Source organism: Comamonas sp. FG99 (assembly GCF_057808605.1).
Genome location: NZ_JBMDII010000010.1, coordinates 1 through 57100, shown reverse-complemented (window position 1 = coordinate 57100; position 57100 = coordinate 1). Strand labels below are relative to the sequence as shown.

The following is a 57100-nucleotide window of genomic DNA, read 5'->3' as shown; positions in this document are numbered from 1 at the left end:
CCGGATCGGGTGCTGGGCGATCTGCGGGCGCAGTACGCGGCCAGCCAGGTGGGTGTGCGCGAGCTCACCAAGCTGATGGACCGCTATGGACGAGAGGAGTCCCGCCTCTATTTCGCGGAGCTGCTGGACTATGCAGAGCGCCTCACGCGCGAGGAGATCCGCCGCTGGCCCAAGGGCACCTTCACCTTCGAGGACTACATCGACGACGATGGCCTGTCCGACGACCCGATCCTGGTGCGCGTGGCGGTCACGGTGCACGAGGACCGCCTGAGCGTCGACTACACCGGCTCTGCCCCGCAGGTAGGCGCGGCCATCAACTCGACCCTGTCGTACACCAAGTCGTGCACCTATCTGAGCGTGCGCTGCGCCTTGAAGGGCGATGTGCCCAACAATGCCGGAGTGTTCCGCTGCGTCGAAGTGCATGTGCCCGAGGGCACGGTGCTCAATCCGGTGGAGCCGGCGGCCGTGGCGGCGCGCGCCCTGACGGGCTATCGCGTCTTCGATGCCATGCTGGGCGCGCTGGCCCAGGTGGTTCCCGACCGCATCCCCGCGGCCGGCGAGGGCGGCAACACCGTGGTGTGCCTGTCGGGCAAGCGCGATGACGGCAAGGGCTACATCATCGTCGACATGATCTGCGGCGCCTGGGGCGGGCGGCCCGGTGCCGATGGCATCGAGGCCATCACCAACGCATCGCAGAACCTCTCGAATACACCGGTGGAAACGCTGGAGGCGCAGCATCCCGTGCGCGTCGAGGCCTACGAGCTCGCCGAGGACAGCTGTGGCGCCGGGCGCTACCGCGGCGGCCTGGGCGTGCGCCGCAGCTACCGCGCCCTGGGCGACGACGTGCTGCTGCAGTTGCGCGCCGACCGGATGAAGTTCCAGCCCTATGGCCTGCAAGGCGGCCTGCCTGCCAGCCCCGCATCGAACCGGCTGCAGCGCGGCGACCGGGTCGAGTCATTGCGCAGCAAGGTGGGCATGCGCATCTGCCGCAATGACGTGGTGACCCATACCCAGCCGGGAGGCGGAGGCTTCGGCAATCCGCTGGATCGGCCGCTCGAAGATATTGCACATGACGTCTGGGACCACAAGCTCAGCGCGGCCTTCGTGCGGGAGCACTATCGCGCCGTGGTCGATCCCGCCACCGGCAAGCTCGATGCCGAGGCGACCCAGGCGCTACGGGCCCAGGCCGAGGCCTGAGCGGTAGATTCCCCTCTGCTGCAAACCCTATTCCAACAGGAGCCATCGATGAAACGACGTGTATTCACGAGCACGCTTGCCGCGGCCACCGCATTGCCGCTCTTAGCATTCCACGCCAGGGCGCAAGCTGCAGCGAAGCTGCGAGTCAGGCTCGACTTTTCGCCATGGGGCATGCATGCTGCCATGCACCTGGCGCAGTCAAAGGGCTGGTACAAGGAGCAGGGGCTCGACGTGGAGATCCAGGACGGAACCGGCACCATCAATACATTGCAATTGCTGGCGGCCGGCCAGGTGGACATTGGCCAGGTCGCCTTGGGCACCATGGCGGTTGCCAAGGAAAGCGGCCTCGACCTGATGTCGATCGCGGGCTTTGCGCGCACGGGCGACCTGGCCATCCTCGTGGATGGAAAGCAGAATGTGAAGACCCCCAAGGACCTGGTGGGCAAGAAGCTCGTATGCTTCACCACCAGCCCGTGGACGCCCTTCATCGATGCCTTCTTCAAGGCCAACGGCATGAGCCGCTCGCAGGTCGAGATGGTGATGGTCTCTCCTGCCGCCATGATCTCCACCTACCTGGCCGGCAACAGCGATGGCTTCCTGTCGCAAGCGCCTTTCGGCCAGCCGATGGTGATGAAGGCGCGCAGTGCCTCCGCGCTGCTGCTGACCGACAGCGGCATCAGCTTTCCCAGCTACGGCCTGGCGGCGACGCCGGCCAACATCGCCGCGAAAAAGGATGCCATCTCCAAATTCGCCCGCATCCAGGTGCGTGCGTGGCAGTACATCTACGACAACCACATCGACGAGGCTGTTGCCGCCGTGCTCCAGCAGCGCCCCAATGCGCGCCTGGATGCGGCCGTGGTGAAAGGCCAGATCGAGGCCTACCGGCCCTTCTTCGAAAGCCCCGGCAGCAAGGGCCTGCCCTTTGGCGTGCAGGCGGATGCGGACTGGGCCGCAGCCATTCGCTCTCTTGAGATGAGCGGCCAGATCAAGGCCGGCCACAAGCCTTCGGACTACTACACCAATGCGCTGCTCACCCTCTGATCCACCCGCCTCGGGACGCAACACGATGACTACCCTGCTGGAGATCGAGAACCTGAACAAGGTCTACATGTCGGGCAAGAAGCCCATCCATGCCCTCAAGGATGTCACGCTCCATGTCCGGCAAGGCGAGTTCGTCTCGGTTGTCGGGCCCAGCGGCTGCGGCAAGAGCACGCTGATGCGCTGCATCGCGGGGCTGGAGCCGATTTCCGACGGCCGCCTCGAGCTGGGCGGCAAGGGCATCACCGCGCCGCCCGACGACATGGGCGTGGTGTTCCAGCGGGACTTGCTGCTCGAATGGCGCAACGTCCTGGACAATGTGCTGGTTGCCGCTGAGTTCCAGGGCCTGGACAAGCAGCGGTACAAGGCCCGGGCTGCAGAGCTGCTGTCCTTGTTCGGCCTCGCCGGCTTCACGGACCGCTACCCCCGGGAGCTGTCGGGCGGCATGCGCCAGCGCGTATCGATCTGCCGGGCGCTGCTGCTGGACCCTCAACTGCTGCTGATGGACGAGCCCTTCGGCGCCCTGGACCCGTTCACCCGCGACGCCTTGAACGCGGAATTGCAGCGGACCTGGCTGGAGACGGGAAAGACCGTGGTCTTCATCACCCACTCCATCTCGGAGGCGGTCTACCTGGGAAGCCGCGTGGTCATGATGGCGCGCGGCCCGGGGCGGATTGCCGAAATCCTGCCCATCGAGCTGGAGCGGCCGCGCAGCCTGGCCGTGCGCGAGGCGTCCGAGTTTGCCGCCTATGTCAGCCATATCAAGCAAACCTTTCGCCAGTTGGGCGCATACTGAGGAGCGGACATGAGAGCAATGCTTGCGCACGCCAGCCGGAACTGGCAGGCGCTGATCTCCCTGCTGGTGATCGTGCTGTTGTGGGAGGCGGCCGTGAAAACGATGGGCATCCGCGACTTCATGTTGCCGGCGCCTTCCAAAATCTTCGCACGTTTCCTCGATCAGCCCGCCTACCTGCTCGCCGAATCGTTCGAGACGCTGCGCACCACCCTCTATGGCTTTGCCCTGGCCGTGGTGCTGGGCATTGCCGCAGCCATCGGCATCGTCTATTCCCGCTTCCTGGACCGGACGCTGTACTCGCTGCTGATTGCGATGAACGCCGTGCCCAAGGTCGCGCTGGCGCCGCTTTTCATCATCTGGATGGGAACCGGCACCCTGCCCAAGGTGGCCATCGCCATGCTCATCGCCATTTTCCCGATCCTGATCGACAGCGTTCTCGGCCTGCGCTCGACCGACCCGGACATGCTCGACATGGCCAGGGTCAACAAAGCGTCGCGGGCCAAGATGCTGTGGAAGATCCGCTTCCCCAACGCCTTGCCCAGCATCTTCGCAGGCCTCAAGGTCGGCGTGTCGTTCGCGCTGATCGGCACCATCGTCGGCGAATTCGTGGCCGGCGAGGGCGGCCTCGGTCATGTCATCCTGGTGGCGCAAGGTGCCTTCGACACCTCGACGGTCTTTGTCGCGCTGGCGCTGCTGTGCTTTCTCGGGGTGGTGCTATTCAAGCTGCTCGAATTCCTGGAGGGGCGGCTGCTGGGATGGCATGCCTCACAGCGCATGGGCTCCACGCACTAGGGGCCAATTCTTTCGAGATTCCTGGCGGCCTCGGCCAGGGATTGCAGGCCAGGGGCTGAGGCTTGCAGTGCCATTGATCTTCCCGTAGATCAATGGCACTCCGCGAGCTAGTCGCGCGTTGTACCGGTACGTGGCAACCGCGGTACCGCCATCCGCGCCTTGGCGTCTGCGGGGATCAGTGCCCCAGGCGCCGCAGGCCAAACACGATCAGCATGGCACTCAGCAGCCAGAGCAGCATGCCGTTCAATGCCGGCACTGGCTGGGGGACTGTTGCGGCCGCTGCGCTTACTTCCTGGGTGATAGCCATGCTGGCTGCCATAAACTGACCATCGCCCGAGTAGCTGGCGACGACGCTGTGCTTGCCTGCGGGCAGCACGGATGCCGTCCAGCTTGCCTTGCCATCGGCCAGCGCCACGGAGCCCATGGGTGCACCATTGACGCTGAAGTCGACCGTGCCGGATGGAATGGCTGCGGCCTTTGCCTGCAGTGCATCCTGCGTCGACCGCATGGCGGGAGCCGGCTCGGCGGTCACGGCGGCCGTGAACATCACTGGGTCGCCCGAGCGCGAAGGATTCAGCGATGAAGTGAGCTGCACCGAGCTGTGCGTCTTTTGCGGCTCGGGCTCGGCCGCTATGTCGATGGAATATTCACGCTCGGCCAGGCTGCCGTTGGCATCCTTGACCTGTACGGTGAAGACAAAGTGGCCGCTGGCCGTGGGCGTTCCGCTTAGCGCGCCATCCAGGCCCAGTGCGATACCCGGAGGCAGGCTGCCGGCAATGATGCTGTAGGTATAGGGCGCGGTTCCACCCAAGATGGTCAGCGTCTCGCTGTAGGTCTGGTTTTGGTTGCCGTCTGCCAGTTGTGGCAGCGTGAGCGCAAGCGGCTTGATCACGAAGGTTGCCATGACCGACTTGTGGTCGGTGGGCCAGCCGGTTTGGGGTTCGATGAACGAATCGCTGCCGGACTCATCCACGCGTTGATTGCGTACGATGGATTTCTTCGGGCCGACCATGGTGGCGCCCGCCAGCGTCAGGCGCGCATCGGGGTGGAAGAAGACATAGTCGATGCGATCGCGTTCATCGGCCTCGGGCGCCCAGGTCAGCTTGCTGGTGGCAACGCTGGGGTTGTCCGATGGCCATGTGAAGCCTGGATGCGTGATCGGATTGGGAAACTCGGTGCGATAGGCATCAAGGTAGCCGGCCTGCTCCAGCAGCGTCGTGCTCTGCCATGGAACGATGGTGCCGTGGTGGTCGTACAGCTCCTTCGTCGCCGCATCCCAGTCCAGGTGGGAAGGCTCGTTGAAGTCTCCTGCCATCACCACGAGCCGGCCTTTCTCGCGCTCTTGCTTCGCGTCGGCGATGAACTGGCGTATGGATTCGGGGCGGCCTGATTTTTCGTTCAAGTCCAGAATCAACGAGACGTCGGTGATCGGGCCGGAAGGGATCTTGTTCCAGCCGTATTCGCTGGTCGCGTTGCCAGCGGGCGTGCCGCCGCCATAGCCGCGCGGCAGATAGCAGACATACCACTGGTACTCCAGGTGGCCGGAGTAGACGGCCACCGGCGTGCCGTTCACATCGATCACGGCCTTGGAGAAACGGTTGAATTCCGAAGTCTCCAGAATCGGGTAGCGCGAAACCACGCCTACATCCTTGTCGGGGCCGTAGGAGTTGAACTTGTAGCCGCGCTTGGCCAGGTCATTCACCAGGCGCGTGCCATATGCCGAGCCGGTTTCGCTCAGCGTGACCACATCCGCCCCGGTGTCGCGGATCACGTCCGCGATCATGTCGGGGCCACCCGACCCCACGCCGGTGCCGCGCAGCCAGATGTTGAACTGCAGCACCTTGAGTTCGGTGGACTTGCCATCGAACGTTGGCGGCCCGATGAGTGTCGAGGGATCGAGGGGCTTGGCCTTGACGTCGAAGATTGCGGGCGGTGCAAGCCATTGGTAGCCGTCATTGACGAGCAGAAAGGCGGCGTAGGTGCCCGGCGGCAAATTAGGGATGTCCCATTGGCCGGAGGCGTTCGTGACGTATTTCCAGGGGTCGGAGCTGTTGCTTTGCGCAAAGCTCCAGGGGCCATCCTTTTCAGATCCCGGGCCGTCCATATAGCGCCAGACGCCAATCCAGTTCTTTGCCGCGGCCGTGATGCCGCCGTAGGCCAACGACACGGTCGCGCCTTCGTCGTACGAGCGTTGGTTGCTGGTGAGCAAGCCGCCTTCGGCCTGCGCAATGCCGTCGTCCGTCACTTGGAAGATGATGGGCGTGGACAGCCATTCGTATCCATCGTTGGCAAGCAAGAAGGCGGCATAGCGGCCCGAGGGCAGGCCCGGCAGCGTCACGCTGCCGGCTGCCTGCGCCGGCAGGTAGGCCCACTTCAGCGAGCCCTGCCCACCATTGCTGGAGCGATCCCAGGCGCCGTAGCGGTTACCCGAATCGGGGTAGGCCCAGATCCCCACCCAGTGCTTTGCATTGGGCGAACCCAGCCCCTGAAAGCTCGCCTTGATCGGTGCGGCCTTGGTGTAGACCGACTTGTCGAGCTGCCATTGCACGGGCTCCGCAGCCCGTGCGCCGTGCTGTGGCAGCAGCCAGGCAGATATGGCCAATAGAAGCAAGAGGAGCCAACTGCGGGCAGCCATTCCCTGCCGAGCCCATTTCGAGTAGTCAAACATAGCAGTAGATCTCATGAATCGCGCCCGGGGTCGGTGGGCGCGGGAAAAAGCAGGCACTTTAGGCAGCGCCGGTTACATGGCCGTGACGACCCGCCCGACCGTGGCGGTGCTCCCGGTGCCGGCTACGCATGCATGGTCCGTTCCTGTGGCCATCATCCTAGTGAAAACCATGATTTTGGATATATTTACTTTTAAAGTAATGCATGAGATATTCATCCAAAATCATCAATGCTCGTCCCCACGCGAGCCATGCGAAGGATCTTGTGATGGCAGAACGCTCGTTTGTCGAAGAGGTCAAGAAGCTCCGTCTGGGCGCAGGCGAGGTATTCCACGGCGAAGGTATCCTGGCGGTGACCAAGGCGCTGCTGGAGTCGGGCGTGAACTATGTCGCGGGCTACCAGGGCGCGCCGATATCGCACCTGATGGATGTGCTGGCCGATGCCCAGGACATCCTGGTCGAGCACGGCATCCGCTTTGAGAACAGCGCCAGCGAGGCCACGGCCGCCGCCACGCTGGCGGCCTCGGTCAACTACCCGCTGCGTGGCGCGGTGACCTTCAAGGCCACGGTGGGCACGAACGTGGCGTCCGATGCGCTGGCCAACCTGGCCTCGGGCGGCGTCAAGGGCGGTGCGCTGGTCATCGTGGGCGAGGACTATGGCGAGGGCTCGTCCATCATGCAGGAGCGCAGCCATGCCTTCGCGATGAAGTCGCAGATCTGGCTGCTCGATCCGCGCCCCAGCCTGCCGAGCATCGTGCAGGCGGTGAAAGACGGCTTCGAGCTGTCCGAGGCCAGCAATACGCCCGTGATGCTGCAGCTGCGCATCCGCAGCTGCCATGTGCATGGCAGGTTCACCGCCAGCGACAACCGGCGCCCGGCCTATACCATTGAGCAGGCCATGGCCCAACCGCAGCGCGATGTGGACCGCATCGTGCTGCCGCCGGCAAGCTTTCTGCACGAGCAGGAGAAGATCCGGCAGCGCTGGCCGGCGGCGGTGCGCTTCATCGAGGAGCGTGGCCTCAATGAATTCTTTGCCGAGGACGCCGACGACATCGGCATCGCCTGCCAGGGCGGCAGCTACAACACCTTGATCCGGGCACTGCAGCAATTGGCGCTGGCCGATGCCTACGGCAACACGCAGATACCGCTGTATGTGATGAACGTGGCCTACCCGCTGGTGGATGGCGAGCTGCTGCGCTTTTGCGCGGGCAAGCGCGCCCTGCTGGTGGTGGAGGAAGGCCAGCCCAACTTCGTCGAGCAGAACGTGGCGGCCATCCTGCGCCAGGCCGGCTCGGCCACCCAGCTGCATGGCAAGGATGTGCTGCCGCCCGCGGGGGAATACACCACGGCCGCCATGCTCAAGGGCCTGCGCGCCTTTCTCGCAGCGCACGGCAGGCTGCAGGCGCAGCCCGCGCCGCGCAGGATCATCCCGCTCAAGCCCGCGCTGCCCGAGCCGCAAAGCCCGATCGAGGCCAGCGTGCAGGCGCGCCCGCCGGGCTTTTGCACCGGCTGCCCCGAGCGGCCCATCTTCACTGCGATGAAGCTGGTCGAGCGCGAGCTGGGCGAGCACCATGTGAGCGCCGACATCGGCTGCCACCTGTTCTCCATCCTGCCGCCCTTCAACCTGGGCAACACCACGATGGGCTACGGCCTGGGCGGCGCGGGCGCCGCGGCGTTCAATCCGCCGCAGCCGCAGGAGGGCGGCAAGCGAGTGATCTCGGTCATGGGCGACGGCGGCTTCTGGCACAACGGCCTGACCAGCGGCATCGCCAACGCGGTGTTCAACAAGAGCGACAACCTCACCATCGTCGTCGACAACAGCTACACCTCGGCCACGGGCGGGCAGGACCTTCTCTCGTCGGCGGCGTCCAACCCCACGCGCAGCACCAACCATGCGATCGAGAAGGCGGTGCGCGGCGTGGGCGTGAACTGGGTGCGGACCGTGCCGCGCACCTACGACCTCAAGACCATGGTGGGCACGCTGCGCGAAGCGCTGACCACCAAGGAGCAGGGCCCCAAGGTGCTGGTGGCGCAAAGCGAGTGCATGCTCAACAAGCAGCGCCGCATCAAGCCGCAGCAGCGCGCCGCAGCGGCGCGCGGCGAGCGCGTGGTGCGCGAGCGCTTCGGCGTTGACGCCGATACCTGCACCGGCGATCACTCGTGCATACGTTTGTCGGGCTGCCCGTCGCTGTCCATCAGGCCCAATCCCGATCCGCTGCGCACCGACCCGGTGGCCACCGTCATCGACAGCTGCGTGGGCTGCGGCCTGTGCGGCGAGGTGTCGCATGCGGCCGTGCTCTGCCCCTCGTTCTACCGCGCGCGGATCGTGAGCAACCCCACGCGCTGGGACCGGCTGCGTCAGCGCCTGCGCAGCGCCGTGATCGGCTGGCTGCAGGCGCGCGACCAGCGCCGTCTCGACCGCCATGCCTTTTGAGATCACGACCTGACACCGCCATGAACACCATCCAACCCATCAAGATTGCCATCCTCGCCATGGGCGGCGAGGGCGGCGGCGTGCTGGCCGACTGGATCGTCGACCTCGCGGAGCACAACGACTACATCGCCCAGACCACGTCGGTGCCCGGCGTGGCGCAGCGCACCGGCGCCACCATCTACTATGTCGAGCTGTTTCCGGCCGAGCAGGCGCGCCGCGATGGCGGCCAGCCGGTGCTGGCGCTGATGCCGCTGCCGGGCGATGTGGACGTGGTGCTGGCCTCGGAGCTGATGGAGGCCGGCCGGGCCGTGCAGCGCGGCCTGGTCACGCCCGAGCGCACCACGCTGATCGCCTCCACCCACCGCGTCTATGCGATTGCCGAGAAGACCGCCATGGGCGATGGCCGCGTGGACGATGCCAACCTGCTGGCCCATGCCGAGCGCGCCGCCAAGCGCTTCGTGCGCTTTGACATGGCCGCGGCCGCGCAGGCCAGCGGCAGCGTGGTCAGCGCCGTGCTGTTCGGCGCGCTTGCCGGCGCCGGTGTGCTGCCATTCTCGCGTGCGCAGTTCGAGGCCACCATCGAGCGTGGCGGCGTGGGCGTCAAGGCCAGCCTGAAGGCTTTTGGCGGCGCGTATGGGCAGACGCAGCAGGTGGACGAAGCAATGCCTGCCCAAGACGCCGAGGTCTCGGCCGGCCGGCCGGCCAATCCCCAGGTGGCGGCGCTGCTGCGGCGCGTGGAGCAAGGCTTCGCGGCCGATGCCCGGGGGCTGGTCATCGAGGGCCTGCGCCGCATGCTCGACTACCAGGACGCGGGCTATGCCGCGCTCTACCTCGACCGCCTGGCGCGGGTGCAGGCCCTGGCCGCGGGCTCCGGCGCGCTGCTGCGCGAGACGGCGCGGCACCTGGCGCTGTGGATGAGCTACGAAGACACGATCCGCGTGGCCGATCTCAAGACCCGCGCCAGCCGCTTTGCGCGCGTGCAGTCCGAGGTGGGCGTGCAGCAGGGCCAGCAGCTGGCGATCCATGAGTTCATGCACCCGCGCATCGAGGAAATCTGCGAGACCCTGCCCGCGGGGCTGGGCCGCTGGCTGGCGCGTCCGCATGCCGTGCACCGCCTGCTGGCGCGCTTCACGCGCGAAGGCCGGGTGGTCGCCACCAGTTCGCTGCGCGGCTATCTGCTGCTGTGGGGGCTGTCGCGCCTGCGCGGCATCCGGCGGCGCACGCTGCGCTACCAGCTCGAGAACGCGCGCATCGAACAATGGCTGGCGCATATCGAGGCGGCGGCGGCCCACAACCCGGCCCTGGCGGTAGAGGTCGCGCAATGCCAGCGCCTGGTCAAGGGCTACAGCGACACGCATGCGCGCGGCCTGGCGAACTACCTGCGCCTGATGGACGCGGTGCGCGCCGCGGGCCAGCGCCTGGCGCCGGCCACGCTGCGCGAACTGCGCGAAGCCGCGCTGGCCGACGAACACGGCAAGGCATTGCAGGCGGCACTCGCGCGCCATGCCCTGGCTTGAGGCTGCCATGCATTTTTCTTCTCACTACAACCATCGGGGAGACAGACCATGAAGATCGCCATCCTGGGCGGCGGCCACGGCTGCCATGCGGCCGCGGCCGACCTGTCGGAAGCCGGGCACGAGGTGCGCCTGTGGCGGCGCGATGCCGCGGCGGCGGCCGCACTCGCCGCTGCCGGATCGATCATCCTCAAGGATGCGGCGGGCGCGCGCGAAGTACCGATTGCGCTTGCCACGGCCGACATCGGCCTGGCGCTGCGTGGCGCGCAGCTGATCGTCATCCCCAGCCCTGCGACCGCGCAGGCCGACATCGCCGCCGCGATGGCGCCGCATTTGGCCGACGGGCAGGTGGTATTCCTGCCGCCCGGTACCTTCGGCAGCTATGCAATGGCGCAACAGGTGCGCGCCGCGGGCAGTGGGGCCGATGTCGCCTGGGCCGAGACTGGCACGCTGCCCTACCTGGCGCGCAAGCACGGGGCGCGAGAGGTCAACGTCACCATCCGTGCCGTGCGCCTGCCCACCGGCGTGTACCCGGCCCGCAAGCAGGCCGAAGCGATCGAGGTGATCCGGCAGGCCTATCCAAGCGTGCATGGCTGCGGCGATGCATTGTCGGGTGCGCTGATGAACGCGGGCCCCGTGATCCATCCGCCGCTGATGGTCATGAATGCCGCGCCGCTGCAGCATTTCGAGCGCTGGGACATCCACGACGAAGGCACGCAGCCGGCCGTGCGCGCGGTCACCGACCGGCTCGACCGGGAGCGCATCGCGGTGCGCGAAGCGCTGGGCTACGGCGCCCCCCACTACCCGCTGGCAGACCATTACGACAACGACCGCTGGATGTACGGCGACGCGCACAGGCAGCTCGTCAAGTCGGGCGACTGGCGCGAGAACATCGACCTGCAGCGGCACCGCTACATTGCCGAAGACACCGAGATGGGCCTGGCCTTTCTCGCCTCCGCGGCGCGCTGGGCCAAGGTCGATGCCCCGGTCGCGCATGGGCTGCTTGCCATCGTGGGCGGCTTCCTGGGGCGGGACCTGCGCCAGGGGCCGCGCACGCTCGATGCCCTGGGCCTGGCCGCGCTCGACCGGGCGGCGCTGCAGCAGCGGCTGCACGAAGGAGTGCGGCCATGATGGCACCGAGCGCACCACCGCGGACACCGCCACGGACACCACTCATCGCCGCGGTCGGCGCCGGCCGCATGGGCCGCGGCATCGCGGTCGCATTCGCCTATGCCGGCCACCGCGTGGCGCTGGTCGATCTCAAGCCGCGGCCCGCGCAGGATGCCGCTCGCCTGCGCGACGAGGCCTTCGGCGAGATCGGCGGCAGCCTGGCGGCGCTGGCGCGGCTGGGCGCGCTGGATGCCGCGCTGGTGCCGGCCATCGAGGAACGGATCGATTTCATCGCCGCGGCCGAAGCCGGCCCCGCGCTGGCCGCGGCCGAGCTGGTGCTCGAAGGTGTGCCCGAGACCCTGCAGGCCAAGCGCGCCGCGTTCGAGCAGCTCAATCGCCATTGCCGCGAAGACGCCATCCTCGCGTCGACCACCAGCAGCATCCTGGTCACGCAGATTGCGCAGCTCGTGCACCGGCCCGAGCGCTTTTTGAACATGCATTGGCTCAATCCGGCCTACCTGATTCCGGTGGTCGAGCTGAGCGCGCACGCGGGCACCGATGCCGGGGTGCTGCGCCGCGCGGCCGCGCTGCTGGAATCGATAGGCAAGGTGCCGGTGCGCTGCGCCGCTGCGCCCGGCTACATCGTTCCGCGCCTGCAGGCGCTGGTGATGAACGAGGCGGCGCGCATGGTCGAGGAGGGCGTGGCCAGCGCCGAAGAGATCGACAAGGCCACGCGCCACGGCCTCGGGCTGCGTTTCGCGGCGCTGGGCGTGGTGGAGTTCATCGACTACGGGGGCTGCGACATCCTGCACCATGCGAGCCGCGAGATGTCGGCCTCGGTCGACGCGCAGCGCTACGCGGCGCCGGCCATCATCGGCCGCATGGTCGATGAGGGGCGTGTGGGCCTGAAGTCGGGCAGCGGCTTCTATGACTACGCCGGCCGCGACATCGCCGCCTACCGCGAGGACGTGCTGGCGCGCACCTTCTCCGTGCTGCGCAACGCCGGCCTGTGGCGGCCCGCGGCGAGCGCGCTCGTTGCAGCCGGAGAGGCCAAGGCATGACAAGCGCTCACACCTCTTGTTCCGGGCGCCGCGCACTGATCGGCGCACTGATCCGCGCATTGATCCACGCACCGCTGCTGGCGGCGATGGCAACGGCTGGCCCGCTGGCCGCCGCCCAGCCCTGGCCCGGCAAGCCGGTGCGCTTCGTCGTCTCCTTTCCGCCCGGCGGCCTGGCCGATGTGATGATGCGACTGCTGCAGCAGCCATTGGCCGATGCGCTGGGCCAGCCGGTGCTGATCGAAAATCGCAGCGGCGCCTCCGGCAACCTGGCCGCCGACGTGGTCGCCAAGAGCGGCGACGGCCACAGCTTCCTGGTCACCACCTCGACCGTGGAGTCGGTCAATCCCTACATGTTCGCCAGCATGCCCTTCAACCCCGGCAAGGACCTGGCGCATGTCGCGCTGCTGGCCAATAGCCGCCTGTTCCTCGTCGCGCGGCCCGGCCTGCCGGTGCGCGACCTGAAAACCTTCGTCGAATACGCGCGCGCCAACCCGGGCAAGCTGAGCTACGGCTCGCCCGGCACCGGCAGCACGCCGCACCTGGCGGGCGAGATGTTCAAGCAGGCAGCCGGCTTCTTCGCCACCCATGTGCCCTACCGCGGCGCGCAGCCGGCGTTGCAGGACGTGTTGGCGGGGCAGATCGATTTCGCCTTCGTGCCGGGCACCGCGCTGATCTGGGCGCGCAACGGCAAGCTCCGCCTGCTTGCGGTCGCCAGTCCGTCGCGCGCGCCCGAGGCGCCGGATACGCCGACCTTTGCCGAACAGGGCTTTGGCGAGGTGCAGGTCGACACGCTGTTCGGCGTCTATGCGCCGGCCGGCACGCCGCCCGAAGTGGTGGAGCGGCTGAACCGCGAGATCAACCGGCCGCTCGCGCTGCCGTCGACCAAGGCGCGTTTCGCCGAGATCGGCGCCGAGCCGATGCCGATGAGCGCGGCCGCATTCAAGTCCGCCGTGCAGGCCGAGAGCGTGCGCTTAGCCGCCCTCGTGAAGGCGCGGCAGATCAAGGCCGAATGAGTGGCCCACCCATCGAGCCATTGACCAAGGAACGCCCCATGTCCAACCCACCCACCACGCTGAGCCTGCGCGTCGCCGAAGCGACCCGGTTGAACCCGCTGATCCGCAGCTTCGTGCTGCGCCGCGCCGACGGCATGCCGCTGCCCGGCTTTGGCGCCGGATCGCATCTGCGCGTGCGCGTCAGGCTGGCGGACGGCACGCTGGACTGGCGCCACTACTCGCTGATCGATACGGAGCAAGGCGGCCGCGAGGCACCGGCCGAATACCGCATCGCGGTGCGGCTGGAAGATGCCGGGCGCGGCGGCTCCCGCTTCATGCACGAGGGCGTGCAGGCCGGCGACATGATCGAGGTGGAGCCGCCGAAGAACGACTTTGCGCTCGGCGCGCATGCCGGCTGCGCGGTGCTGGTGGCCGGCGGCATAGGCATCACGCCGCTGGCCAGCATGGCGGCCGCGCGCCGCGCTGCCGGCCTGCCGGTGCGCATGCTCTACGCGGGCCGCAGCCGGGCGCTGATGGCCTTGGTGCCCGAGTTGCAGGCCTTGCTCGGCGATGCGCTGGCCGTGCATGCCGACGAAGAGCAGGGCGCGCCGCTCGATGTGGTGGCCCTGCTGGACGGCTGCGCGAGCGAAGACCAGCTCTACGTCTGCGGACCGCGCGTGATGCTCGACGCGGTGCTGGCAGCCAGCGATGCCCGCGGCTGGCCGCGCGAGCGCGTGCATTTCGAGCTGTTCACCGCGCCAGTGGCGGCCGCGGGCGACCAGGCCATCGATCTGGTGCTGGCGCAAAGCGGCCGGCAGTTCACCGTGCCGGCCGGCCAGTCCATCCTCGACTGCCTGATCGAGCACGGCTGCGATCCGCTGTTCGACTGCAAGCGCGGCGAATGCGGCGTCTGCGCCGCGGCGGTGATCGAGGGCGACATCGACCACCGCGACGCCGTGCTGAGCGCCGCCGAGCGCGCCAGCGGCAAGGTGATGCAGATCTGCGTCTCGCGCGCCAAGGGGGCCCGCCTGGTGCTCGATCTCTGACGCCGGACATTCACCTCCACCCAGCTTTACCCACCTTGTCCACAGGAGTCCCGCGATGACCTCCCCGCTGCTGTCCCGCCGTCAAATCTTGTCCTGTCTGCCGCTGGCTGCGGCGCCTGCGCTGGCGGCAGCCAGCGCCAAGCCCATCGAATGGGTCGTCGGCTATGCCGCCGGCGGCGGCTCCGATGTGGTGGCGCGCATGCTGGCCGAGGCCATGGGCAAGTCCATGGCCGAGCCCTTGATCGTGATCAACAAGCCGGGGGCCGGCTCCAACATCGCGGCCGACTATGTCGCCAAGGCCCGCGATGCCGACCACATGGTGTTCACCGCCGACTCCGCCGTGCTGGCGGCCAACCCCTTCCTCTACAGCAAGCTCAGCTACAGCGCCGAGAAGGACTTCGCACCGGTGGGCCTGATCGCGCGCTTTCCGCTGGTGCTGGTGGTGCATCCGAATGCCGCTGCCAAGAACCTCCAGGACTTCATGGCCTGGGCGCGCCGCGAGCCGCAGGGCCTGAGCTACGGCAGCCCGGGAACGGGCAGCCCGCACCACCTGGTGACCGAGCTGTTTCGCCAGCAGACCGGCCTCAAGCTCACCCATGTGCCCTACCGCGGCGCCGCCCCGGCGATGGCCGATGTGGTGGGGGGCCAGCTGCCCTTCATGTTCGTGGACACGTCCAGTGGCAGCGGATTCCTGAGCTCCGGCAAGGTGCGGCCCATAGGCGTGGCCAGTGCCCAGCGGCTCAAGAGCATGCCCGAGATCCCCACCCTGGCCGAGCAGGGGCTGGCCGGCTTCGATGCCTATGCCTGGCAGGCCCTGGTGGGGCCGGCCGGCGCCAGCGCGGCCACGGTGCGCACGCTGAACCAGCACCTCAACGAGGCGCTGGGCTCCACCGCCATCCGCGCCCGCATGCAGACGCTGGGCATAGAGCCGCTGCCCAGCACCCCGCAGGAGCTGGCGCGCTTTGCCGCGCAGGAGCGCGAGCGCTGGGGGCGCGTGGTGCGCGAAGCCAACATCAAGCTGGATTGAGGAGGAGCCGCCATGGACCGCTACCGCAACAAGCCCGCCGCCATCGCAGCGCTCGTGCGCGACACCGAGGTGCACCGGGATTGCTATATCGATCCCGAGGTTTTCGCGCTGGAGATGCAGCACCTGTTCGCCAACACCTGGGTCTACGTCGGCCACGCCAGCCAGGTGCCCAAGCCGGGCGACTACTTCGCCACCACGGTGGGCGACCAGCCGGTGGTGATGGTGCGCCACACCGACCAGAGCATCAAGGTGCTGTACAACCGCTGCGCGCACAAGGGCGTGAAGGTCGCGCCCGACGGCTGCGGCAGCACCGACAAGTTCTTCCGCTGCCCCTACCACGCCTGGACCTACCGCACCGACGGCAAGCTGCTGTCCATCCCGCTGAAAAAGGGCTACGAGAACACCGGCTTCGAGAGCTGCGAGGCCAGCGCCGGGCTGGCCGCGGTGGGCGCGGTGCAGGTCTACCGCGACTTCGTGTTCTGCCGGCTCAACCCCGAAGGCATGGGCTTCGAGGAGTTCTTCGGCCCCGCGCTGTCCACGCTGGACAACATGGTCGAGCGCTCGCCCGAGGGCCGGCTGGAGGTGGCCGGCGGCGTAATGCGCTACCTGCACCGCTGCAACTGGAAGATGCTGGTCGACAACCAGACCGACACCTGCCACCCCATGGTCGCGCATGAATCCTCGGCCGGCACCGCGGTCAAGGTCTGGGAAAACGCGCCGCCCGGCACGCCCAAGCCCATGGCGGTGGAGCTGTTCGCGCCCTTCGTGAGCCCCTACGAGTTCTTCGAGAACATGGGCATCCGCGTCTGGCCCAACGGCCACGGCCACACCGGCGTGAGCGATTCCATCCACGCCGACTATTCGCCCGCGCCTGGCTACTGGGAGAGCATGGCCGCCGCCTATGGCGAAGACAAGGCCAGGGCCATCCTCAGTGACGTGCGCCACAACACGGTGTACTTCCCCAACATCATGGTCAAGGGGCCGATCCAGACGCTGCGCGTCTTCCGCCCGCTGGCGGCCGACCGCACCCTGGTCGAAAGCTGGACCTTTCGCCTCGTGGGCGCGCCGGACCTGCTGCTGGAGCGCACCCTCATGTACAACCGCCTGGTCAACGCGCCCACCTCGGTGGTCGGCCATGACGACCTGGAGATGTACGAGCGCGCCCAGCAGGGCCTGGCCTCGCGTGGCTCGCAGTGGGTCAACGTGGGCCGGCTGTTCGAGCCGGCGGAAAAAAGCCGGGAAGACGGGCAGGAAGGGGCCGTGACCAACGGCACCAACGAATGGCAGATGCGCAGCCAGATGCGCGCCTGGGTGCGCTTCATGACCGCCGGCATGCACGAAGGAGCTGAAGCATGAGCACACATTTGCCCACCGACCAGCAGCTCATCGACTTCGTGCTCGACGAGGCCGCGCTGCTGGACGAGCTGCGCTTCGACGACTGGCTGGCCCTGTTCACCGATGATGGCCACTACTGGATGCCGTTGGCCCATGGCCAGACCGATGCGCGCCTGCATGCCTCTCTGCTCTACGAAGACCGGCTGCTGCTGCAGGTGCGCATAGAGCGCCTGCGCGGCGCGCGCACCTTCTCGCAGCAGCCCACCAGCCGCTGCCACCACCTGCTGCAGACCCCGCGCGTGACGGCGCGCGACGATGCGGCCGGCACCTACGCCTGCCGCACGGCGTTCCACTACATCGAGACCCGCCAGGACGAGCAGACGCTATACGCCGGCTGGGCCAGCCACGAGCTGGTGCGCCAGGGCGACGGTGCGCTGCGCATGCGGCTCAAGCGCGTCGACCTGGTGAACTGCGATGCCGCGTTCGGCAATATGCAACTCTTCATGTGAGGCCCGCCATGTCCGCCACGAACTCTGCCATCGAAACCTTCGCGCCCGCAGAGCGCACGCTGCCGGCGATGCTGGCGCAGCAGTGCCGCCGCTTTGCGCAGCGCACCCTGCTGATTGCGGGCGACACCCGCTGGAGCTATGCCGACGCGCTGCGCACCGCCCAGGCCATGGGCGCGGTGCTGCGCGCCGCCGGCCTGCGCGCCGGCGACCGCGTGGCGCTGATGTGCGGCAACCGCGCCGAGTTCCTGCAGGCCTTTCTGGGCTGCGCCTGGATCGGCGCCGTTACCGTGCCCATCAACACCGCCGCGCGCGGCGCCACGCTGCGGCACATTCTGGCCAATTCCGGCGCGCGGCTGTTTGTCGCCGAGGCCGAGGGCCTGGCCGCGCTGCAAGGGCTCGAAGCGCGCGCCAGCCTGCCGCTGGAGCGGGTATGGCGCATCGATGCGCCGCCGCAGCCCGGCACCGAGCCCTTCCCCGCACCGGGCGATGGACTGGGCGAACCGGCGCCCGTGCAGCCCGGCGACACGCTGGCCATCCTCTACACCTCGGGCACGACCGGTCTCTCGAAGGGTGTGTGCTGCCCGCATGCGCAGTTCTACTGGTGGGGCCGGCACACCGCGCAGCTGCTCGGGCTGGGCGATGCAGAGGTGCTGCTGACCACGCTGCCGCTGTTTCACACCAATGCGATGAACGCCTTTTTCCAGGCGCTGCTGACCGGCTCCACGCTGGTGGTGGAGAAGCGCTTCTCGGCCTCGGGCTTCTGGCCGGCGCTGGTGCGCCACCAGGCCACCGCCACCTATGTGCTGGGCGCGATGGTGCCCATCCTGCTGTCCAAGGAGGCCACGCCGCAAGACCGGGGGCACCGCGTGCGCATCGCGCTGGCGCCGGGCGTGCCGCCGCGCTTTCATGCGCAGTTCAGCGCGCGCTTCGGCATGCGGCTGTTGGACGGCTATGGCTCCACCGAGACCAACTTCGTGATCGGGCTCGACGCCGAGCAGCGCCCCGGCAGCATGGGCCGCGTGGCGCCGGGCTTCAGCGCGCGCGTGGCCGACGAGCACGACGAGGAGGTGCCGCCCGGCACGCCCGGCGAGCTGCTGCTGCGCGCCGACGAGCCCTTCGCCTTTGCCACCGGCTACTTCGGCATGCCCGACAAGACGGTGGAGGCCTGGCGCAACCTGTGGTTCCACACCGGCGACCGCGTGGTGCGCGATGCCGACGGCTTCTTCACCTTTCTCGACCGGCTCAAGGACGCGATCCGCCGCCGCGGCGAGAACATCTCCAGCTACGAGGTCGAGCAGGTGCTGCTCAGCCACCCGGCCGTGGCGGTGGCGGCGGTATTCCCGGTCAAGAGCGAGCTGGCCGAGGACGAGGTCATGGCCGCCATCGTGCCGCGCGAGGGCGCCGCGCTCGACCCGGTGGAGCTGGTGCGCTTTTGCGAGCCGCGCATGGCGTATTTCGCGGTGCCGCGCTACCTGGAGTTCATGGCCGCGCTGCCCGCGACCGAGAACGGCAAGGTGCAGAAGTTCAAGCTGCGCGAGCGCGGCATCACGCCGCGGACCTGGGACCGCGAGGCGGCCGGTGTCCAGCTCAAGCGCTGACCCCTCGGAGACTCCCGCATGCAAGCCCTTCGACTTCTCGGTGCGCTGCTGTGCACCGCCTGCCTGGCCCTTGGGGCCGCTGCCGCCGCCTCGCAGGACGCCTACCCCAGCAAGCCCATCCGCATCATCGTGCCCTTTCCGCCCGGTGGCGGCAGCGACCTGGTGGCCCGCACCGTGGCGGCGCGCCTGGGCGAGCGCTGGAAAGTGCCGGTCATGGTGGACAACAAGCCCGGCGGCAACACCATCATCGCGGCCGAGGCGGCGGCCAAGGCCGCGCCCGACGGCTACACCCTGTTCGTGGCCATCGATTCCACGCTGGCCATGAACCAGAGCCTCTACAGCAAGCTGCCCTACGACCCGGCCCGGAGCTTCGCGCCGGTGACGCTGGCCATCACCATGCCCATGGTGCTGGCGGTGCACCCGTCGGTCAGCGCGCGCAGCGTGGGCGAGCTGCTGGCGGCGGCCCGCGCCCAGCCGGGCCGCCTGGCCTATGCGCACGGCGCCATGCCGGCGCAGGTGGCGGGCGAGGTCTTCAAGAGCGCCACCGGAGTGGACCTGCTGGCCGTGCCCTACAAGGGCGGCGCGCCGGCCATGACGGACACCGTGGGCGGCCAGGTGCCGCTGATCTTCGATGCGCTCGGGCCGGCCATGCCCTACCTCAAGGGCGGCAAGGTGCGGGCGCTGGCGGTGACCAGCGCGCAGCGCAACCCGCTGCTGCCCGAGGTGCCCACGCTGGCCGAATCCGGCGTTGCCGGCGTGGACCTGCTCACCTGGATCGGCTTCGTGGTGCCGGCTGGCACCCCGGCGGCCATCGTTGCCCGGCTGCACCGCGAGCTGGCCGCCATCCTGCAGATGCCGCAGACGCGCGAGCTGCTGTCGGGCATGGGCATGACGGTGGTGGCCGGCACGCCCGAGCAGTTCGCGCAGACCATCCAGGGCGACGCGCAGAAATTCGGCCGCATCATCCGCGCGGCCGGCATCAAGCTGGACTGAACATGACTGCATACATCCAACGCAGGGGCTATGAGGGCGTGGCGCTGGCCGTGCCGGTGACGGTGCCCTACGAACGCTATTCCATTCGCGGCGCGCACTGGTTCCTGGGCCAGGCCGTGCGCGGCCTGCTCGCCGGCAGCGGGCTGGCCAAGGAGCAGATCGACGGCCTGACGGTCAGCAGCTTCTCGCTGGCGCCCGACACGGCGGTGGGCGTGACCCAGCACCTGGGCCTGTCGCCGCGCTGGCTCGACCACATCCCCACCGGCGGCGCCTCGGGCGTGATGGCGCTGCGCCGCGCGGCCCGTGCCGTGCAGTGCGGCGATGCCGAGGTGGTGGCCTGCGTGGCGGCCGATACCAACCATGTGGATTCGTTCCGCCAGACGCTGGGCGCCTTCAGCGACTTCGCGCGCGATGCCAGCTACCCCTATGGCGCGGGCGGGCCGAATTCCATGTTCGCCTTCATCACCGCAAGCTACATGCGTACCTATGGCGCGCAACGCGAGGATTTCGGCCGCATCGCCGTGGCCCAGCGCAGCAATGCGCTGCGCAACCCCAATGCGCTGTTCAAGAAGCCGCTCACATTGGACGAATACCTGGCGGCGCGGCCGATCTCCGAGCCCATACATTTGTTCGACTGCGTCATGCCCTGTGCCGGCGCCGAGGCCTTCCTGGTGATGGCGCCCGAGCGCGCGCGCGACCTGGGCCTGCCGCACGTGCTGCTGCATGGCGCGATCGAGCGCCACAACGCCTATGCCGACGATCCGGTGATGCTGCGCGGCGGCTGGGCCATGGACCGCGATGACCTCTACGCCCAGGCCGGCCTCAAGCCGCAGCACATCGATCTGCTGCAGACCTATGACGACTATCCGGTGATCTCGATGATGCAGATTGAGGACCTGGGCTTTTGCGCCAAGGGCGAGGGCCCGGCCTTCGTGCGCGCGCACGACCTGACGCACGCCGGCGACTTTCCGCACAACACCAGCGGCGGCCAGCTCTCCTGCGGCCAGGCGGGCGCGGCTGGCGGTTTTCTCGGCATGACGGAGGCGCTGCGCCAGCTCACCGGCCAGGCCGGCGAGCGCAGCGTGGCGGGCGCAAGCACCGCCATGGTGGGCGGCTTCGGCATGGTGACTTATGACCGTTGCCTGTGCACCGGCGCCGTGATCCTGGGGAAAAGCGAATGACCATGCCCTTCATGAAACCGCCGCGCAAGAACCCGGTGCTGCGCACCGCGCAGATCAACCTGCCGCCGGCCGCGCGCGGCCGCGTGGCCCTGGGCCTCACGGCCGCGGCCGCCGAAGGCCGCTTCGCGCTGCAGGTCTGCGCCGAATGCGGTGCCCTGCAGTACCCGCCGCGCGAGGCCTGCCACCGCTGCCTGTCGCCCGAGCTGCCCTGGCAGCCGCAAAGCGGCAGTGGCGAGCTGCTGGCCTCGACCACGCTGGCCCACAGCAACGACCTGTACTTCCGCGAGCGCCTGCCCTGGCGCCTGGGCATGGTGCGGCTCGATGCCGGGCCCAGCGTCATGGTCCATCTGCATGGCGAAGTCGCAGCCGCACCCTGCCGTGTGCGGGTGCAGGCGCGGCTGGACCGCGCCGGCCAGGCGGTGCTGATCGGATACCCCGAGAAAGGAACGGAGAACATGGCTGACGACCCCATGCTGCGCGAAATGGCCAGCGACCCCAAATACCGCAAGGTGCTGGTGACTGACGGCAAGACCGCCGCCGGCCAGGCCGTGGCCCTGGCCATGGTCAAGGCCGGCGCTGACATCGTCTGGGTCGGCCATGCCGAGCCCTGGAAGCAGCTGCCGGGCCTGGCCGAGCTGGCGGCGCTGCCGCAGGTTGCGCTGGTGCCGCTGGACGTGACCGATGAGCGCTCGGTCAGCACCCTGGCCGGCCAGATCGGCGGCAAGGTCGACATCGTGGTCAACACGGCCGAGCTGCACCGGGGCTTCGGCATTGCGGCGCGGCGCGGCACCGACGTGGCCAAGGCCGAGATGGAGGTCAACTACCTCGGCTTGCTGCGGCTGGCGCAGTGCTTTGGCCCGGCGCTCCAGGGCCGCTCGGCCGACGGCGCGGCGCATGCCACGGCCTGGGTCAACCTGCTGTCGATCTATGCGCTGGCCAACTTTCCGCCGCACGGCACCTACTCGGCCTCCAAGGCCGCGGCGCTGTCGCTGGCGCAGTGCCTGCGCGCCGAGATGCGCCCGGCCGGCATCCGCGTGGTCAACGTCTTTCCCGGCCCCATCGACGACGAGTGGAACCAGAACCTGCCGCCCCCGAAGCTGGCCCCGGCCGCGCTGGCCTCGGCCATCGTCAAGGCGCTGAAGGATGGCGTGGAGGACATCTACCCCGGCGACGTCGCCCAGGAATGGCTGGAGCGCTGGCGCCACAACCCCAAGGTACTTGAACGTGAACTTGCCGCAGGAGGATATTGACATGCAAACCCCTCACGACCTGTTGGGAGGCATGGCGCTGGCCATCGCCACCGGCCGCATCCGTGTCGTCGACCTGACGCAGACGCTGAGCCCGGATTTCCCCGCCATCGCGCTGCCGCCCGAGATGGGCCAGTGCCAGCCGTTCCGCATCGAGCAGATCTCGGCCTACGACGAACGCGGCCCGGGCTGGTACTGGAACAACTTCTCCTGCGGCGAGCACACCGGCACCCACTTCGATGCGCCCATCCACTGGATCTCGGGCCGCGACCTGCCCAACAACGCGGTGGACAGCATCCCGCCGCAGCACTTCATCGCCCCGGCCTGCGTGATCGACTGCAGCGCCCAGGCCGCGGCCGACCCCGACTACCTGATGGGCGTGGCCGATATCGAGCGCTTCGAGGCCGCGCACGGCCGCATTCCCGAGGGCCACTGGGTGCTGATGCGCACCGACTGGGCGCGGCGCTGGACGCAGGCGCGCGATGCCCAGGCCTTCCAGAACTTCGACGCCAGCGGCCAGCACACGCCGGGGCCGGACACCGAGGCGGTGCGCCTGCTGGTCGAGCAGCGCGGCGTGCTGGGCTTTGGCACCGAATCCATAGGCACCGACGCCGGCCAGGGCTACCACCTGCGCCCGCCCTACCCCTGCCACTCGCTGATGCACGGCGCCGGCAAGTACGGCCTGCAATGCCTGACCAACCTCGACCAGCTGCCGCCCACCGGCGCGCTGGTGGTGGCGGCGCCGCTGAAGATCGAGAACGGCAGCGGCAGCCCGCTGCGCGTGCTGGCATTGGTGGAGGGCCAGGCATGAAGACCAACAAGGTCGCGGCGGTGACGGGCGGCAGCGCCGGCATCGGCAAGGTGATCTGCGAACAGCTGCTGGAGCAGGGCTACGAAGTCGTCTCGCTGGCGCGGCGGCGCACCGGGATAGCCCACCCGCGGCTGCACAGCATCGAGGTCGACCTGGCCGACCGCGCCGCCACCGCCGAGGCGGTGCAGGCCATGGTGCGGCAGCACGAGGTCACCACCCTCGTGCACAACGCCGGCGTGATCCGCGCCGCGCTGCTGCCCGAGGTCAAGCTCGGCGATCTGGATGCGCTGGTCGAGCTGCACCTGGGCTGCGCCGTGCAGATGCTGCAGGCCGCGCTGCCCACGATGCGCGCGCGGCGCTTTGGCCGCGTGGTGCTGCTGTCCTCGCGCGCCGCGCTGGGTCTCGCCACGCGCACCAGCTACTCGGCCACCAAGGCCGGCATGCTGGGCATGGCGCGCACCTGGGCGCTGGAGCTGGCGCCCGAGGGCATCACCGTCAACGTGGTCGCGCCCGGGCCGATCCGCACCGACATGTTCTACGACGTGGTGGAGCAGGGCAGCGACAAGGAGCGCCAGCTCGCCGCCTCGGTGCCCGTGCGCCGGCTGGGCGAGCCGGCCGACGTGGCGCGCGCCGTGAGCTTCTTTGCCGATGCCGCCAATGGCTTCGTCACCGGCCAGGTGCTCTACGTCTGCGGCGGCACCAGCGTTGGCAGCCTGGCGCTGTAGCGGGCCTGCTCAGCCCGGCAGCCGGTGCAGCTCGATGATGCGCCGCAGCGTCACCTTGAGCGCCTCGGCGCGCTTGAGGCCGAAGGGCTGCAGCACGCGCAGCTCATGCTCCTTGGCCTTCTGGATCAGGTCGGCCACCAGGGTCTGGCCGGCCGGCGCGATGCGCACCATGGTCAGGCGCCGGTCGCTCTCGTGCGCGAAGCGTTCCACATAGCCCTTGGCCTCCATGCGGTCGAGCAGGCGCGTGACCGTGGGCTGCTTGCTGACCGAGATCTGCGCCAGCCGCCCGGTGCTGATGCCGGGCGTGCCCGTCAGCGAAGCCAGGATGCGCCACTCGGTGATCGACAGGCCCTCGGCCTCGACCACCGCATGGAATTCGGCCGAGATCAGCTTGCTGGCCTGGGCCAGCAGGGCCGGCAGGTAGTCGTCCACAAAGGGCAGGGGCTGCTCCTGTGCCTGCTCGTCCATATCGGTGCTGGCCATGTCGCGCGCGCTCATCTGCCGGCTGTCAGGCACGCTGGGCACGGAGCGCCGGGCTGCGCCAGCAGTTTTTCAGGGTGAGGCGGCAACGATCATCTAGAGGCATGGCGTAGAACTTGAAAAAAACCGGGGTAGCAGCCAGTGGAGCGGAAGTGCTTGGGAAGGGCAATTCTATGTTGCAAGTGAGCGGCTGGAGGCGGCAGTAGGCATGGAGCGCGCCATGGGGCCCGCACCATCGGCGCGAAAGCCTGTACCCATTGCAAGGTGCCCAGAGCAATTTAACCTATTTGACAAATACCGCGAACACGACGACCGCTACAGCGAGCTTGCCGGCCTGTTTCAACGCCAGGTGAACGCCGCCTACGTCGAGCCCGGCTACATCGGCATGAAGAACATCCCTAAGTCATCAACCAGCCGCCAGCTACGTCCAGCACCTGGCCGGTCACAAACCGTGACTGGTCGGAGGCAAAGAACAGGCAGGCGTCGCTGACCTCGTTCGGCGTGCCCAGGCGGCGCAGTGCCGTGACTTGAGTCACCGCATCATTCACCTCCTGGGCCACGGATTTCAGCAATGGCGTGCTGATGCGGCCCGGGGCCAGCGCATTGACCGTGATGCCATGAGGCCCGAGTTCCGCCGCCCAATGTCGTGTCAGGCCGATCAACGCAGCCTTAGTGGCTGCATAGTGGGCAGCCACGATATCGCAATATGCTTTGCCTGCAACCGAGGACATGTTGATGACTCTGCCGCGCTGGCGCTCCATCATCTGCGGTGTCGCCAGCCGGGTGAGGTTGAAAACGCCGTTGAGGTTCACATCCACCACCCGATTCCATTCCTCGACAGGCATTTCCCATACGTTCAGTGCGCGTCCCTGGGTTTTGGGCGATATCCCCGCGTTATTCACAAGAATGTCCACCGCGCCGAGCTTTGCAGAGATGGTTGCATAGGCCTGCGCACAGGAGTGGTAGTCGCTGACATCCGCTTGTGCGAAGAAGACATGGCATCCGTCCCGCTCTAGCCTCGCCGCATAGTCGGCACCAGCCTCGCCATTGAAGTCGATGAGGCCGACATGGGCGCCTTCGGCTGCAAGGCGCTCGACAATGGCTGAACCAATACCTCCCACGGCACCAGTGACGATGGCGACTTGGTCTTGTAGCTGCTGGGTCATGGCTTTACCTTCAGCATGATCTTTCCAATGTGCTGGCTGCTGTTCATCAGCTCGTGAGCCTGCGCGGCTTCGGCCAGCGGAAACACGGAATGAATCACGGGTAGGCACTGCCCTCGTTCAAGCAACGGCACTACCTGTCTCTGGATCTGGCGCGCGATCTCGCCCTTGTCTTCATCAGAACGCGGACGCAAGGTTGAGCCTGTGAACCACAGCCGCTTGGCCATGATGGGCTGGGCGTCGATCGCCGTCTTGCTACCTTCCAAAAAGGCGATTTGTACCAGCCGTCCATTCACGGCAAGCGAATGCAGGTTCTTGTTGATGTAGGAGCCGCCCACCATATCGAGGATCACATTCACGCCCTGGCCCTGGGTGGCTTCGCGCACTACCTCCTGAAAGTCCCATTGCCGATACACAATGGTTCTCTCGGCGCCGGCGGCTTCGCAGGCCCGCGCTTTTTCGGCATTGCCGACGGTTGTCCAGACCCTGCAGCCGAATGCTTTGGCGAGCTGGATGGCGGTCAAGCCGATGCCGCTGGAGCCGCCGTGCACCAGGAGGATTTCTCCGGTTTGGATTTCTGCGCGCTCGAACAAATTGGTCCAAACCGTGAAATAGTTCTCGGGAATGGCGGCAGCTTCCAATAGACCCAGGCCTTGGGGTGCTGCCAGGCAGTGGCGCTCGTCGGCTAGGCAGAATTCGGCATAGCCGCCGCCTGGCGTCAGTGCGCAAACCTGGTCGCCCACTTTCCAGCGCTGCGCTTGCGGACCGGTGGCTACCACGGTACCCGCAACCTCCAGGCCTAAGTAGGGCGAGGCGCTTTGCGGCGGTGGGTACAGGCCTGAACGTTGCAGCACGTCGGGCCGGTTCACGCCGGCATAGGCCACTTCGATCATGATCTGGCGCCCCACTGGCGCTGGGACATCGCGCTCGGCCAGTTGCATGCAGTCAGGACCACCGCCTTTCCCATGGTCAATGAAGCAGGTGTGGAATGTTGTCATCATGGCTTTCTGAAGGGTTTTCTCAGTGGCCCAGGTAGGCCTTTTTCACATGTGGATCGCTCAGCAGCTGCTCGCCGGTACCAGCAAGCACGATGGAGCCGTTTTCGAGCACGTAGCCGCGGTCAGCCAGGCGCAGAGTCTTGAACACGTTCTGCTCAACCAGCAACACGGTCACGCCGTGCTGGGCGATACCGCGAATGATGTCGAACATCTGCTGCACCAGCAGCGGTGAAAGCCCCAGGGACGGCTCGTCAAAGACCAGCAACCTGGGGCCCGCCATCATGCCGCGCGCAATTGCCACCATTTGCTGTTCACCACCGGAGAGCGATCCCGCGTACTGGTGGAGTCGTTCCTTGACGCGTGGAAAGATCTGGAGCACTTCGTCGAGCTTGCGCTGCATGATTAGGCGGGCTGCGCGTTTGTAGGAGCCCATCAGCAGGTTGTCTTTGACCGTGAAGTGCGGAAACAGCTGTCGCCCCTCGGGAACCATGGTAATGCCCGCATCGACAATGTCATAGGGTTTGCCGTTGGTAAGGTCCTGACCTGCGAATTCCACCTTGCCAGCGGTTGCGGGAACCACTCCGCAGATGGTCTTGAGCGTGGTGGTCTTGCCTGCGCCGTTAGCACCGATCAGCGTGACGATTTCGCCCTCATTCACCTCGAAATCCAGGCGGTTGAGAATCTGGGTCTTGCCGTAGCCCGATGTCAGTCCATTCACCTTAAGCATCTTGAAACTCCTTGCCGAGATACGCCTCGATCACTGCGGGGTTCTCGATGACCTCTCTAGGGTCGCCGGTGACCAGAACGCTGCCTTCATTGATCACGATGATTCGATCCGAAAGCGCCATGGTCGCCTGCATCATGTGCTCGATGAGCAGCACCGAAATTCCCGAATCTCGGATGCGGCGGATCATCGCAATCGCCTTTTCGATATCGGTTGGGTTAAGGCCGGCCATCACTTCGTCAAGCAGCAGGATGTGCGGCCGAATGGCAAGGGCGCGAGCAATCTCGAGTCGTTTCATGCCGCCGACCGTCAGGCTGCGCGCCTCTGTGTTCAGCGACCGGGTCAGGTCGGTCAGCTCGGCGACGCGCAGCGCGATCTGTTCTGCTTCGGCACGGTTGGCGGTGTGGATGAATGCGCCTAGCATGATGTTCTCCAGCACAGTGAGCCCAGTGAAAGGCTTGGCGATCTGGAACGTGCGACCCAAGCCCTTGCGGGCAAATTCGTTGGGAGTCTTGCAGTGCACCCATTGGCCATCATTGGAGAACATGGAGACTGTGCCCTGATCCGGTGCCAGAAAACCCGAGAGCTGGTTGAACACCGTCGTTTTCCCAGCGCCGTTGGGGCCGATCACACCGAGTATTTCACCCTGGTGTAGGGTCAGCGAAACGTCATTCGTCGCCAAAAGGCCGCCAAAGCGTTTGTGCAGATGCTCGGCCTTGAGAACGGGCTGCCTTAGCTCGGTTACCGGCTTGAGCGCCTCTTCACGCGCCGACTTGGCTGCTGCGGGCCGGCGGCCCAGATAGGGCAAGCGATCAAGAACGCGGATGCAGTATTCGCCAAGTGCACCGGCCAGGCCGCGCGGGATGGTCAGCACGACCAGCACCAGAATGACGCCATACACCACGCCATGCATGCCGTTGCCGACGCTGCTGAGCCAGCCGCGCGCCAGCTCCGCAATCGGCAGCACTAGAAAGGTTCCTGCCACCGGGCCTGCGATGGTGCCCAGCCCACCGATCAGCGCGAACATGGCAATCTGGATCGATAGTTCCAGCGAAAAGGCAGAGGCTGGGTCTACGAAGGTGAGATAGGTGATATGGAATGTGCCGATGATGCTGGTCAGCATGGCCGAGATGGCAGCAGCCAGTATCTTGGCTCGCACCGTGTGGATACCGACGGCAAGTGCTGCATCCTCGCGCTCGCGGATGGCAATGAGGTAGTGGCCGATGCGCGCTTTGCGGATACACCATGACACCCATAGCACCAGCATGAACAAGGCAAAAGCAATGATCACGTAGTTGGTCTTGTCGCGAAAGACGATCCATTTCCAACCGATGTTGAGCGGCAGGCTGATACCGCTGGAGCCGCCGGTCCAGTGCTCTTCGTGGATCACGACCAGGCGTACTACTTCCAGTACCGCAATCGTTGCCAATGCGAAGAATGGGCCGCGCAGGCGCAGGGTCGGGTAGCTGATGATGACCGCGACGATGCCGGAAATCACTGCTCCGGCGACCATACCGATCCAGGGACTGATTGCGAAGTTTTGGGTCAGCAAGGTGGCTGTATAGCCGCCAATGCCGTAGAACACGGCATGACCCAGAGAGAGCTGTCCAACATAGCCGCCGACAATGTTCCAAGCCACTGCGAGTGAGGAGAACACGAACAGCAGCACAAATAGGTTCGTCATGAAGGGCGTGCTGTAGGCCATGGGGATGGCTAACAGAAGCATCAGCAAAATCAGGCCTACATAGGTGCGAGGATTGCGAATATCTGGAAACATGAGGTCTTGCTCCTATAGGGGTCGATCACTCCGTACCAATGCCAAAGAGGCCGGTCGGTTTCAGAGCCAAGATCAAGAGAAAGATGCCGAAATACACCACTTCCTTCAGGTCGGGAGCAATGTAGAAGCCTGCAAGGGTGTCCACCACGCCAATGATCAGTGAGCCCGCCACGGCTCCGTACAGGCTGCCCAAGCCACCGAGCACCACAATCACGAATGCGGTTAGGACGAAGTAGGTGCCCACCGTGGGAAACACTGGGTATTGCGGTGCCAGCAGACCTGCAGCCACGCCGACGAATGCAGCTCCCAGGCCGAACGCGATGGCATAGACGTTATAGACATTCACGCCCATCAGTGTTGCGGCATAGCGATGTTGTGCCACGGCGCGCAGCGCGCGCCCCAGGTAGGTGCGATGCATGAAAAGGTGCAGCAGCACGGCAAGCCCGACACCCACTACAAAGGTGATGAGCTGGCCGGAAACGATGGAGATCGGGCCGACGCTGAATGCGCTAGTACCCAGTTGCGCGGGCGCGCGCTGCACATTGGCGCCGAACACCACCAGAGCCAGGTTCAGCAGGATCGTCGAGACACCCACCATCGCGAAGATCTGGATATGTTCGTCGGCATTGAGCAGAGGTTGGATGATGCCCTTTTGCACCAAGGCACCCAGCGCAAACAGGATGACTGCAACAGGAATCAAGCCCAGGTAAGGGTGCAGCCCCAGGTGCGTCGCAATCAGGTAGATGAGATACATGCCCAGCATCAGGAATTCGCCATGGGCGAAGTTCACCACCCGGACAACGCCGAAGATCAGCGTCAGCCCCAGGCTGATGATGATGTAGGCCCCTCCAAGCAACAGGCCGTTGATAACCAGTTGGATAAAGATTTCCATAGTGCAACCTTTAGAAATACGAAGTCCGCAAGGCCCGCGTATGCGTGCCCTGCGGACTCCATGCCTCGTTTTACTTGTTGAAGACAGGCTTGCCTTGCGCCAGGTTGTTGGGTGCGATGGTGATCAGCTTGCCGTCTTGCCACTGCATCACATAGAACGTGGATGCCTTGTTCTGACCGTCTTCACCAAAGTCGAAACCCCAGCCATTGGCAGTCTCGCCCGCCGGCTTCTTGTAGGCCAGTACGGCTGCACGGATTTTGTCCTTGTCGGTAGATTTTGCGTTGCCGATGGCTTCGAAGAAAGCCTTGGCGCCCACGTAGTTGGTCAGGCTGTGACCCGACTGCGGTTCGCCTTTGTAGGCCGCACGATAGGCGTCTAGGAACTTGTTCAGGCCAGGCGCCCCGGCAGGGTTGATGGAGGATTGCGGGAAGTCCAGATCGAACACCCCACTCATGTCGGCACCCACGGCCTTGGCTGTATCGGCAAGGGAATAGCCGCCGCCGGCACCGATCACGACCTTGGGCTTGAAGCCGGCAGCCTTGGCTTGGTTGAAGTACAGAATGGCGTCGTTCTGGTAAGCCGTCTGCAGCACCACGTTGACACCCGCGCCCTTGAGGCGAAGGATCAGCGAGGAAAGATCCACTGTCTTGGCGGAATAGGGCAGAACTTCGGCCACGGCATAGCCCAGCTCCTGGGCACGCTTCTTCTCGGTCGCAGCCACATCAGTGCCATAAGGTCCGTCTTCGTGGATGATGCCGATCTTGAGGTCCTTCGGGCTCAAGCCCATGCCCGGCGCCACCAGCTCATGCAGTGCGTTCACCACCGATACGCCGTACAGCGCGGTATTGGGATTGCTGCGGAACAGGTACTTGTAGCCCCGTGTGGTGATCTTGTGGGCCGTGGCACCCATTTCAAAGTAAGGAACGCCGGCGAGCTCCGTCACCGGCGAGGCGGCATAGGACACGCCCGAAGCGTAGCTTCCGAACACGCCGACGACGCCATCGGAGATCAGTCGTTTGGTTTCGGACACCGCCTGCGTTGGGTCTACCGCGTCCGCTTTCACGATGGTGATCTTCTCGCCATTGACGCCACCTGCGGCGTTGATTTCATTGACGGCGACTTCCAGGCCCCGGAAACTTTCCTGACCCAGGAGCGCCAGATTGCCGCTGAAAGGGAATAGTGCACCCACCTTGATGTCGGCCCATGCCGAACCGGCGGCCATGGCGCTGCATGCTCCCACCGCAAGAACGATTTTCTTCAATTTGATCATTGGCTTTGCTCCTTGTATCGTTTGACTGAACCAATCACATCGAATTTAGGATATATCATATATCGTATTTCTAAGGAATTGATTCTAGGTACATGTTGCAAAGCACTGATTGGGAGTTACCCTTGCCGCTGCATGCGGGGTTGGGACGGCGTAGCCATGTTCCGTCGGATCCACGCTGCGCGGACTCGCGATAGGGGCGACCTCAAAGAACCTACGAGCAGATCCAGGAATCTGTGCACGCGCAATAGCACTTGGGCTGCAGCAAAAGCAAAGCGGTCAGGTATGCACTGCCCGATCTTCGGGCTGCCCGGCCACAGCATGCAGTACATGCATCCATGTGGGTTTGAGCTAATACCGTGCCTCGGGTGATTGCCAGATGCATCATATATCGTATATTATTTTTTTCATTCCAATCAGAACGACATGAGGAGATATGGAAGATGTTCGATGATGTGAGCTTTGCAGGGCGTAAGGTGTTGATCACTGCTGGCGCAGATGGTCTGGGACTGGAGATGGCCCGTGTGTTTCATAAGGCGGGGGCCACCATCATGGTCTGCGACGTGAATGAAGAACGCCTGGCCGCAGTGCCTCACGAGCTGCCCGGAGCAGTGGCGGTAGCGGCCGATGTCTCTGATGAAGACAGTGTGGCCCAGTTGTTTGCCCAGGTGCAGGAGAAGCTCGGCGGGCTGGACGTACTGCTGAACAATGCCGGCGTGGCCGGCCCGACCGGCTATGTGGAGACGCTGTCCAAGAAGGACTGGGACCATACCCTGGCCGTCAACATCACGGGCCAGTTCCTGTGTGCGCGGCTGGCCGTGCCCTTGCTCAAGCAGTCCCGCCATGGCGTGATGATCAACTTGTCCTCTGCCGCAGGCCATTTGGGATTTGCCGGGCGCTCCGTCTATTCGGCCTCGAAGTGGGCGGTGATCGGCTTCACCAAGTCGCTGGCCATCGAGTTGGGTGCTTTCGGTGTGCGTGTGAACGCGATCCTGCCGGGGGCTGTGGAAGGGCCGCGCATTCGTGCGGTGATCGCCGCCAAGGCTAAGACCATGGGCCAACCGGTGGAGGAGATCGCGGCGCACTATGAGAACCAGTCGGTGCTGGGCCGCATGGTGACGGCTACCGACATTGCCAACATGGCTTTGTTCAATGCGAGCGATGCTGCGCGCAGCGTGAACGGCCAGGCCATCGTGGTTGATGCGTTCACGCAGAAGCTGTACTGAACATGCTCCCCTATTCCACAGAACCCGCAGAGCCTCGGCGCATCGCCGCCATTGTTGGCGTGGGGTTGATCGGCCAGGCCTGGGCCATCGTCTTCGCCCGTGCTGGCTGGCAGGTGCAGTTGCACGATGTGAATACAGCGTGCCTGTCCGGGGCCCGGCAACTGATCGTCCGCCAATTGCAGGAGCTCGAAATCCAGGGCCTGCTGCAAGGCGCTGGCGAAACCGCAGCCCGTGTGAATGTGGCGCAGGACCTAGCTGCTGCACTCCAAGGCGCCGACTATGTGCAGGAGAGCTCGCCCGAGCACCTGACCGTCAAGCAGGCCTTGTTCCGCCAGTTGGACGCGCTGGCGCCTGCCGCAGCCATCATCGGCAGCTCCACCTCCAGCATTGCGGCCAGCCTGTACACGGAAGACCTGCCGGGCCGCCACCGCTGCCTGGTTGCACACCCGGTCAACCCGCCTTATCTCATTCCAGTGGTTGAGCTTTGTCCGGCACCGTGGACCAGCGCAGATGTGGTGGCTCGGACGCGCGAAATCATGCAATCCATCGCACAGAAGCCGGTCGTGGTGCGAAAGGAGGTTGAGGGCTTCATTCTCAATCGCCTCCAAGGTGCCCTGTTGCACGAGGCGTTCCGCCTTTATGCGGCGGGCGTTGCCAGTGCGGAGGACATCGACACTACCGTCAAGGACGGCCTAGGCCTGCGCTGGTCTTTCATGGGCCCGTTCGAGACCATCGACCTCAATGCGCCGGGTGGTCTGGTGGATTATTGCGCCCGCTATGGCGGCCTGTACCAGTCCATCGGGCAGGAGCAACGGGACACCCCCGCGTGGAGCGAGGCGTTGGTCGGTGCGATCGCACAAGAGCGGCGAGCGCAACTGCCACAAGAGGATTTGCATACGCGCCGCTTGTGGCGCGACGAGCGATTGATGCAGTTGATGCGTCACAAGCACCACAACGGAGATTGAACATGGCAAAACCTAAGCAGAAAATTATCATCACCTGTGCCGTCACCGGCGCCATCCACACCCCGAGCATGTCACCCCATCTGCCCGTGACGGCCGACGAAATCGCCGAGGCGGCCATCGGTGCAGCGCAAGCTGGCGCGGCCATCCTGCATCTGCATGCCCGCGATCCGCAGACTGGCAAGCCCTCGCAGGACCCAGCCCTGTTCAAGCCGTTTCTGGAGCGCATCAAGGCCGAGACGAATGCAGTGGTAAACATCACCACCGGCGGTAGCCCGCACATGACGGTGGAGGAGCGCATGCGCCCAGCCACCACGTTCAAGCCTGAGGTGGCCTCGCTGAACATGGGGTCGATGAACTTCGGCCTGTTCCCCATGCTGGACCGCTTTCAGCATTTCGAGCATGAGTGGGAGCGCGAGCACCTGTCCAACAGCCGCTCGCTGATTTTCCGGAACACCTATCAGGATATTGAAACCATCCTGAAAATCGGCAACGACAACGGCACACGCTTCGAGTTCGAGTGCTATGACATCAGCCATCTCTACAACTTGTCCCACTTTGTGGACAAGGGATTGGTACAGTCCCCGCCATTCATCCAGTCGGTGTTCGGCATTCTGGGGGGCATTGGCCCACACCCCGAAGACCTGATGCACATGCGCCGCACGGCCGATCGGCTGTTTGGCGATAGCTACGAGTGGTCCATCCTCGGTGCGGGGCGCAACCAGCTGCCGCTGGCTACCATGGGGGCGGCGATGGGTTCGAATGTGCGTGTCGGCCTGGAAGATTCGCTGTGGATCGGCCCGGGGCAACTGGCCGAGTCCAACCGCCAGCAGGTGGAACGGATCCGCCTGATTGCCGAAGCCCTGAACCTGGATATTGCCACCCCGGACGAAGCCCGCGCCAAGCTCGGCCTCAAAGGCGGCAGCAACGTTGCATTCTGAGCGCGGCGCACGCCATGCCCAACGCAACGGCATGCACGTTCCGTGCGTGCCTTCCTTTTGCATTGGGCGGCGGCGATATGGCTCACCTCTGGGCTGTTGGGTCCGGTTAAAAAAAACGCTTTAGCGCATCCACCATGGCCACCTGGTCCAGCGCCTTCTGGAAGTTGGCGGTGTGGCGAGCCTCCAGCGTCAAGCGCGCTGCGGTAGCGAACTGCTCTTCGGTCGGGCTGTCCGCGCCGAGCGCGCGCAGCGTGGTGGGCAGGCCCATGCGTGCGTACCAGTCGCACAGCATGGCCAGGCTGCCGTCCTCGCGCGCTTCCAGATCCAGTTGGATCAGCAGCCCCACTGCCACCTGCAGGCCATGCAGCGCGAGGGCTACGCCCGGCAGGTGCGGCAGACCGCGGGTGAGCGCATGCGCGACCGACAGGCCGCCGCTTTCGAAGCCCAGTCCGCTCATGAGGATCACCGCTTCCACAACACGTTCGAAAGCGGGCGTGGGCTCCGAGGTGCCCGCGGCTTGAAGCGCCGCTTCGCCATCGGCCAGCAGCGTGGCCATGCAGGCCTGTGCGATGGTCTGTGCAGTCAGGGTGGAATGGCCGCCGTACATATTGCGCCCCCCGGCCAAAAGGCATTGCTCGGCCTCGAACTTTTTCGATACCGCGTCGCCAATGCCGGCCAGGAAGAAGTGGCGCGGCGCGGCAGCGATGATGCGGGTGTCCACCACCACAGCAGCGGGGTTGAAGCGCATGTGTTCCACCGCCAGCAACCGGTGGTGTTCGTCGTACAGCACATAATTCTTGCTGGTGGGCGCATCGTTGGAGGCCACCGTTGGCACGGTGATCAGCGGGCGGCCGGTGGCCTTGGCCACCGCCTTCCCGGCGTCCAGCGACTTCCCGCCGCCGGCCGCCACCACCACATCGGTGCGGCGTCCGGCCGCCTGTTTGCACAGCACGGCGATCAAGGCAGGTGTCAGGTCGCCCTGCACCACGAGCGTCTCCAGCGTTACCTGCTGTTGCGCGCAGATGGCAGCGATAGGCGGCCCATATTGGGCATGGACATAGCTGTCGATGACCAGGGTGGCCTCGCGCCCGAACAGGTGTATGTGCTCTGCCAGTGTTTCCAGCGCGCCGGGGCCTTGAACGTAGCGCAAAGGTGCACCAAAGATTTTGAACATGCCGATGTTTGCCTCGAGGTGGATGGAACTGCTATCTGCGTGCCGTACGGGACTTCTGCGTTTGTTGCTCTTGCTCTTGCGCTTCCTGCTCGCGCTTGACAAGCCAGTCGATCATGATTTTTCCGCCCCAGGCGATGTCTGCCTGCATGGCTTTGGCTGCGGCGTCCGGGTCTCTGGCTTCCAGGGCGTCGAGAACCGCTTCGTGCCGGTGCGAGTCCTGCTGGTAGTCCAGCCCCGCAGTCTTGATATGAAATATTTTCAGGATCGGGCCCGTGGTCACCCAAAACGATTCCACGGTGTTGCGCAGCACCGGCTTGCGGGCGGCTTCAAGCACAGCAAAGTGGAACTTGCGGTTCAGGTGGCTGGCCCGTTTGGGGTCGCTGGCCGTGTAGGAGAGGAATTCCTTTTGCAAGGCCTTCAGGCTGTCAAGCTGCCGGCGCGTGATGTTGCGCGCTGCTTCGGCGGCGCCCATGCCCTCCAGGTGGATGCGGATCTGCTGGATTTCGCTGAGTTTTTCCGAATCCACATAGGGAACATACACGGCCGTTGCCGCCTGCATCTCCAGGCCCTGTTCACTGATTAGCCGGAAGATGGCCTCGCGTACGGGTGTGATGGATACGTCCATCTCTTTGGCGAGATCACTGATGACCAGGCGCTCGCCAGGCTCATACTGTCCGTCAATGAGGGCATTGCGGATTTCGTTGTAAACCTTGAGAGAGAGATTCTCTTTCTTGACAGGCTTCAGGCTGGACATGAGATAGCGGCGATGGGTTGATGAGTCCAATGATTCTATCGAATCCTGTACATCTTCAGGTTTTTTGTATATCATATATCATATATCTTAAAAGGGACACGTCATGCATGAGGCTTCCTGTGCTCTGTCGCCCACAGAGCTGAAGACACTGAAGGACCGGGCACGGTTCATCCGCTTGGAGACCATCCGACTGATAGAGATCGCTAAGGTGGGACATTACAGCTCCGTTTTTTCCTGCGCGGAGATCTTTTCGTCGCTCTATTACGGTGTGATGCGGCTGTGTCCGGGAGATGCGGCCTGGCCGGACCGTGACCGCTTTCTAATGGGTAAGGGGCATGCCGCTGTGGGCCTGTTTCCCGTACTGGCCGACCTGAAGTTCTTCGACCCCAGTCTGCTCGATGGCTATACGCGCCTGGGAGGTTCCCTGGGCGATCACCCAGACATGACCAAGGTGCCCGGAGTGGACTTCAGTTCCGGCTCCATCGGCCATGCACTCTCCAACGGCGCCGGCATGGCTATGGCGGCCCGCATGCAGAACCGGAATTTCCGGACCTTTGTGATGCTGGGCGATGGCGAGATGCAAGAAGGACAGGTATGGGAGGCCGCGCTGTTCGCGGCACACCACAAGCTTTGCCGCTTGGTTGCCATCGTGGATCGCAATGGCTACCAACTCGATGGAAGAGTCGACGAAGTGATTGGTGTGGAATCGCTCAGCGAAAAATGGCGCAGCTTTGGCTGGCAGGTGCACGAAGTGGATGGGCATGATTTGCTGGCACTCACAGGCCTGTTGCGCAGGCTGCGTGCGGATGAGGCGCGCACGCAGCCCGCCTGTGTGATTGCCCATACGGTCAAAGGCAAGGGTGTCTCCTATATGGAGACCGAGCCCGGCTGGCATCTGGGCTATCTGGCCCCCGAAGACGCGCAGCGCGCCGCCGATGAAATCCTGGCGCGCGACATCTGAGCCCCAGCAACCCCCTCCACCTCCAAAGCCAGAGGCTTATCCCATGACCCAGAAACTTTCCAAGGATTCCTGGCAATACCGCGCATTGAATGCCGTCACGCCAGGTCTGGCCTACCTCTCCAACGCACTGATTGAGCTGGCACAAGAGGGGCATCCTGTGGTAGCCGGCTCCGCCGATCTTCAGTACTCCAATGGCCTGAACCTGTTTGCCAAGCATTACCCCGAGCGCTATGTGCAGTTCGGCATTTCCGAGCAGAACATGGTCTCCGCGGCTGCAGGCATGGCCACCACGGGTGTCATGCCCTTTGTCGCTACCTTTGCCTCGTTTCTCGGCCTGCTGTGCTGCGAGCAGATCCGCATGGACGTGGCTTACACCAAGCTGCCGGTGCGGCTGATTGGCCACCACACCGGCATCAGCCTCGGCTTCTACGGCACCTCGCACCATGCCACGGAGGACATCTCCACCATGCGCGCCATTGCAGGGCTGACTGTGGTTTCACCCGCCGATGGCCCGCAGCTGGCGGCTGCCATCAAGGCTTCGGTACACTGGCCAGAGCCGATCTACTTCCGCATTGGCCGCGGACGTGATCCACAGGTGTATGAAGACCATGCGCCCTTTGAGTTCGGCAAGGCCATCGTGCACTCCGAAGGCAGTGATCTCAACATCATTGCCTGCGGCATCGCCGTCTCCAGCGCGCTGGAAGCCGCTGCGCAATTGCGCCAGGAGGGCCATTCGATCGGCGTGATCGACATGCACACCATCAAGCCGCTGGACCGCGCGGCAGTGCTGCATGCGGCAGGCCTTGCGCGCAAGATGATGACAGTGGAAGAGCACAATGTGCTGGGCGGTCTGGGCGCAGCAGTGTCGGAGGTGCTGACCGACGAGGGTACTGGTGTTCGCCTGCACCGCCACGGCATCCAGGACGAATACTCGCTGATTGCACCGCCCATTACGCTCTATGCCCACTATAAGCTTGACGCCGCTGGCATCGCTGAAATGGCGCGCACCCAGCTCCAACGCACAATCTAAGGCAGCACACATGCGGGAAATTACAGGCAGCACCCGACTCTTCGGCATCATCGCCGATCCCATCTATCACGTGAAAACGCCTCAGCGCATGAACGAGCATTTTGCGCGCATCGGCTTTGATGGCGTATGCGTGCCATTCCACGTCAAGCCCGGCGGTTTGAAGGCAGCCATGGCAGGTTTTCGCTTGATGGAGAACCTCGGTGGCGTGATCGTCACCATTCCGCACAAAACGGCAGTGCTGGAGTTGGTCGATGAGGTCTCGCCCGTTGCGCAGCAAATCGGCGCCGCCAATGTCATTCGCCGCAATGCCGATGGCACACTCTATGCACACATGCTGGATGGCGAGGGCTTTGTCGGCGGCTTGCAGGAGGCGCAGATTCCGGTACAGGGGAAAGCCGCCTACCTGGCGGGCGCTGGCGGCGCAGCCAATGCCATCGGCTTTGCGCTGGTGCAGGCCGGCGTCGCTTCACTCACCATCGCCAATCGGACGCAGGCCAAGGCACACGACCTGCGTGAACGTATTCTCTCGCTGCACCCGGAGGCAGACATCCGCATCGGCAATTCTGACCCGAGTGGCCATGACCTGGTGATCAACGGCACCTCGCTGGGCATGCATGAGACGGATGCCTTGCCGCTGGATGTGAGCCGGCTGATACCCGCGCAGCAGGTCTGTGAAGTGATCATGGAGCCCCGCACGACGCCACTGCTGAAAGCGGCACTGGAGCGTGGCTGCCCGGTGCAGTATGGCGCGCCCATGCTGGCCTGCCAAATCCAACTGATGGCTCGGATGCTCGGCGTTGGTTCAGAGGGGTGATATGGCGGATTACGACTACATCATCGCTGGGGGCGGCACGGCTGGCTGCATCCTGGCGAATCGCCTGACTGAAAGCGGCAAGTACCGAGTGCTGCTGTTGGAAGCCGGGCCAGAAGCGCGGAGCATGTGGATTTCGATTCCCGCAGGCTTTTCCAAGCTACTGGTCGATCCCAATTTCAACTGGCGTTTCAAGACCGAGCCGGAAGACAACGTGCAAGGCCGCGTCATCGCGGTGCCGCGCGGTAAGGGACTGGGCGGCTCCACGTTGATCAACGGCATGATCTATGTGCGCGGCATTCCTGATGATTATGATGGTTGGGAGGCCGCAGGAGCTGCAGGCTGGGGCTATGCGAACGTGGAGCCGGTGTTCCGCAAGATCGAGCGCTATGAAGGCGGTGGCCCTGGGCGTGGCAAGAACGGCCCCATGTGGATCGAGGCGGTTGCCGAACGCTACCCGATATCAGATGCATTGCTGCGCGCGGCCCAGCAAGATGGTCAGCCCCTCAATCCGGACTATAACAGCGGCCAGCCTCAGGAGGGTTTTGGCTACTACCAGGTGGTGCAAAACAGGGGCAGGCGCTGGTCGGTAGTGGAGGGCTATCTCAAGCCTGCCGCCAACCGACCCAACCTGAAAGTGATCAGCGGTGCGATGGTGGTCCGCCTGGTTTTTGAAGGTATGTGCTGCACGGGCGTGGTCTATCGCCATGCCGGGCAGGAGTTGACGGTCAGGGCCGGACGGGAGACGATCCTCGCACTCGGGGCGATCCAGTCGCCGCAGATGCTCGAAGTCTCCGGAATCGGCAATCCGGATCTGCTGCAGCGCCATGGCATTGCTGTCGTGCACACCAAGCCCCAGGTAGGAGAAAACTACATCGAGCACTTTGCCACGCGGATGAACTGGCGCGTAAAGAACACCGTTACGATCAACGAGATGTCGCGGGGCTGGCGCCTGGCAAGCCAAGTAGCCAAGTATTACGCGCAGCGCAAGGGCATTCTCACGTTAGGCACGGGCCTGGTGCACGGCTTTGTCAAATCACATGCGGCACTGCCACAGGCGGACGTGCAGTATTTCTTTGTGCATGCCAGCTATGCCAACGCAGCCGAGCGCATTTTGGACCGTCAGCCCGGGATGACCATTGGCGTGGCACAGCTGAGGCCTCAGTCCGTGGGCAGTATCCACATCCAGTCCGCCGACCCGATGCAACAGCCCGCGATACGCCCCAATTTGCTGAGCGCTCAAATCGACCGCGACAGCCTGATCGGCGGCATGCGCGCCGCCCGGCGAATCGTCGGGCGGCCAGCGATGCAGCAGTATGTGGAATCGGAGTTAAGTCCGGGCGCAGACGTGCAGAGCGATGCGGAATGGCTAGACTTTGCGCGGAGCAATGGCCAAACCATCTACCATCCCATTGGCACCTGCCGCATGGGGACGGATGCTGCCGCGGTGACGGACCCACGCCTGCGTGTGCAAGGTCTGCAGGGGCTACGGGTCATCGACGCGTCGATCATGCCCAGGATGGTATCTGGCAATACGCAGGCGGCGGTAATGATGGTTGCCGAGAGAGGCGCGGCACTGGTGCTGGAGGATGCTGAGCATTAGAGCGATTTCTAGGGCGTGATCTGTAGATGCTGGCGCTGCCGGATGCAGCATGCTCAGAAGCTGGCAAAGCTATGCCTTGGAACCAGAGGATATAGCTCAGAGCGGCGCCAATGACGCCCAGCCATAGCGGGCCATGCAGGTTCGACATGCCTAGAGCGGGCATTGCGGGCTCGAGGGCAAGGGCAAAGGGCGCGATCAGCAAACCTCACGAGGTCAGCTACCACACGGTAGAGGGCCTCCGCGAAACCGGAGGTCGCCATTTCGTTGGGCCTGGCGGTTGATCCCGGCCCGGTCATCGTATGGCCTTCAGGCGATAAAGGACGCGGCGATGTCCTTGTCGCCATGCCCGGCATCGAGCGCGCGCTGAAAGCGAGCGAGACTGGCCTGCGCGATCTCCGCCTGAACGCCAGCCTGCGCCAAGGCGTCGGCGACCAGCTGGGCGTCTTTCACCGCATTCGTGACCGAAAAGCTGGTGCTGTAGTCGCCCTGGAGCATGGCCGCCGCCTTGGCCTGGAAGTAGCCGCTGTCGAGAGGCCCGCCCGTCACCGCCTCCACTGCGAGCGCGGGGTCGACGCCGAGAGCCTTGGCGATGGCCAGGGTTTCGGCGATGCCGTGCGTGAGCGCGAAGACATAGGAATTGAGCGCAAGCTTGAGGCGGCTGCTTGCGCCCGCCTCGCCGGATAGCCACAGCGTTCGCTGCCCGATCGCATCGAACACCGATTGCGCGGTTTCGCGCCCCTCTTGCGGGCCGCAGGCAAGGATCAGCAGCCTGCCTTGCTCGGCCGGCTGCCGCGTTCCCTGCACGGGAGCGTCGTAGAAGACCATGCCGTTATTGCGTGCCAATTCGGCAAGTGCGTCGATGGCCTCGTGGCCTACCGTGCTGAGCTGGAGCCAGACCGCCCCCTTGCGGATGGCGGGCAACGCGGCGCCCATGGCCTCTTTCACCGCCGCGCCGTCCTTGAGCACCGTCACGATGATGCAGGCATCCCGCACTGCATCGGCGGGATGCTCGTGGATATCGACACCATCGACCGCAAGCGGCTTGGCTTTCTCCAACGAACGGTTCCAGGCGCGCGTCTGAAAGCCTTTGCGAGCCAAATTGCGCGCGACGGCAGCGCCGATAAGGCCTGTGCCCAGCACGGCGACGGGGCTGGAGTTGCGGGTCTCTGTCATAGGAAAAGCTCCTTGGTGTGATATGGATTGATGTAATGAACATTCCATAATTGCTGAAAAAAATTAGCTGAGCGCGGCCAAGGTCTGGTCAATGACCGCCATCAGCGGGGCGCGGTCTTTGGCGGCAGCCGTTTTTGCCAAGACCCTGAGGCCCTGCACCGCGTTGAACAGAAACAAGGCGAGTGTTTCTGCACTGGCGTTGGCGCGGAATTCTCCCGCCGCCTGCCCCTTTCGGATGCAGTCCTCGATGGCGCAGATCAGGATGCGATAGTTTTGCCGAACGAGTTCGGCAATCTGCGGGTCGCGTCCGGCCACCTCGATCGCGCTATTGGTGGCGAGACAGCCGCGCTTTTCGGGCGTATGGAGATCGGCATCGACAAAACCCTTCATCAGCTCTCGCAGGCGCCTGGTTGGTGAGCCAGGCCTGCGAAGCTGCTCCGCCTGCTCCAGGGCTTGCTTGCGGTAGCGCAGCAATGCCTGCTCGAAAAGGCCATGCTTGCTGGAGTAGGCGGCATAGAGACTGCCCCGGCCGAGGCCGGTCGCGTCAACCAGATCCTGTGCGGATGTGGCCTCGTAGCCCTTGCTCCAGAAAGTGTCCATGATGGCATCCAGTACATGCTCTTCGTCGAATTCTCTAGGTCTGGCCATGGGCGTTAATACATTTTATTGAATATTCGTACCATAACAGCCGCAGGAGAAATGTCAAGAATCGCCGGCCCTAGCTGCGATAGGACGCCACGAATTCCCGGTAGCTGGCTGGCGAATAGCGAACAGCGAGCGCAATCATGGCGATGGCCCCGAGGGCCATCGCGATCCACACCGGCCCCAGGCTGGACATGGCATCGCGCACCGTGCCTGCAAACAGCGGGACGAGGCTTGCGAAGATGTAGCCACCCCCTTGAACGAAAGATGTGAAGTTGCCCGCCGTGGTCGGATCGTCGATATGGTCGATAGCGACGATGATGGACAGTGGAAACAGTATCCCAATGCCCAGCCCGAGCAGCGCCATGGCGAGCAGGGCCAGGTTGACCGGCCAGAGATACAGCACCGCGAACCCCAGGGCCGTGACGAGCAGTGAAAAGATCAGTGGGCCACGGCGATCCGGGAAGTGATGGATGAAAGCCGCGACGCCCAACGCGGTGGTGGCTTCGATGACGGTGAGCGCCGAAAGCAAAAGCCCCGCGGCTCCCCGGTCTGTGCCCATCTCGAGATAGAACGGTGGAATCCAGGCCATGGCGAGCATGAAGGCTCCCGTTCCCACCCCGAAAAATACCATCAGCGACCAGGAGCGGCTGTTGCGCCAGAATGCGGGCGAGGCTGACGCTGTGGCCGCGGCGGCGGTTTGCCTTTCGCTGGCCGCGCCGCGTGAAGCCAAAGGCCACAGCAGGAAGGCGGCAAGGGCGGGCAGGCTCCAGATGGCAAATGTCTCACGCCAGCCAAGCAGATCGCTCATGGAAGCGGCCGCCCCCGCAGCGATGCAGGCGCCGCCGACGATACCGGTCGAGTAGACACCGATGACGCGCCCCGTTTGCTGGCCAAAATTGCGCTTCGCAAAGCCGGGCATCAGTGACTGGACGATCGCAATGCCGACGCCAGCGCCGGCGGCTGTCAGCAGCAGCCCCGCTCCGTCCGAGAGCCACAGCCGCGCCAAGCAAGCTAGTGCGATGATCAGGATGCCGATGGCGATCCCGGCGCGCTCCCCGAGTGCCGCGCGGATCTGCCGGACATAGATGGCGCCAACGCCCATCAGAAAGACCGGAATCATGGTCAGCAGACCGACCACGGTGGAATTGATCGCGGTGTCTCCCATGATCTGGGAGACAAGTGGCCCGATGGCGGCGACAGCGGGGCGGAGATTGATCGAGGCCAGAAAGATCACGACCAGCAATAGGGTCGGTGAAAACCTCTGTGTTTGGTTAGGCATGGTGGTCCTCCATATCGGGCTGCGCCGACGTGTTCGTTGCTGCTATCACAAGGCCAACTGGCTCGCGCTTTTGCAGGAAGTTGCTGATTCATTGCCGAGGCCCATGCGCGGCTCTCGCGCCCAGCCCGTTGGCGGCTCCTTGCCTGGACGCGCGAACCGCATCCTCCAATGGGCAGCTCGCGCAAATTATGTAATGATTATTCCAAAATGGTCAACACCCACAGACAGCGTTGGCGCGCGGCGGGGAATTGGCTGACCGTCAACGAGGGCTGAGCCCGTATAGGAAAAATCTCACGGAATGAAGCAGCCCGCTACCGCAAGCGAGCCCTGGTGCGTAGACAAGGTTCGGATTGGCGCATGCCAGAACCCGGACGCCTATAACGCCCCGCTCACCGTCTCCGCGACCCAGTCCATGAAGGCCTGCAGCCGTCGCGGAACGTGGTGGCGGTGGGCATAGAGCAGCGTCACCGGCAACGGCTGTGGCCGCCAGGCAGAAAGAATCTCCACCAACTGCCCGGTCGCCATGAGCTCGGCCTTCGGCCCGAAGGCGGGCGCCTGGATGATGCCCAGGCCGGCAAGGCAGGCCGCCTCATAGGCCAGGCTGTTGTTCACGGTGACAGCCTCCGGTATGGGGCGCGTGCGCATCTTGCCCTCTTCCATGTATTCGAAGGCCGCGCTTCCCCCGCCCATGTCGGCCGAGTAGCGTACGAGGCGGTGGCCATCGAGTTCGGCCAACGTGCGCGGCGTGCCGAAGGCCGCCAGGTAGGCCGGCGCGGCCAGGTTGACCTGCTGCATGTGGCCGAGCGGGCGCGCGACCAGCCCCGAGTCCTGCAGCACGCCGACGCGGACGACGCAGTCGAAGCCTTCGTGGACCAGGTCCACACGCCGGTCGGTGCTGCTGAGTGCCACCTCCATGTGCGGATGTGCGGTCAGGAACGCGGGCAGCCGGGGAATAACGGTGCGCGCCGCCAGCAGCAGCGGCATGTCCACACGCACCCGTCCGCGCAGGGTGGCCGGCTGCTGCCGGAACAGGGAATGGACCTCGTCGGCCTCGGCCAGAAGAGCCTGGGCACGCTCGGCGAGCTGGCGGCCATCGTCCGTGACCTGCACGGTGCGCGTGGTGCGCTGGAGCAGGCGGGTACCCAGCTCAGCCTCCAGCCGCTGCACCACGGCGGAAACACGGGCGCGGGTCAGGCCCAGGCGCTCGCCCGCGCGGGTGAAGCTCGTGCTTTCCACCACCTGCAGGTACACCCGCAAGGATTCCAGGTCCATTGTCAACTCCATCGAGACAGTGAAGGCGAGTAGCCGGTCTTTATCGGGAGATTGTCTTTCAATAAAGTCTGTTGCATCGCACAGCACCAAGGAACCTCTTCATGCACACCGACCATCGCATCGCACTCATCACCGGCGGCAGCCGCGGCCTGGGCCGTAACGCCGCGCTCCACCTCGCACGCGAGGGGGTGGACGTCGTCCTGACTTACCGTAGCCGGGCCGACGAGGCTCGGGCAGCCGTTGCCGACATCGAGGCGCTGGGCCGCCGTGCTGTGGCCCTGCCCCTGGACGTGACGCAGTCCGGTCGCTTCGCGGACTTTGCCGCAACCTTGAAGCATGCGCTGGACGAAACTTGGCACCGCCCGCAGTTCGACATTCTGGTCAACAACGCCGGCATCGGCATCAACGTACCCTTCGCCCAGTGCACCGAAGCGCAGTTCGACGAACTGGCCGCGGTCCACCTGAAGGGGCCCTTCTTCCTCACCCAGGCGCTGCTGCCCCTGATCGCCGACGGCGGGCGCATCCTGAACGTGTCATCGGGCTTGGCGCGCTTCGTGCTGCCTGGCTTCGCGGCCTACGGGGCGATGAAGGGCGGCATCGAGGTGCTGACGCGCTACCAGGCCAAGGAGCTGGGCGCGCGCGGCATCGCCGTCAACGCCATCGCGCCGGGTGCCATCGAGACCGACTTCGGCGGGGGTGCCGTGCGCGACAACAAGGCCGTCAACGCCTTCGTTGCATCGGTGACGGCGCAAGGGCGTGTCGGCCTGCCCGACGACATCGGCGGTGCCATCGCGACGCTGCTGCGGCCAGGCAATGGCTGGATGACCGGGCAGACGGTGGAGGTGTCGGGCGGGATGCTGCTCTGAGGGGCGAACTGAGTGCAGAACGGGGCGGGTGCTCCGGCAAGGTCTGGCTGTGCAAGAGGCAGCCCGAGACTTCCGGCGTCAGTGGTAAGGCATTCTGAGCATCGCTGCGAACTCTGACCACAAGCCGCGGAGCTGGCAGACCATCAAGGCGCGCACCCGCCGCTACGCTGAAAACTGGGGCGAGAACTTCGAACTGCGTCCGACGGCCAACCTGCGGACGACGCTGGAGGCCATTGTGTTGCATCGACCGATTGAATCCACACTGCAAAGTGGACGCCTGCAGGCCAAAGTGGAACGTCAGCAATGGGGCGTGAGAAGTCTTCCGTCACTGGCGGCAGCCGGCTGTGGGTTATATGGTCCTGCGGCCTGTGTTAAGACAAGAAAAGCCTGATGCATCACATCAGGCTTTTTCTTTTAGCAGCCATACAGTGTGCTGCTCAGGAAATTGATGGCCAAGTAGGGCGATTGCAGCTATCTTGGCATCCAGTCGCAGAGTTGCGCCGCGAGTCGCAAACAATACGGCGCCCTACGGGTGGACGGGCACATCAAACATCAATATTCCCCGCCCTGAGCGCATTCGTCTCGATGAAGTCGCGGCGCGGCTCCACCTCGTCGCCCATCAGCATGGTGAAGACGCGGTCGGCCTCGACCACGTCGTTGATCTTCACCTGCAGCAGGCTGCGCACGGTGGGGTCCATGGTGGTTTCCCACAGCTGCTCGGGGTTCATCTCGCCCAGGCCCTTGTAGCGCTGGCGCGCGGTGGTGCGCTCGGCCTCGCGGATCAGCCATTGCATGGCCTGGCGGAAGTCGTCCACCTTCTCGCTCCTGGCCTTGTCGCCTTCGCCGCGGCTGACCTTGGCGCCTTCTGCCAGCAGGCCGTGGAAGTTCTGGGCCTCGGCGGCGAGGGCCGCGTAGTCGTGGCCGTCGACGAACTCCTGCGTGATGATGGAGCTCTTGATGTTGCCGTGGTGGTGGCGGCTGATGCGCAGGATGGGCTTTTCGGTGTGCGGATCGAGCTCGCCGTTGACTTCGGCGGGCACGCCGGTGGTGGAGAGTTCGCGCAGCTTGGCCTCGAGCACCGGGGCGCAGGTCATCGCGTCGTCCAGCGTGTCGAGCTTGATCTGCACGCCGTCGGCAATCGCGCGCAGCGCCTCGGCGTCGAGGTGGGCCGACAGGCGCTCGATCACCGTTTCGGCCGCCAGGTGCATCTGGGCCAGGCGGGCCAGCTCTTCGCCTTCGATGGTGCGCGGATGCTCGCCGCCGGTGGCGACGCTGGCGTCGCGCAGCGCGATGCGCAGCAGGTATTCGTTGAGCGCGCCGCCGTCCTTCAGGTACAGCTCTTCCTTGCCGTTCTTCACCTTGTACAGCGGCGGCTGGGCGATGTAGATGTGGCCGGCCTCGACCAGGTCGGGCATCTGGCGGTAGAAGAAGGTGAGCAGCAGGGTGCGGATGTGGGCGCCGTCCACGTCCGCGTCGGTCATGATGATGATGCGGTGGTAGCGCAGCTTGGCCAGGTCGTAGTCGTCGCTGCTACTCTTGCCCGATTCGATGCTGGCCTTGCCGATGCCGGTGCCCAGGGCGGTGATCAGGGTGATGATTTCGTTGCTGGACAGCAGTTTTTCGTAGCGCGCCTTTTCCACGTTCAGGATCTTGCCGCGCAGCGGCAGGATGGCCTGGAACTTGCGGTCGCGCCCCTGCTTGGCCGAGCCGCCGGCGGAGTCGCCCTCGACGATGTAGATTTCGGACAGCGCCGGGTCTTTTTCCTGGCAGTCGGCGAGCTTGCCGGGCAGGCCCATGCCGTCGAGAACCCCTTTTCTGCGGGTCATTTCACGTGCCTTGCGGGCGGCTTCGCGGGCGCGCGCGGCCTCGACGATCTTGCCGCAGAGGATCTTGGCGTCGGTGGGCTTTTCTTCGAGGTACTCGGTCAGCGCCTTGGCGACGATGTCTTCCACCGGCGCGCGCACTTCGCTGGAGACCAGCTTGTCCTTGGTCTGGCTGCTGAACTTGGGCTCGGGCACCTTCACGCTGAGCACGCAGCACAGGCCTTCGCGCATGTCGTCGCCGGTGACTTCGACCTTGGCCTTCTTGGCCAGTTCGTTGGTTTCGATGTACTTGCCGATCACGCGCGTCATCGCGGCGCGCAGGCCGGTCAGGTGGGTGCCGCCGTCACGCTGCGGGATGTTGTTGGTGAAGCACAGCACGTTCTCGTTGTAGCCGTCGTTCCACTGCATGGCCACCTCGACGCCGATCTCGGTGCCGGGGATGCCGCCGTAGCTCTCGGCCGGGCGGCTGCCGGTGGCGTGGAAGGCGGTGGGGTGCAGCACCTTCTTGTTGGCGTTGATGAACTGCACGAAGCCTTGCACGCCGCCGGCGCCCGAGAAGTCGTCTTCCCGGCCGTCGCGCTCGTCCTTCAAGCGGATGCGCACGCCGTTGTTCAGGAACGAGAGTTCGCGCAGGCGCTTGGCCAGCACTTCGTAGCGGAATTCGTGGTTTTCCTTGAAGATCTCGGTATCGGGCAGGAAGTGCACTTCGGTGCCGCGTTTTTCGGTCTGGCCGACGATGCGCATCGGCGAGACTTCGACGCCGTCCACCAGCTCGATCAGGCGGTTTTGCACCTGGCCGCGCGAGAAGTCGATCTGGTGCACCTGGCCTTCGCGGCGCACGATGAGGCGCAGCTTGATCGACAGCGCGTTCACGCAGGAGACGCCCACGCCGTGCAGGCCGCCCGAGACCTTGTAGCTGTTCTGGTTGAACTTGCCGCCGGCGTGCAGCTCGGTGAGTGCGATCTCGGCGGCCGAGCGCTTGGGCTCGTGCTTGTCGTCCATCTTCACGCCGGTGGGGATGCCGCGGCCGTTGTCCACCACCGACAGCGAGTTGTCGGCATGGATGGTGACGACGATGTCGTCGCAGTAGCCGGCCAGCGCCTCGTCGATGGAGTTGTCCACCACCTCGAACACCAGGTGGTGCAGGCCGGTGCCGTCCGAGGTGTCGCCGATGTACATGCCAGGGCGCTTGCGCACGGCCTCCAGGCCTTCGAGGATCTGGATGGCGCCTTCGCCGTAGCCGCTGTCGGCGCCTGCGGGGGTGTTGGCCTGGGGTACTGGCTGGTTCTCTTCGCTCATGAAGCTGCCTTGTGCTGCAAAAACAAGAGCTGGTGGCGCTTGTCCTTGTTGGAATTCAAATAGATTCTTATCGAAAAATGAGCCCTGGCAAGCGCCAGCTGCTCCTTTTTTGTAAACAAATGGGTGCGCTCACTTACATGCGCATCGGCATCACCACGTACTTGAATGCCTCGACCTCGGGATTGGTGATGAGCGCGGAATTGTTGCTGTCGGCAAAGTCGATGCGCACCATGTCCTGGCCCATGTTGGTGAGCACGTCGATCAGGTAGGTCACGTTGAAGCCGACTTCCACCGAGGGGCCGCCGTAGTCGATGTCCAGCTCGTCCATGGCCTCTTCCTGCTCGGCGTTGTTGGCTGCCACGCGCAGCGTGCCGGGCTCGATGGTCAGGCGCACGCCCTTGAACTTGTCGCTGGTCATGATGGCCGAGCGCTGCAGGCTGGCCAGCAGCGGCGCGCGCCCCAGGGTGACGCTGTTGGGGTGGGTGCGCGGGATCACGCGGTTGTAGTCGGGGAACTTGCCCTCGACCAGCTTGGTGACGAATTCCATGCCGCCAAAGGTGAAGCGCGCCTGGTTGCTGGCGAACTGCATCTCGATCACCGGCTGGTTGTCGCCGCTGGCGTCCGACAGCAGGCGCTGCAGCTCCAGCACGGTCTTGCGCGGCAGGATCACTTCCTGCTTGGGCACTTCCACATCCAGCTGGCTGCTCGCAAACGCCAGGCGGTGGCCGTCGGTGGCCACGAGCGAGAGGGTGTTGCCCTCGGCCACGAACAGGATGCCGTTGAGGTAGTAGCGGATGTCCTGCACCGCCATCGCGAACGAGACCTGGCCCAGCAGGCTCTTGAGCACGTTCTGCGGCACGCTGAACACCGGGCCGAACGATGGCGCCTCCTGCACCAGCGGGAAATCCTCGGCCGGCAGCGTCTGCAGCGTGAAGCGGCTCTTGCCGCCCTTGAGCACGATCTTGTTCTGCTGGGTCTCCAGGCTCACGGTCTGGTCGCCGGGCATGGTCTTGAGGATGTCGATCAGCTTGCGCGCGCCCACGGTGGTGGTGAAGTCGCCCGCGTCGCCGCCCAGCTCGGCCGTGGTGCGGATCTGGATCTCCAGGTCGCTGGTGGTCAGCTGCAGCGCGTTGCCGGTCTTCTTGATCAGCACATTGGCAAGAATGGGCAGGGTGTGGCGCCGCTCGACGATGCCGGACACGGACTGCAGCACGCCGATGACTTTGTCTTGGGTGGCCTTCAGAACGATCATTTCAACCTCTACCTCTTGTCAATGTTCGCGAAATTGATGGGAAATCCGGGCATCTTAGCCTCAGCCTTTGAGCGTCTGCTCCAGCACATGCAATTGCTGGTTCAGGTCGGTGAGCTGCTGGCGCTCGGCGCCGATCTTGCGCACCGCGTGCAGCACCGTGGTGTGGTCGCGGCCGCCGAAGAGCTCGCCGATCTCGGGCAGGCTTTTTTGCGTCAGCTCCTTGGCCAGGTACATCGCGATCTGGCGCGGCCGCGCGATGGAGGCCGGGCGCTTCTTGCTGTACATGTCGGCGACCTTGATCTTGTAGTAGTCGGCCACCGTCTTCTGGATGTTCTCCACGCTGATCTGGCGGTTCTGGATCGACAGCAGGTCGCGCAGCGCATCGCGCGCGAGCTGGATGGAAATCTCTTTCTGGTTGAAGCGCGAGTACGCCAGGATCTTGCGCAGCGCGCCTTCGAGCTCGCGCACGTTCGAGCGCACGTTCTTGGCCACGAAGAAGGCCACTTCCTCGGGCATCTCGGTGTGCTCGGAGCGGGCCTTGTTGATCAGGATCGCCACGCGCATCTCCAGCTCGGGCGGCTCGATCGCCACCGTCAGCCCCGAGTCGAAGCGCGAGACCAGCCGCTCGTGGATGTTGGCCAGGCCCTTGGGGTAGGTGTCCGAGGTCATCACGATGTGGCTCTTCTTGGCCAGCAGCGCCTCGAAGGCGTTGAAGAATTCTTCCTGCGTGCGGTCCTTGTTGGCAAAAAACTGCACATCGTCGATCAGCAGCAGATCGAGCGAGTGGTAGCGCTCCTTGAACTCGTCGAAAGTGCGCCGCTGGTAAGACTTAACCACATCCGTGACGAACTGCTCGGCGTGGATGTAGAGAACTTTGGCGTCGGGGTTGTCGGCCAGCAGCTTGTTGCCCACGGCATGCACCAGGTGGGTCTTGCCCAGGCCCACGCCGCCGTAGATGAACAGCGGGTTGTACAGCTGGCCGGGCGAGACCGCCACGTGCATGGCGGCGGCGCGCGCCATGCGGTTGGCGGTACCTTCCACCAGGGTGTCGAAGGTCAGCACCGGATTGAGGCGGTTGCGGAAGGCGGCGGCGCTGGCGTCCTCGCCGCTGGCCGCTGCCGGGGCCGCCACCGGATCGGCGCCAAAGCCGGCATCGGCGGGCGCGGCCGCCGCCTGGGCGGAGGCCGCGGCGCGGGGGGCTGCGCCGAGCCCCGCGCCCAGCCCTGCGCCTTGTGCGGCGCCGCGCATGGGGCGCACCACGGTGCGCGCGGCGGCCTCGCGCTGGGCGATGATCAGCTCCAGCGCCACCGGCTGGCCATAAGTCTCTTCGAGCATGGCCGACAGTCGGCCCGCGTACTGCGCGCGGATCCAGTCGAGCTTGAAGCGGTTGGCCACGTGCAGCGTGACCTTGGACAGGTCGTCGGCCACCACGGCCGTCAACGGCTTGATCCAGGTATTGAACTGCTGCTCGGGCATTTCCTGGGCCAGCTGCTCGACAACTGCGCGCCACAAGCCTTGGCCTAGGCCTGCTTCTTCCATTGCGATCTCACGGGAAAGGTGTTCCTCAGTCATGGATATTCGGGTTGTGGATAACGAGGAACGTTGGTCGGTCGGCCATTCTAGCTTGTGCAGGGGTTATCCACAAACTGCTGCGCAGGCAACCATGCGGACCGGGCGACGCTATGAACAGGTTGTGAATACGTTGTTGGGGGCGGCAATTATGATCGAGAAACCCCTGTGTAAAAACTCAATCCATTGCCAACGCGGCGAGATACTGCGATAATTCACGGTTTCCCTGAGTTTCAGGGTGATTTTTTGTGCGCCATGGCGTGGCGTTGCCGGCGGCCAGGGCCCTCGATCTCTTCGAAGGCCCCGGGTTTGCTGGCAATGCGCCGGAGCCGGGCGCTGTTTTTCGTCACCGGTATTGCGCTTTGCCTTCCTGGGCAGGCTCCAGATGGCCGGAACCAAGCCCCTCAAGGACTGAGCATCATGAAACGTACCTACCAACCCTCCAAGACCCGCCGCGCCCGCACCCATGGCTTCCTGGTCCGCATGAAGACCAAGGGCGGCCGTGCCGTGATCAACGCACGCCGCGCCAAGGGCCGCAAGCGCCTGGCCGTCTAAGGCTGCCGCCGGCATGTGATCGTGCATGCCATGCACCGGCTGAAGACACGCGCGCAGTTCCAGGCTGCGCTGGCAGGCGGCACCATTGCACGCACCGCGCATTTCGCGCTGCACCGCGTGGTGCTGGATGCCAGCGAAAGCGACAAGCTCTCAGGGCCCGGCTCCTTGCACCCCGTGCAAGGGCCGCAGGCCCTGTTCGTGCAGCCGGGCGTATGGCTGGGCGCGATGGTGCCCAAGCGCTGGGCCCGGCGCGCGGTGACGCGCAACGCCATCAAGCGGCAGATCTACAGCGTGGCCCCCGAGTTCGCGGGCCGCTTGCAGCTGGCCGCGCATGTGGTGCGGCTGCGCGCCGGGTTTGACCGCAAGCAGTTCATCAGCTCCAGCTCCGAGGTGCTGAAGCAAGCCGTGCGCGCCGAGCTGCAGCAGCTGTTCGCCCGTGCCGTGCAGTCTTCGGCGCCGCTGCCGCCGGCACCCCGAAAGGCTGGCGTATGATGCAGCGCCTGCTCATCGGCCTGGTGCGCGGCTACCGCCTGCTGCTCAGCCCCTGGCTGGGCTCGGCCTGCCGCTTCGAGCCGACCTGCTCCGCCTATGCGCTGGAGGCGCTGTCCCGGCACGGGGCTGCCATGGGCAGCTACCTGACCGTGCGCCGGCTGGCGCGCTGCCATCCCTGGTGTCCGGGCGGAGCCGATCCGGTGCCCGGCCATCCCCGTTGGTTCAGTGACCTGCTTCGCACCGCTGATTCATCCTCTTCCGAGAAGTCTTCATGAACGACATCCGCCGTACCATCTTGTGGGTGATATTTGGGTTCTCGCTGGTCCTGCTGTGGGACAAGTGGCAGATCCATAACGGCCACAAGCCCACCTTCTTCCCCACGCCCGAGGCCGCGCAGACCGCGCCGGCCACCGGCGACGCAGGCAAGCCCGCGGGCGGCAGCGCCGTGCCCGATACGGCCGCGGCCAAGCCGGCCGACGGCAATGCGGTGCCCGGCGGCGCGCCGGCGCCGCAGGCAGCCCAGCCGGCTGCGGCGCGCGAGAAGGTCACGGTCACCACCGACCTGTACCGCCTCACCTTCGACGGCGAGGGCGGCTCGCTGGTCGGTGCCGATCTGCTCAAGTACGCGGACCAGGAAGACCGCAACAAGCCCTTCCGCCTGTTCGACGAAAGCGCGGCGCGCGTCTACGTGGCGCAGACCGGCCTCATTGGCGGCGAATTCCCCAACCACAAGACCGTGATGCAGGTGAAGCCCGGCCCGCGCGAGCTGGCCGATGGGCAAAACGAGCTGCAGGTGGTGTTCGAGTCGCCCGACCTGGGCGGGCTCAAGCTGGTCAAGACCTGGACCATCAAGCGCGGCGACTATGCCATCGGCGTCAAGCACGAGGTGGTGAACACCGGCAGCAGCGCCGTCAACCCGCAGCTGTACCTGCAGCTCATGCGCGACGGCAACAAGCCCGAGGGCGAGTCCAAGTTCTACTCCACCTTCACCGGCCCCGCGGTCTATACCGAGGCCAAGAAGTACCACAAGGTCGAGTTCAAGGACATCGAGAACGGCAAGGCCGAGGTGGACAAGTCCGCCGACAACGGCTACGTGGCCATGGTGCAGCACTATTTCGCCAGCGCCTGGCTGCTGAACCCCGGCACCCCGCGCGACATCTATGTGCGCAAGGCCGGCAACAACCTGTACTCGGTGGGCGAGATCACCGCGGTCGGCGCCATCGAGCCCGGCGCCTCCAAGACCGTCGACGCGCGCCTGTTCGCCGGCCCGCAGATCGAGAAGACCCTGGAGGCGATCGCCCCCGGCCTCGAACTGGTCAAGGACTATGGCTGGGTGACCATCCTGGCCAAGCCGCTGTACTGGCTGCTCGACAAGCTGCACAGCTTCATCGGCAACTGGGGCTGGTCCATCGTGGCGCTGGTGCTGCTGCTCAAGATCGCGTTCTACTGGCTCAATGCCAAGGCCTACGCCAGCATGGCCAAGATGAAGGCCATCAACCCGCGCATCCAGGAAATGCGCGAGCGCCTCAAGGACAAGCCGCAGCAGATGCAGCAGGAGATGATGCGCATCTACCGCGAGGAGAAGGTCAACCCCATGGGTGGGTGCTTCCCCATCCTGATCCAGATCCCGGTGTTCATCGCGCTGTACTGGGTGCTGCTGTCGAGCGTGGAAATCCGCAACGCGCCGTGGATCGGCTGGATCCACGACCTGTCGGTGCCCGATCCGCTGTTCATCCTGCCCATCGTGATGACCCTGTCGTCGCTGCTGCAGACCGCGCTCAACCCCGCGCCGCCCGATCCGATGCAGGCCAAGATGATGTGGATCATGCCGCTGATGTTCAGCGTGATGTTCTTCTTCTTCCCGGCCGGCCTGGTGCTGTACTGGTGCACGAACAACATCCTGTCGATCGCGCAGCAGTGGATCATCAACACCCGCCTGGGCGTGCCGCCGCAGTTCAACCTGCCCAAATTTAAATAGGCCACGACTGACGCAAATTCGGATCGGGCAAGGTGTTCGCACCATGCAGACATGCCCGTGCATCCTTGTTGGCGCCAGTCCTATAGGTATAAATCAGGGCTTGCCATGGCCTGGCGGCCCTCATAAGAATCCTCGGCAATGGTCGCTATCGGCGACCATTGCTTTTTTTTCTTGGAAAAGGGGATTGAACATGCCGAAAACATTGGGATGGCGACGCGGCGCGCTGGCGCTGGCCGCGCTGGTATGCATGGGCGCGGCGCAGGCGACCACGCTGCGCTGGGCGGGCGCCAACGACATCCTCACGCTCGACCCCCATGCGCAGAACCACCAGACCACGCATGCCTTCCTGCAGCAGGTTTACGAGCCGCTGGTGCGCTACGACAAGGACTTCCAGCTCGAGCCGGCGCTGGCCACCAAGTGGACCACCATCAGCCCCACCCAATGGCGCTTCGAATTGCGCAAGGGCGTGAAATTCCACGACGGCGCGCCGTTCACCGCCGATGACGTGGTGTTCTCGCTCACCCGCATCATGACGCCGCCCTCCAACATGATGAGCGCCACGCAAAGCATCAAGGAAGTCAAGAAGGTGGACGACTACACCGTCGACCTCATCCTCAAGGGCCCCAACCCCATCCTGCTGCGCGAGCTCACCGAGGCGCGCATCATGAACAAGGCCTGGGCCGAGAAGCACAACTCCGTCAAGACCCAGGACTATGCCGGCAAGGAAGAGAGCTACGCCTCGCGCAACACCAACGGCACCGGCTCGTTCATCGCCACCGGCTGGCAGCCCGACGTGAAGCTCACCCTCAAGAAGAACCCCAACTGGTGGGACAAGGCCACCGGCAACATCGACGAAGTGGTCTTCACCCCCATCAAGTCCGCCGCCACCCGCACCGCGGCGCTCATCTCCAACCAGGTCGACTTCATGGTCGACCCGCCGCCGCAGGACCAGGCGCGCATCAAGAGCAGCAGCGAGCTCAAGCTGCTCGAAGGTACCGAAAACCGCACCATCTACCTCGGCCTGGATGTATTGCGCGACGAACTGCCGGGCGCCGGCGCCACCGGCAAGAACCCGCTCAAGGACGTGCGCGTGCGCAAGGCCATGTACATGGCCATCGACAGCGACGGCCTGCACAAGCGCACCATGCGCGGCATGTCCATCCCCGCCGGCACCATGATCGCCCCCATGGTCCACGGCTGGACCAAGGCGCTCGAAGCGCGCTCCGACAAGTACGACCCTGAGGCCGCCAAGAAACTGCTGGCCGATGCCGGCTACCCCAGCGGCTTCAACCTCAAGCTCGAATGCCCGAACGACCGCTACGTCAACGACGAGGCCATCTGCCAGGCCGTCACCGCGATGTGGACCCGCATCGGCATCAAGGCATCGCTGCAGACCGCGCCCATGGCCACCTTCGTCACCCGCGTGATGAACGCCGAGCCCAATGCCTACCTGTTTGGCTGGGGCGTGGCCACCTTCGACGCGCTCTACACCCTGGATGCGCTGCTGCACTCCAAGGGGGCGGCGGGCGGTGGTGTCTATAACGGCGGCCGCATCAGCGACAAGGAGCTGGATGCCAAGATCGACCAGATCAAGACCGAAACCGACGAGGCCAAGCGCGACCAGCTGATCCACGCTGCGCTGCAGCAGGCCAAGGACAACTACTACACCATCCCCCTGCACCACCAGATCCTCCCCTGGGCCATGCGCAAGAACATCGACACGGTCTACCGCGCCGATGCCCGGCCGATCCCGGCCTGGACCACGATCAAGTAGGGAAGAAGGGAAAGGCCGCCAGGCCTTCCTCATCCAAGAGCCTGCGCGAGCAGGCTCTTTTCATAAGGAAGTCATGCTGCCGCGCTGAAATCAGAAATTTTTCATTGGGAAGCGAGCGGGGGTGGGAAAACCCCTGTATACTTCAGTCCATCGACAGCGCGGTGCTCCTGAGCTGGTTGCCCTGAGGGGTAGGCAGCGAGGGAGTTAATTTTTTCTGTGCTGTGGGTTGTGAGGGTTTGGGTGGTTCGAAAGAATTTCAAAAACTTCTCGCGGGGCACAAAAAGCTGT

50 protein-coding genes (1 of these 50 cut by a window edge) are annotated in these 57100 nt (G+C 65.0%); 32 read left to right on the top strand and 18 right to left on the bottom strand.

Annotated elements, in window-relative coordinates:
- The 4 genes in view from ACODRX_RS08845 to ACODRX_RS08830 are tightly spaced (at most 48 nt apart) and all read left to right on the top strand, a layout consistent with a single transcriptional unit that may run on beyond the window.
- Positions 1–1197, top strand: partial view of a hydantoinase B/oxoprolinase family protein gene (locus ACODRX_RS08845; RefSeq protein WP_488871013.1) — the 3' portion only. Its footprint begins 528 nt before the window's first position; the window shows 1197 of its 1725 coding nt (coding positions 529–1725); its start codon lies beyond the left edge, outside the window; its stop codon occupies positions 1195–1197.
- A 48-nt stretch (positions 1198–1245) separates the two neighbouring features.
- Positions 1246–2238, top strand: coding sequence for an ABC transporter substrate-binding protein (locus ACODRX_RS08840; protein WP_488871012.1), 993 nt, complete (start codon positions 1246–1248; stop codon positions 2236–2238).
- 25 nt (positions 2239–2263) lie between these two features.
- Positions 2264–3031 (top strand): ABC transporter ATP-binding protein, encoded by a 768-nt coding sequence (locus tag ACODRX_RS08835; RefSeq protein WP_488871011.1) that lies wholly within the window; start codon positions 2264–2266, stop codon positions 3029–3031.
- 18 nt (positions 3032–3049) lie between these two features.
- Positions 3050–3823, top strand: coding sequence for an ABC transporter permease (locus tag ACODRX_RS08830; protein WP_488871010.1), 774 nt, complete (start codon positions 3050–3052; stop codon positions 3821–3823).
- A 175-nt stretch (positions 3824–3998) separates the two neighbouring features.
- Here ACODRX_RS08830 and ACODRX_RS08825 read toward each other — a convergent pair whose 3' ends face one another.
- A complete protein-coding gene (locus ACODRX_RS08825) occupies positions 3999–6491 on the bottom strand; it encodes an Ig-like domain repeat protein (protein ID WP_488871009.1) in 2493 nt (830 codons plus the stop codon).
- A 266-nt stretch (positions 6492–6757) separates the two neighbouring features.
- Between ACODRX_RS08825 and ACODRX_RS08820 the strand changes: the two genes are divergently transcribed.
- The 15 genes from ACODRX_RS08820 to ACODRX_RS08750 are packed head-to-tail and all read left to right on the top strand — an operon-like array spanning position 6758 to position 24072.
- Complete coding sequence (locus ACODRX_RS08820; RefSeq protein WP_488871008.1) at positions 6758–8923, top strand: thiamine pyrophosphate-dependent enzyme; 2166 nt, start codon at positions 6758–6760, stop codon at positions 8921–8923.
- 20 nt (positions 8924–8943) lie between these two features.
- Positions 8944–10440 (top strand): indolepyruvate oxidoreductase subunit beta family protein, encoded by a 1497-nt coding sequence (locus tag ACODRX_RS08815; protein ID WP_488871007.1) that lies wholly within the window; start codon positions 8944–8946, stop codon positions 10438–10440.
- Positions 10441–10488: 48 nt separating this feature from the next.
- Positions 10489–11568 (top strand): NAD/NADP octopine/nopaline dehydrogenase family protein, encoded by a 1080-nt coding sequence (locus tag ACODRX_RS08810; RefSeq protein WP_488871006.1) that lies wholly within the window; start codon positions 10489–10491, stop codon positions 11566–11568.
- On the top strand, positions 11565–12608 hold the full coding sequence (locus ACODRX_RS08805) for a 3-hydroxybutyryl-CoA dehydrogenase (protein WP_488871005.1): 1044 nt from the start codon (positions 11565–11567) through the stop codon (positions 12606–12608). Before ACODRX_RS08810 ends, ACODRX_RS08805 begins: the two co-directional genes overlap by 4 nt.
- Positions 12605–13621: a Bug family tripartite tricarboxylate transporter substrate binding protein gene (locus ACODRX_RS08800; protein WP_488871004.1), complete on the top strand. Its 1017-nt coding sequence runs from the start codon at positions 12605–12607 to the stop codon at positions 13619–13621. The genes ACODRX_RS08805 and ACODRX_RS08800 overlap by 4 nt, the downstream gene beginning before the upstream one ends.
- A 38-nt stretch (positions 13622–13659) precedes the next feature.
- Complete coding sequence (locus ACODRX_RS08795; RefSeq protein ID WP_488871002.1) at positions 13660–14646, top strand: PDR/VanB family oxidoreductase; 987 nt, start codon at positions 13660–13662, stop codon at positions 14644–14646.
- A gap of 55 nt (positions 14647–14701) precedes the next feature.
- Positions 14702–15673 carry a Bug family tripartite tricarboxylate transporter substrate binding protein gene (locus ACODRX_RS08790; protein ID WP_488871001.1) on the top strand — a complete coding sequence of 324 codons (972 nt, stop codon included), beginning with the start codon at positions 14702–14704 and terminating at the stop codon, positions 15671–15673.
- Positions 15674–15685: 12 nt separating this feature from the next.
- Positions 15686–17029, top strand: coding sequence for an aromatic ring-hydroxylating dioxygenase subunit alpha (locus ACODRX_RS08785; RefSeq protein WP_488871000.1), 1344 nt, complete (start codon positions 15686–15688; stop codon positions 17027–17029).
- Positions 17026–17517: an aromatic-ring-hydroxylating dioxygenase subunit beta gene (locus ACODRX_RS08780; RefSeq protein ID WP_488870999.1), complete on the top strand. Its 492-nt coding sequence runs from the start codon at positions 17026–17028 to the stop codon at positions 17515–17517. Before ACODRX_RS08785 ends, ACODRX_RS08780 begins: the two co-directional genes overlap by 4 nt.
- A gap of 8 nt (positions 17518–17525) precedes the next feature.
- Positions 17526–19115, top strand: coding sequence for an ATP-dependent acyl-CoA ligase (locus ACODRX_RS08775; protein ID WP_488870998.1), 1590 nt, complete (start codon positions 17526–17528; stop codon positions 19113–19115).
- Positions 19116–19133: 18 nt separating this feature from the next.
- Positions 19134–20108 (top strand): Bug family tripartite tricarboxylate transporter substrate binding protein, encoded by a 975-nt coding sequence (locus ACODRX_RS08770; protein ID WP_488870997.1) that lies wholly within the window; start codon positions 19134–19136, stop codon positions 20106–20108.
- 2 nt (positions 20109–20110) lie between these two features.
- Positions 20111–21289 (top strand): thiolase family protein, encoded by a 1179-nt coding sequence (locus ACODRX_RS08765; RefSeq protein ID WP_488870996.1) that lies wholly within the window; start codon positions 20111–20113, stop codon positions 21287–21289.
- Positions 21286–22539: an SDR family NAD(P)-dependent oxidoreductase gene (locus ACODRX_RS08760; protein ID WP_488870995.1), complete on the top strand. Its 1254-nt coding sequence runs from the start codon at positions 21286–21288 to the stop codon at positions 22537–22539. The genes ACODRX_RS08765 and ACODRX_RS08760 overlap by 4 nt, the downstream gene beginning before the upstream one ends.
- 1 nt (position 22540) lies before the next feature.
- On the top strand, positions 22541–23347 hold the full coding sequence (locus tag ACODRX_RS08755) for a cyclase family protein (protein ID WP_488870993.1): 807 nt from the start codon (positions 22541–22543) through the stop codon (positions 23345–23347).
- Positions 23344–24072, top strand: coding sequence for an SDR family oxidoreductase (locus tag ACODRX_RS08750; protein ID WP_488870992.1), 729 nt, complete (start codon positions 23344–23346; stop codon positions 24070–24072). The genes ACODRX_RS08755 and ACODRX_RS08750 overlap by 4 nt, the downstream gene beginning before the upstream one ends.
- 9 nt (positions 24073–24081) lie before the next feature.
- On the opposite strand, the gene ACODRX_RS08745 is transcribed toward ACODRX_RS08750, so the two are convergent.
- From ACODRX_RS08745 to ACODRX_RS08715, 7 genes are all read right to left on the bottom strand, one after another.
- Complete coding sequence (locus tag ACODRX_RS08745) at positions 24082–24555, bottom strand: MarR family winged helix-turn-helix transcriptional regulator (RefSeq protein ID WP_488870990.1); 474 nt, start codon at positions 24553–24555, stop codon at positions 24082–24084.
- Positions 24556–24950: 395 nt separating this feature from the next.
- A complete protein-coding gene (locus ACODRX_RS08740) occupies positions 24951–25718 on the bottom strand; it encodes an SDR family oxidoreductase (RefSeq protein WP_488870988.1) in 768 nt (255 codons plus the stop codon).
- Entirely contained in the window at positions 25715–26716 is a 1002-nt protein-coding gene (locus ACODRX_RS08735; RefSeq protein WP_488870986.1) for an NAD(P)H-quinone oxidoreductase, read from the bottom strand. Before ACODRX_RS08735 ends, ACODRX_RS08740 begins: the two co-directional genes overlap by 4 nt.
- A 19-nt stretch (positions 26717–26735) precedes the next feature.
- Complete coding sequence (locus ACODRX_RS08730; RefSeq protein ID WP_488870984.1) at positions 26736–27440, bottom strand: ABC transporter ATP-binding protein; 705 nt, start codon at positions 27438–27440, stop codon at positions 26736–26738.
- On the bottom strand, positions 27433–29214 hold the full coding sequence (locus tag ACODRX_RS08725) for a branched-chain amino acid ABC transporter ATP-binding protein/permease (RefSeq protein WP_488870982.1): 1782 nt from the start codon (positions 29212–29214) through the stop codon (positions 27433–27435). The genes ACODRX_RS08730 and ACODRX_RS08725 overlap by 8 nt, the downstream gene beginning before the upstream one ends.
- A gap of 25 nt (positions 29215–29239) precedes the next feature.
- Entirely contained in the window at positions 29240–30106 is an 867-nt protein-coding gene (locus ACODRX_RS08720; RefSeq protein ID WP_488870981.1) for a branched-chain amino acid ABC transporter permease, read from the bottom strand.
- Between the two features lie 70 nt (positions 30107–30176).
- On the bottom strand, positions 30177–31376 hold the full coding sequence (locus tag ACODRX_RS08715; protein ID WP_488870980.1) for an ABC transporter substrate-binding protein: 1200 nt from the start codon (positions 31374–31376) through the stop codon (positions 30177–30179).
- A gap of 440 nt (positions 31377–31816) precedes the next feature.
- Here ACODRX_RS08715 and ACODRX_RS08710 point away from each other — a divergent pair, with 440 nt between their 5' ends.
- From ACODRX_RS08710 to kce, 3 genes are read left to right on the top strand one after another with little or no spacing between them, the layout of a single operon-like run.
- Positions 31817–32599: an SDR family oxidoreductase gene (locus ACODRX_RS08710; RefSeq protein ID WP_488870978.1), complete on the top strand. Its 783-nt coding sequence runs from the start codon at positions 31817–31819 to the stop codon at positions 32597–32599.
- A 2-nt stretch (positions 32600–32601) separates the two neighbouring features.
- Complete coding sequence (locus tag ACODRX_RS08705; RefSeq protein ID WP_488870977.1) at positions 32602–33564, top strand: 3-hydroxyacyl-CoA dehydrogenase; 963 nt, start codon at positions 32602–32604, stop codon at positions 33562–33564.
- A 2-nt stretch (positions 33565–33566) separates the two neighbouring features.
- Positions 33567–34502 carry a 3,5-dioxohexanoate:acetyl-CoA acetone transferase gene (kce, locus tag ACODRX_RS08700; RefSeq protein WP_488870975.1) on the top strand — a complete coding sequence of 312 codons (936 nt, stop codon included), beginning with the start codon at positions 33567–33569 and terminating at the stop codon, positions 34500–34502.
- 106 nt (positions 34503–34608) lie between these two features.
- On the opposite strand, the gene ACODRX_RS08695 is transcribed toward kce, so the two are convergent.
- Positions 34609–35778 (bottom strand): glycerol dehydrogenase, encoded by a 1170-nt coding sequence (locus ACODRX_RS08695; RefSeq protein WP_488870974.1) that lies wholly within the window; start codon positions 35776–35778, stop codon positions 34609–34611.
- Complete coding sequence (locus ACODRX_RS08690) at positions 35708–36430, bottom strand: GntR family transcriptional regulator (protein ID WP_488870972.1); 723 nt, start codon at positions 36428–36430, stop codon at positions 35708–35710. The genes ACODRX_RS08695 and ACODRX_RS08690 overlap by 71 nt, the downstream gene beginning before the upstream one ends.
- Positions 36431–36533: 103 nt before the next feature.
- Between ACODRX_RS08690 and ACODRX_RS08685 the strand changes: the two genes are divergently transcribed.
- Genes ACODRX_RS08685 through ACODRX_RS08670 form a run of 4 tightly spaced genes read left to right on the top strand, consistent with a single transcriptional unit; the run spans position 36534 to position 40835 of the window.
- Positions 36534–37391, top strand: coding sequence for a transketolase (locus tag ACODRX_RS08685; protein ID WP_488870971.1), 858 nt, complete (start codon positions 36534–36536; stop codon positions 37389–37391).
- Between the two features lie 43 nt (positions 37392–37434).
- Positions 37435–38421 (top strand): transketolase family protein, encoded by a 987-nt coding sequence (locus tag ACODRX_RS08680; protein WP_488870970.1) that lies wholly within the window; start codon positions 37435–37437, stop codon positions 38419–38421.
- A 10-nt stretch (positions 38422–38431) separates the two neighbouring features.
- Entirely contained in the window at positions 38432–39235 is an 804-nt protein-coding gene (locus ACODRX_RS08675; RefSeq protein WP_488870968.1) for a shikimate dehydrogenase family protein, read from the top strand.
- Between the two features lies 1 nt (position 39236).
- Entirely contained in the window at positions 39237–40835 is a 1599-nt protein-coding gene (locus ACODRX_RS08670; protein WP_488870966.1) for a GMC family oxidoreductase, read from the top strand.
- Positions 40836–41141: 306 nt separating this feature from the next.
- Here ACODRX_RS08670 and ACODRX_RS08665 read toward each other — a convergent pair whose 3' ends face one another.
- The 4 genes from ACODRX_RS08665 to ACODRX_RS08650 form a co-directional block, all read right to left on the bottom strand.
- Positions 41142–42008 carry an NAD(P)-dependent oxidoreductase gene (locus ACODRX_RS08665; RefSeq protein ID WP_488870965.1) on the bottom strand — a complete coding sequence of 289 codons (867 nt, stop codon included), beginning with the start codon at positions 42006–42008 and terminating at the stop codon, positions 41142–41144.
- Between the two features lie 63 nt (positions 42009–42071).
- Positions 42072–42608 (bottom strand): TetR/AcrR family transcriptional regulator, encoded by a 537-nt coding sequence (locus ACODRX_RS08660; protein ID WP_488870963.1) that lies wholly within the window; start codon positions 42606–42608, stop codon positions 42072–42074.
- 118 nt (positions 42609–42726) lie between these two features.
- Positions 42727–43932, bottom strand: coding sequence for an MFS transporter (locus tag ACODRX_RS08655; protein WP_488870961.1), 1206 nt, complete (start codon positions 43930–43932; stop codon positions 42727–42729).
- A 375-nt stretch (positions 43933–44307) separates the two neighbouring features.
- Positions 44308–45210 (bottom strand): LysR family transcriptional regulator, encoded by a 903-nt coding sequence (locus ACODRX_RS08650; RefSeq protein WP_488871131.1) that lies wholly within the window; start codon positions 45208–45210, stop codon positions 44308–44310.
- A gap of 95 nt (positions 45211–45305) precedes the next feature.
- Here ACODRX_RS08650 and ACODRX_RS08645 point away from each other — a divergent pair, with 95 nt between their 5' ends.
- On the top strand, positions 45306–46070 hold the full coding sequence (locus ACODRX_RS08645; protein ID WP_488870960.1) for an SDR family NAD(P)-dependent oxidoreductase: 765 nt from the start codon (positions 45306–45308) through the stop codon (positions 46068–46070).
- Positions 46071–46615: 545 nt separating this feature from the next.
- Here the strand turns inward: ACODRX_RS08645 and gyrB are convergent.
- The 3 genes from gyrB to dnaA form a co-directional block, all read right to left on the bottom strand.
- On the bottom strand, positions 46616–49192 hold the full coding sequence (gene gyrB / locus ACODRX_RS08640) for a DNA topoisomerase (ATP-hydrolyzing) subunit B (RefSeq protein WP_488870959.1): 2577 nt from the start codon (positions 49190–49192) through the stop codon (positions 46616–46618).
- Between the two features lie 133 nt (positions 49193–49325).
- Positions 49326–50444 (bottom strand): DNA polymerase III subunit beta, encoded by a 1119-nt coding sequence (dnaN, locus tag ACODRX_RS08635; RefSeq protein WP_488870958.1) that lies wholly within the window; start codon positions 50442–50444, stop codon positions 49326–49328.
- A 60-nt stretch (positions 50445–50504) separates the two neighbouring features.
- Complete coding sequence (gene dnaA / locus ACODRX_RS08630; protein WP_488870956.1) at positions 50505–52016, bottom strand: chromosomal replication initiator protein DnaA; 1512 nt, start codon at positions 52014–52016, stop codon at positions 50505–50507.
- 417 nt (positions 52017–52433) lie between these two features.
- Between dnaA and rpmH the strand changes: the two genes are divergently transcribed.
- The 5 genes from rpmH (at position 52434) to ACODRX_RS08605 (ending at position 56812) form a co-directional block, all read left to right on the top strand.
- Positions 52434–52568, top strand: a complete 135-nt coding sequence (rpmH, locus tag ACODRX_RS08625) for a 50S ribosomal protein L34 (RefSeq protein WP_012207856.1) — start codon at positions 52434–52436, stop codon at positions 52566–52568.
- Between the two features lie 30 nt (positions 52569–52598).
- Positions 52599–53060: a ribonuclease P protein component gene (locus ACODRX_RS08620; protein WP_488871130.1), complete on the top strand. Its 462-nt coding sequence runs from the start codon at positions 52599–52601 to the stop codon at positions 53058–53060.
- A complete protein-coding gene (yidD, locus tag ACODRX_RS08615) occupies positions 53057–53335 on the top strand; it encodes a membrane protein insertion efficiency factor YidD (RefSeq protein WP_488870953.1) in 279 nt (92 codons plus the stop codon). The genes ACODRX_RS08620 and yidD overlap by 4 nt, the downstream gene beginning before the upstream one ends.
- The gene (gene yidC, locus ACODRX_RS08610) at positions 53332–55038 is read left to right on the top strand and encodes a membrane protein insertase YidC (protein ID WP_488870951.1); all 1707 of its coding nucleotides are present in this window, start codon (positions 53332–53334) and stop codon (positions 55036–55038) included. The genes yidD and yidC overlap by 4 nt, the downstream gene beginning before the upstream one ends.
- A 190-nt stretch (positions 55039–55228) precedes the next feature.
- Positions 55229–56812 (top strand): ABC transporter substrate-binding protein, encoded by a 1584-nt coding sequence (locus tag ACODRX_RS08605; protein WP_488870949.1) that lies wholly within the window; start codon positions 55229–55231, stop codon positions 56810–56812.
- Positions 56813–56913: 101 nt separating this feature from the next.
- Here ACODRX_RS08605 and ACODRX_RS08600 read toward each other — a convergent pair.
- On the bottom strand, positions 56914–57100 hold a 187-nt coding region (locus ACODRX_RS08600; protein ID WP_488870947.1), incomplete at its 5' end, for a hypothetical protein.

Bases quoted from the DNA above. Each gene is read 5' to 3' on its own strand.
- ACODRX_RS08840 (WP_488871012.1), top strand. From the start codon at position 1,246: ATGAAACGACGTGTATTCACGAGCACGCTTGCCGCGGCCACCGCATTG.
- ACODRX_RS08835 (WP_488871011.1), top strand. From the start codon at position 2,264: ATGACTACCCTGCTGGAGATCGAGAACCTGAACAAGGTCTACATGTCG.
- ACODRX_RS08830 (WP_488871010.1), top strand. From the start codon at position 3,050: ATGCTTGCGCACGCCAGCCGGAACTGGCAGGCGCTGATCTCCCTGCTG.
- ACODRX_RS08825 (WP_488871009.1), bottom strand. From the start codon at position 6,491: ATGTTTGACTACTCGAAATGGGCTCGGCAGGGAATGGCTGCCCGCAGT.
- ACODRX_RS08820 (WP_488871008.1), top strand. From the start codon at position 6,758: ATGGCAGAACGCTCGTTTGTCGAAGAGGTCAAGAAGCTCCGTCTGGGC.
- ACODRX_RS08815 (WP_488871007.1), top strand. From the start codon at position 8,944: ATGAACACCATCCAACCCATCAAGATTGCCATCCTCGCCATGGGCGGC.
- ACODRX_RS08810 (WP_488871006.1), top strand. From the start codon at position 10,489: ATGAAGATCGCCATCCTGGGCGGCGGCCACGGCTGCCATGCGGCCGCG.
- ACODRX_RS08805 (WP_488871005.1), top strand. From the start codon at position 11,565: ATGATGGCACCGAGCGCACCACCGCGGACACCGCCACGGACACCACTC.
- ACODRX_RS08800 (WP_488871004.1), top strand. From the start codon at position 12,605: ATGACAAGCGCTCACACCTCTTGTTCCGGGCGCCGCGCACTGATCGGC.
- ACODRX_RS08795 (WP_488871002.1), top strand. From the start codon at position 13,660: ATGTCCAACCCACCCACCACGCTGAGCCTGCGCGTCGCCGAAGCGACC.
- ACODRX_RS08790 (WP_488871001.1), top strand. From the start codon at position 14,702: ATGACCTCCCCGCTGCTGTCCCGCCGTCAAATCTTGTCCTGTCTGCCG.
- ACODRX_RS08785 (WP_488871000.1), top strand. From the start codon at position 15,686: ATGGACCGCTACCGCAACAAGCCCGCCGCCATCGCAGCGCTCGTGCGC.
- ACODRX_RS08780 (WP_488870999.1), top strand. From the start codon at position 17,026: ATGAGCACACATTTGCCCACCGACCAGCAGCTCATCGACTTCGTGCTC.
- ACODRX_RS08775 (WP_488870998.1), top strand. From the start codon at position 17,526: ATGTCCGCCACGAACTCTGCCATCGAAACCTTCGCGCCCGCAGAGCGC.
- ACODRX_RS08770 (WP_488870997.1), top strand. From the start codon at position 19,134: ATGCAAGCCCTTCGACTTCTCGGTGCGCTGCTGTGCACCGCCTGCCTG.
- ACODRX_RS08765 (WP_488870996.1), top strand. From the start codon at position 20,111: ATGACTGCATACATCCAACGCAGGGGCTATGAGGGCGTGGCGCTGGCC.
- ACODRX_RS08760 (WP_488870995.1), top strand. From the start codon at position 21,286: ATGACCATGCCCTTCATGAAACCGCCGCGCAAGAACCCGGTGCTGCGC.
- ACODRX_RS08755 (WP_488870993.1), top strand. From the start codon at position 22,541: ATGCAAACCCCTCACGACCTGTTGGGAGGCATGGCGCTGGCCATCGCC.
- ACODRX_RS08750 (WP_488870992.1), top strand. From the start codon at position 23,344: ATGAAGACCAACAAGGTCGCGGCGGTGACGGGCGGCAGCGCCGGCATC.
- ACODRX_RS08745 (WP_488870990.1), bottom strand. From the start codon at position 24,555: ATGGCCAGCACCGATATGGACGAGCAGGCACAGGAGCAGCCCCTGCCC.
- ACODRX_RS08740 (WP_488870988.1), bottom strand. From the start codon at position 25,718: ATGACCCAGCAGCTACAAGACCAAGTCGCCATCGTCACTGGTGCCGTG.
- ACODRX_RS08735 (WP_488870986.1), bottom strand. From the start codon at position 26,716: ATGATGACAACATTCCACACCTGCTTCATTGACCATGGGAAAGGCGGT.
- ACODRX_RS08730 (WP_488870984.1), bottom strand. From the start codon at position 27,440: ATGCTTAAGGTGAATGGACTGACATCGGGCTACGGCAAGACCCAGATT.
- ACODRX_RS08725 (WP_488870982.1), bottom strand. From the start codon at position 29,214: ATGTTTCCAGATATTCGCAATCCTCGCACCTATGTAGGCCTGATTTTG.
- ACODRX_RS08720 (WP_488870981.1), bottom strand. From the start codon at position 30,106: ATGGAAATCTTTATCCAACTGGTTATCAACGGCCTGTTGCTTGGAGGG.
- ACODRX_RS08715 (WP_488870980.1), bottom strand. From the start codon at position 31,376: ATGATCAAATTGAAGAAAATCGTTCTTGCGGTGGGAGCATGCAGCGCC.
- ACODRX_RS08710 (WP_488870978.1), top strand. From the start codon at position 31,817: ATGTTCGATGATGTGAGCTTTGCAGGGCGTAAGGTGTTGATCACTGCT.
- ACODRX_RS08705 (WP_488870977.1), top strand. From the start codon at position 32,602: ATGCTCCCCTATTCCACAGAACCCGCAGAGCCTCGGCGCATCGCCGCC.
- kce (WP_488870975.1), top strand. From the start codon at position 33,567: ATGGCAAAACCTAAGCAGAAAATTATCATCACCTGTGCCGTCACCGGC.
- ACODRX_RS08690 (WP_488870972.1), bottom strand. From the start codon at position 36,430: ATGTCCAGCCTGAAGCCTGTCAAGAAAGAGAATCTCTCTCTCAAGGTT.
- ACODRX_RS08685 (WP_488870971.1), top strand. From the start codon at position 36,534: ATGCATGAGGCTTCCTGTGCTCTGTCGCCCACAGAGCTGAAGACACTG.
- ACODRX_RS08680 (WP_488870970.1), top strand. From the start codon at position 37,435: ATGACCCAGAAACTTTCCAAGGATTCCTGGCAATACCGCGCATTGAAT.
- ACODRX_RS08675 (WP_488870968.1), top strand. From the start codon at position 38,432: ATGCGGGAAATTACAGGCAGCACCCGACTCTTCGGCATCATCGCCGAT.
- ACODRX_RS08670 (WP_488870966.1), top strand. From the start codon at position 39,237: ATGGCGGATTACGACTACATCATCGCTGGGGGCGGCACGGCTGGCTGC.
- ACODRX_RS08665 (WP_488870965.1), bottom strand. From the start codon at position 42,008: ATGACAGAGACCCGCAACTCCAGCCCCGTCGCCGTGCTGGGCACAGGC.
- ACODRX_RS08660 (WP_488870963.1), bottom strand. From the start codon at position 42,608: ATGGACACTTTCTGGAGCAAGGGCTACGAGGCCACATCCGCACAGGAT.
- ACODRX_RS08655 (WP_488870961.1), bottom strand. From the start codon at position 43,932: ATGCCTAACCAAACACAGAGGTTTTCACCGACCCTATTGCTGGTCGTG.
- ACODRX_RS08645 (WP_488870960.1), top strand. From the start codon at position 45,306: ATGCACACCGACCATCGCATCGCACTCATCACCGGCGGCAGCCGCGGC.
- gyrB (WP_488870959.1), bottom strand. From the start codon at position 49,192: ATGAGCGAAGAGAACCAGCCAGTACCCCAGGCCAACACCCCCGCAGGC.
- dnaN (WP_488870958.1), bottom strand. From the start codon at position 50,444: ATGATCGTTCTGAAGGCCACCCAAGACAAAGTCATCGGCGTGCTGCAG.
- dnaA (WP_488870956.1), bottom strand. From the start codon at position 52,016: ATGACTGAGGAACACCTTTCCCGTGAGATCGCAATGGAAGAAGCAGGC.
- rpmH (WP_012207856.1), top strand. From the start codon at position 52,434: ATGAAACGTACCTACCAACCCTCCAAGACCCGCCGCGCCCGCACCCAT.
- ACODRX_RS08620 (WP_488871130.1), top strand. From the start codon at position 52,599: ATGCACCGGCTGAAGACACGCGCGCAGTTCCAGGCTGCGCTGGCAGGC.
- yidD (WP_488870953.1), top strand. From the start codon at position 53,057: ATGATGCAGCGCCTGCTCATCGGCCTGGTGCGCGGCTACCGCCTGCTG.
- yidC (WP_488870951.1), top strand. From the start codon at position 53,332: ATGAACGACATCCGCCGTACCATCTTGTGGGTGATATTTGGGTTCTCG.
- ACODRX_RS08605 (WP_488870949.1), top strand. From the start codon at position 55,229: ATGCCGAAAACATTGGGATGGCGACGCGGCGCGCTGGCGCTGGCCGCG.